This window comes from Mesorhizobium sp. M0772 (assembly GCF_040320135.1).
Taxonomy (GTDB): domain Bacteria; phylum Pseudomonadota; class Alphaproteobacteria; order Rhizobiales; family Rhizobiaceae; genus Mesorhizobium.
The window spans coordinates 1-57671 of the sequence record NZ_JAMYPB010000031.1 but is presented as its reverse complement, the minus strand read 5'-3'; the positions used below and the strand labels follow the sequence as shown (position 1 = coordinate 57671).

Sequence of the window (57671 nt, the reverse complement as noted above, 5' to 3'; positions counted from 1 at the left end):
GCTATGGCGAGGAAAAGCCGGTAGCGCCGAACGATACGCCGAAGAACAAGGCGCTGAACCGGCGGATCGAGTTCTCCGCCACGCCGCTCTCCAACTGAGCCGGTCCTTAACTGAGAAGGCCCGTCAACCGAAAAGGAATCCGGTGCGTTTGGACATGATTGCAAGTTGCGGCAACTTCATGCGCGGCATCGGCCTCGCCGTGCTGGCGCTTGCGTTGACCATGACCATTACCATGACCGCGGCCAGTGCCGAACGCCGCATCGCCCTGGTGCTCGGCAATTCCCATTACCGGAACGCTCCGGTGCTGCCCAATCCGGTGAACGATGCGCAGGCAATGTCCGATCGCCTGAAGGGGCTGGGCTTCGAAATCGTCTCCGGCCTCGATCTCACCAAGGCGCAGACGCAGGAAAAGATCGCGCAATTCGCGCGGCAGGTGCGTGGCGCCGATATCGCGCTGTTCTTCTATGCCGGTCATGGCCTGCAGGTCTCGGGCAGGAATTACCTGCTGCCTGTCGATGCGGCGCTGGAGGACGAGACCTCGCTCGACTTCGAAGCCGTGCAGGTGGACTTCATCCTGCGGCAGATGTCGCGCGAGACCAGCATCAGGCTGGTGTTCCTCGACGCCTGCCGCGACAACCCGCTCGCCGATGTGCTTGCCAAGGAGACTGGCGGCGACAGCACGGCAAGCAGCGGCCTTGCCGAAATACCGATCGAGAATGGCGGCGCCGGCACGCTGGTCGCCTTCGCTGCCAGTCCCAACCAGCTCGCCTATGACGGACCGGGCGAGCACTCGCCATTTTCGGCGGCGCTGCTTGCCCATATCGGCGAGGTCAACGTCTCGATCACCGAAGCGATGAACCGGGTTACGTCGGATGTGTTCAAGGCCACAGCCGGACGCCAGCGGCCCTGGATCAACGTTTCGCTGACCACCGATGTCGTGCTTCACAAGGTCGATCTCAAGGCGCCGCTGATCGTCGGCGATTCCGGCCCGGCTGCGCCCGAAGGCGATACGCAGGCGCGCACCGGCGCGGCCGCCAATCCGCCGGGTACGGACGCCGGCGAGCAGGCGCTGGAACAGCTGCGTGAGGAAATTCCGAAGCTGGGCTCGGACGCGCCAATCCTTTTCGATGTTCCGGTCAATTTCGGCGACCCGGCGATCGACGGCAAGAGCATCGCCCAACTCATCCAGGGCAAGCCGCACTTCAGTCCGGTCGAGGGCCTGGAAAAGTCCGTCTGGGACAACCAGTGCAGCAACTGTCATCAATGGACCGAGGAGCGGCTGTGCGACCAGGCCAAGACCTACGTCACCAATGATGCCTCGGTGTTGCGCCTGCAACACCCGCTGGGCACGCGCTTCAAGGTGGCACTCGGCAAATGGGCGCAAAACGGCTGCAAATGAGACCGCCAACAATGGGTTGGATCAGATTTCAATGAAATCTCATCACGATCCAGAGCAATCAGGCTCGGCGCAGCGCCTCGGTTTCGGCCAGATGGATGCCCATCTCGACAAAGGCGGTGAGCACGGAGAAACGGTCCGCCACCGCAACCCGCGCCAGTCCGGCCAGTATGCCGGCATTGACGGCATGCGCAGCCGGCAGCGGCCGCAGCCTCGACCCGTTGGTCTGCGGCGTCAGGCCATTGATGTGCCGTTGCGCCGCTAGCGCGATCCAGCCGGCAGGCGTCTGCTGCTGCGTCATCGCCGCCCCGGCGACAGCCTCCCGGCGGCTTGCATTGTTGGGTTCGCCGACCCAGTCCTGGATCAGTGCCAGCGTTTCGAGGTCCTGCTCTTCGAGCAGTTCGGTCAGATGCCCCAGGCACTCATGGCCCCACCAGATTGCGGCCCGGTCAGGCAGGAGATAGGCGCAAAAGGTAATCGCTTCCTCGGGGATGCGCCCGGCCAACAGCCGCCGGCAGAACTCGAGCGAGGGTTGGTCGGTCGGAACAGCCGTCATGTCCCGGGCGACAGCCGTGTTCGCGGCGAAGAGATCGCGTGCGGTCTGGAATCGAAGCCCGTTGACCATCGCTGCTGTTATCCTCCCCCAGCCCTCACTCAACCCGCCTGCGAGGCGCGGGTCAAGTCTGTCGACCACCACATGTCCATGACGTTGTTCACGGACAAACGCCTCACGGTTTGGTATATTCCACAGCCGACCGTGATCTCGACAGATCATTGTCGAACAGGAAGAGTTGGCCCGGATCCATGGATCGGGCCTGAGTGAAAATCGGATGCTCGAAACGGGAGTAACCGTTATGCAGCGGCACATTTCAGTCTTGGCATTGGCGACCGTGCTTTTCTCGACGCACGTCTATGCCGACCCACTTCAGAAATCGGAAGACATTGTAAAGTTCTTTGCCGGCGCTATCGATCACGGCGCGGCACGCGGGATTTGTGTCGGCACCGAGGACGAGTGCAAGAGCAAGACCAGCCAGAAAGAAAAGCCTCCGGAGAAGACCGGCCTCGATATGCTGATCAATTTCAGCCTGGATTCGTCCGAGCTCGACGCCAAGGCGCGCAGCGAACTCGACGAATTCGCCAAGGCGCTGAAGGACGATCGGCTGAGCAAGCTGTCCTTCGTCGTCGAAGGCTATACCGACGCATCCGGCTCGGCGACCTACAATGAAGGCCTGTCGCAGCGCAGGGCGCAATCGGTCACCGCCTTCCTCGAATCCAACGGCATCGAATCCACCCGCATCAAGGCGGTCGGTCTCGGCGAGGCCAATCCACGCAATCCCGATCCCTACGATCCCGTCAACCGGCGGGTCGAGATGCGGATCAAGGCGCAGTAGCTTCGCCGGCTGCGTCTTCCGGCCGTCGTCAAACACAACGCCGCGCGTCCAACGGACACGCGGCGCTTTTATTGTTTGACATGATCGATCAGTTCTTGAGCACGCCGCCGACCGCTACGCCGGTGCCGAAGATCAGCGCCTTGGTCAGGAAATCATTGTTGTCCCGCGGCGGCGGTTCATCCTCGCGCACGACCTCGCGGTTGCGCCTTTTCTGCACGAACTGCTGTTGCCGGCGCGGCTTCTGGGCGTACTGCTTCTTGCGTGGCTTTTCCGCCACCGGCTTCAGCGTGCGGGCCTTCTGCACCACCTGTTTCTTCTGCTTGTCCACTCCGGCCTGGTCGGCCTCGTGCCTGGCACGAACGGCCTCCATCATCGGGTCCGTCTGGATAACCAGGAACGCCAGTTGCTCGCGCGTCAGGAAGGTGGTCGGAGGCAGCCCGTTCCCCTCTTGCCAGTCGCCGATCGCTTGCCGGGTCTTGGCGCCAATATTGCCGTCAACGCGGCCAAGCTCGTTGCCCAGCGCCTCGACGCGCAATTGCAGGTCGATGCGGCCCTGGCGATCGAGACCGATCGCGTTCTCCGTCGCCTCGGTGCCCAGCACCTTCTTCATGTCGTCCGAAATGCCTACCGAGGTGCGCACGGCAGAACCCGAGTTCGCTTCTTCGGCAGCAAGCGCGGCGACGTCCCGTTCCTGGGCTTTCGGATCGTTCAGCGCATCGATGTTGAGCCGCGCCACCGTGGCGAAGCGGCCATTCGGGAACTGTTCGAGATAGGCTTCGTAGAATGGCGCGGTGTTGCGCTTCGAGGCCTCGTCCCAAAGCCGCTGCTCGACTTCCCACGAAGGCGGTTCGCTGGTGACGAGAGCAGGGGCGGGCGCTGCCGCGGCGTTCGCGTCATCGGCGGCCGGTCTTACCATCGGCGCGGCTTGGGCGGCCGGTTTGCCAAGGAAAACCTCGCGGCCCAGCGATGCGTTGTGCCATGGCCGCTGGCGGCCTTGCGTGGTCTCGGCCACTTCGCCGCGCACCCGCGTCAGCGCGCTCTGGATCTCGACGCCGGGTTCGGTCAGGTGCCTGGCGAGCGCGGTCGAGTAGGGGCTGTCGACGCCGTTGCCGTCAAAGGCGATGGCGCCCGGGTCGGTGGCATAGGCAATCAGGATGCCGCCGGTGCCGACGCCCTCTGATTTAGGGTCGATCGGCGCCAGGCCGGTGCCCAGCGCGGTGGAGCGGGTCTTCGGCATCGCGGCCGCCAGTGTGCGTGCCAGCGGATTGTCGCGGCAGGCATCGAGGATGATGACGCCGACCGCCGGGTCGGGTGGCAATGCGGCCATGAAGTCGTCGATCTGGACGGTGCGGGTCTTGAGATAGGCAGGTGACGTCAGTTCGGCGTCGACCGGGATCAAAAAGTTCTTGCCGTCGACCTGCATGCCGTGGCCGGCATAGAAAATGACGGCGAGGTCGGCATCGTAGGACTGCTCGGTGAATTTGCTGATCAGGCTGTGCATGCCGGCATTGTCCTGGTCGACGCCCTCGATCACCTCGAAGCCGGCATTGCGCAGCGTCGATGCGATGAGATGCGCGTCATTGGCCGGATTGGGCAATTCGACGGCATGGACGTATTTGCTGTTGCCGATGACCAGCGCGACGCGTTTGACGCCACCGGCATCCGGCGCCGCCGCCTGGACGGTGCCAAGCGCGGTCAGCATTAACAGAAAAAATCCGCTCAAAAGGACGGCAAACGCTTTCATGGGATCGGCCCTCCGCCCCAATGGGGCGCGTTTATTGATGGCTGCGCATGCTAAATTTCACCAGCGACTGTATCGCTTCTGCCAAAATGGCTGTTGGGCGTATGTGATCCCAGCCACAGTTTTGGTTCACAAGGACCCAAAAACCTTCCCAAATATCCGCAAACATACCATTCGCCGGCCTCAGAACCAATCGGCTTGGCGAAAGCCGGGGCGAACTGCCAGCTCTAGCTCGGCTCAAGAGTATTTTGGATCGAGCCGACCAGTGCCGTTATCGCCTGCTTGTATTTTTCGAACTCCGGCGATGTCTGGCGGACTTCCGTCATCGTCTGCTGGCCCGCATCGGTGGTGGCGGGCGTCGGCAATTTGCGGCCCATCTTCCGTTCCGCCCAGTCGACGACGTAGCTGGCGGTCTTGCCGGCAAGAAACGGGTTGGCCTGGATAACGGACGAGCCGAGCACGGCGCTCAACTGCGCCGATCCCGGCGACGCCAGCACCTGATGGGCGCCTTCCATACCGAGGAAATGGCAGAGATAGAGCCGGCCGGCGGTGATCTGGTGGCCACGCGCCTTGAGATAGGCTTCGCCCTCGCGCGCCAGATTGCGCACCATCTCACGCGAGATGGTGGCGTCGTAGCGCAAAGCGAGCAGGTCTGCGGTCGACAGCGAGCGCGCCAGTTCGGGACGATAGGTGTTCATCATCCGGATCCAGGTCTTGGATATGAACTGGCCGGCGCCTGTCGCCGAAGACAGCGGGTTCTTGGCCCGCGCGCTACCGCCCGATTCGACGTGGACGATACGGTCGGTCAGCGTTTCGACGGCGGGATCGCTGGAAGTGACGGCGATTGCAGCGGTCACTGTTCCGAGCGGATCGATCGCCTGACCGCTCTGATAGAGTTCGAAATGCAAATGTGGCCCGGTCGACAGGCCGGTGGTGCCGATATAGCCGATAATGTCGCCGGCCTTCACCTTGGTGCCGACACCGCTGGCAATGGCGAATTTCGACATATGCGCGTAGCGCGTCTCGCGGCCGCCGCCATGGGCGATCTTGACCACATTGCCGTAGCCGCCGCCGTCGCCCTGGAAGATGATCTCGCCGTCGAAGGCTGCTGCGATCGGGGTCCCCACGGGTGCTGCCCAGTCGACGCCCTTGTGGATGCGAACAACGCCCAGGATCGGATGCTTGCGCGGCCCGAAGGTCGACGTCATGACACCGTTGACCGGCGTCACCATGCCGTTGGCCACCGTCAGCGAGCGCACCTGGTCATCGCCCGAGACGCAGGAAAACTGGCCGTCGCCCTGCTGGAAAACGAAACAATCCAAGCTCTTTTGCGTGCCTTGTATACCGACATAGAGCACCCGTCCGTCCGTCTCGTTCTTGCCGCGCGGCGTCTGCGAATAGATCAGCACAAGGCGCTGGTCCTCGCTGGCGAAAGCATCCAGATCCTGTCCGCGCGACAGATACATAATGGCTTCGCCGATGATGCCGCTCGGCACATTGTTGCGGGCCGCCGTCGAATAGATCGCGTCGAGCAGGCGGTATTGCCGTTTCTGCGTGCCTTCGGTCTCGGCGCCCGAATAATTGAACAGGTCCTCGCGCACCCACGGGTCGACGCCCGACACGAAGGCACCGGCCGCGTTGCGTGTCAGCGTGCCGACAAAGACGTTCCTGGCGTAGATCGAGACCTGCATCAGCGACATCGTCGTGGTCTCGCGCGTCGGCCTAAAGCCGCGCATCGCCACGACATAACCAGGCTGCAGGCCGTTCTTGTCGAACAGCGCCTTCAGCGCCTCGCCGGCAAGCTTTGCGTCGTCGGCGGAAAAATGCGCATCGAGCGCCACGCTGTCCAGGCTGCGGTCATTGAGGATTTTCACGAAAATGTCCTGGGTCGCCTCGAAGCGCTGGTATTCCGAGCTGACGTTGGCAACGCTGGTGTTGTTTTCGACCGCTGTCTTCTGAAAGGCGGGGAGTGCTGCTTCGCCCTCATCGATGGTCTCGCCCCAGCCGGCCTCGGGGTCATCGGCCGCCGTCGATGCACCCGGAGCGACCTGCGGGTCAGGAGCTGGGCCGGAGGCCGCCGGAGCCCCGTCCGCGCCGGGCGATGGCTTCAGATCGTTCTGCAGGTCATTCTGCGGATCGCCGGTTTCGGCGGGTGGCGCGACCGCGGTCTTCCGCTGCGCCTGGAAGAAGGCGAAATCCTCCTGCGTCGAGGGGATCGTCGTCATGAATTTTTCGCTGGCGCTCAGCATCACGTCGGAGAGAACCATGATCTGAGGGGAGATGCCGGCCTGGTCGAGCTCCGTCGGGCGCGGCATCCCGCGGCTCTTGGCGGCGCCCGCCCCCGGCGCCAGTGTGATCCACATCGGGTCGCCGGCAAGGTCGATGATGGCCGGCACGTAGACCGATGCGTCGGCCGGCACGTCGTCCGAGCCTTCGACGGCGTGCAGTTCCTCGTCTTCGTCGCCGAACGACCAGTAGTCGGCGGTAAGATAAAAGCCGGTGGCAATCGCGGCGAGGACGATTGTCGCCAGGCCAGCCGCCAGCCCGATCCAGATCCTGCGCCTGCGCAGCGCGGCGCGCGCCTGCTTCTTTGCCTTGAAGCTGGTGTCGATGCTGTGCGTCACGGTGCGCTTCCGGTCAGGAAGAAGGTCCAGCGCACCTGTTCCTGCGTGTCGACTTCGAGAAACTTCGCCGCGATATGGCCGCGCTGCCAGCATTCATCGATGCCGCGGATCGAGAACCGCCGCCGCTCGATGCACATGTCGGTGGAGCCTGCCAGGATGGCGTGGCCGAAGACATCCGTCGCGTAGATGTAGATGTAGCGGTTGGTCAGCTCCTCGCGAATGACGTTGACGCATTGATTGGCGCCGATGGTCCACCAGCCATCGGTCTGGTCGGCATCGTCGACCTTCTGACCGACGGCAAGATTGACGACGTCGAGCGTCCGGTTGCAGACGGTGAATTCGGCGCGCGCCTGCCCGGTGGAAAGAAGCGCCAGCAATAGCGTCGCGACCGCGCTCGCGGAGAGCTTCACCCGCACGTTCCGGGCAAGCAGGACGGGATCACGGCGACGGCGTTGCATCGGCGTCGGTGCTACCCGCCGAGGCGGAAATATTTGGCGGTCGCCGAAAATGCCGAACTCCTGGCGCCGATCTCGTCGAGTATCCTGGGCAACAGCACCGAGGCCGGCGTCGGCGTTGTGAAGTCCGCCGCCTTTATGTCCTGCGGCCCGGTGATCACCATGATGATCTGCGGCAACGCCTTGCCTGCCGCCTTGTCGGCGGCGCCGAGCCCGATCGGGATCGAGAAGGTCGCCTTGTCGGCTTGTACGACAACATGATCGTCGAGGTTGAAGGCGATGCCCCTGTGGTCGATCAGGAACACGCTCGACACCAGCCCGCCATGCGTCACCAGCGTGCCGTCGATCGGCGAGCCGTCCGGCACCGATGTCTGGTCGAGGACAAGCTGCGGCCTGTCGGCCGTGCTCGCGCCCATGAAACGCAGGAAGCCGGTGATCCCGCATTGCGGGGGCTGGATAAGGCGGACGCTGATATCCGGCTCGACATGGAACTTCGCCTGGAATTCCCCAAGCAACTGTTCGAAGGGTGGCACCGACGTGCCGAAGCCCTCGATCGCGACACCCTTGTCGGCGGCCGACGTCACCGTCGCAAAAAAACAATCACCACCATTGAAGGCGCGTACCCAGGTGACCCGCTCGGCGGCCGCATCGGCCGGTGGCGGCACCTCCGGCTTGGGCACGTTCATGGCAATGTCGGGCTCTGCGGACTTGTCGGCCTGCTCACCGCTGGCGATATCGGGCTGGCTCGGCTTAGGCTCCGCGGTCGGTTCAGGCGCCCGCGCCTTGGGCTCGGGCGCTTGAGCGGTGGGTTCCGGCGTCGGTGCTGTGGGTTTGGGGGCCTCGGCCGTCGGTTCAGGTGTTTGCGTGGCTGGCGCTGTCGCCTTGGGCTCTACCGGCGGACTGACAAGCTCGGGGTTCTTCGCGGCATCGGGCTTCGACGGGCCGGATGGCGGTTGCAGCGCAACGGTCTTGTCGATTGGTTCGGCCGGCTGCGGGGCCGTAGCGCTCGACGCGACTGGCGGCGTCGGCTGCGGCTCGACCGGCGCTTTGGCCTGATCTTCAGCCGCAGTCTCCGCTGGTTGCGGCTTTGGCACCGTCTTCTCGACCGGCGGAGTGGCCGGAGCGGGCTTGTCAGCGACGATCGGCTTTGTCAGTTCGGGTTGGAGCGGCTTGCCGGTGTCGGTGAGGCGAGGCCGGTCTCCGAATCCCACGATACCCGATGCATAGAGCCCTCCAAGCGATACCATGACCACCGCCGCCAGCACCGCGATCGTCAGATTTCTGCCTGTAGTAGCACGCTTCGGCGGTGTGCTTGCTCGCTTGGGAGTTTCAGCAGCCGATTTCGGCTGCGACAGGTGCGCCGGGCGCACGTGCGGCACGAAAGACGGCTCCGCCGTGCCGCTTGGCGGGGCCGAACCGAAGCCTTGGGCCGGCGAGTCCCCGATCTTCGAGACAGGCCCTGCGGTCTGCCCGGTTCGCGGCAGACCGGGCCGGGGCGCGAGCGATGCCGGCGGCAAGGTCGCGTCGCTGTCGTCGCGCGTCAACCGGGCGATTTCGGCCATGCTGGCCGGTCGATCATCCGGGTCAGGCTGCAGCATCGCTTCGACGATGTCCCTGAAATCGGCATCGATGCCGGAGAGATCAGGGACGGTCCGCCGTTTTTCGACGATCTCGTATTGCGAGCCGCCCATATCGATCGGCTTGCCGCGCAGCGCCGCCGCCAGCACCAGCCCCAGGCTGTAGATGTCGGACTGTTCGCTGACCTCGCCGCCATAGAGCCCGAGCTGCTCGGGGGAGACGTAATTGTATTTTCCGGCAAACTTGCCGCCGATCAGCGTCTCGCCACCGACCGCGGCCGATCGCGCAATGCCGAAATCGATGATCTTTGCCCGCTCGACCCGGCCGCCCGGCAGGATGATGTTGTCGGGCGACAGATCGCGGTGGATGGCGCCGGCCTGGTGCACGGCGCTCAGGCCCGAGGCCAGCCGGTGGCACAGTTTGCGCACATCCGGAGTCGCCATCGCCCCGCCGCGCATGACGTCGTACAGCGACTGGCCGTCGACGAATTCCATCGCCAGATAGGGCCGCCCGATGCCGGGATCTATGGTGAAGACGTGGTAGCGCACGACCGCGTCATGCGACAGATGGTTGAGGATCGAGGCTTCCTTGCGAAACAGCGACAGGATCGTCTGATCGCGGGCGAATTCCGGCAGCACGATCTTGATCGCGACATGATCGCCGGTCTGGATGTTGTGGCCGCGATAGACTTCGCCCATGCCGCCCGACGCGATGCGTTCGTCGAGCTCGTAGATGCCGCTGAGCTGCGTGCCGACGCTGGTATCCGCCATGTTGGGCAATAGCCGGGTCTTGTCGTCGGAGCTCATCGGTCGCGGCCTTCTGCTCGGGACAGGCCATTGCCTTTGTCTCTGATCTTGACCAGAACGATGGTGACGTTGTCCGTGCCGCCGCGCTCAAGCACCATGGAAAGTAGCTTTTCGCAGGCAGCCTGCGGCGCTGCCGAGAGCACTGCAGCCGCAATCTCCGCGTCACTGACATGCGCCGTCAGCCCGTCCGTGCTGAGGATGAAGATGTCGCCGGCAAGGGTCTCTCCCTGCTGGAAGTCGATGGCGATTTCGTCGTTGACGCCGATGGCGCGGGTGATGACGTTGCGGCGCGGCCAGTTCTCCGCTTCGGCTGCGCTGATCGCGCCGCTGTCGAGCAGTTCCTGCACCTCGGTGTGGTCGCGCGAAATCTGCGAGATCGCGGCGTTGCGCACGAGATAGACGCGGCTGTCGCCCGACCACAGGCAGGCGAACCTGCCGTCCATGGCCAGCAGTGCGGCAACGGTGGAGCCGATGGTCACGCCGCGTGAGCGCGAAATCCGGCGAATCTCGGCATGCGCCCGGTTCAGCCGATCCTCAAAGCGGGCGCGCAGATCCGGCGCCGAACTGGCGATGCCGATCGTCGCCAGATGCTCGACAATGCTTGCCGAAGCGACTTCTCCGGCCTCGTGCCCGCCCATGCCGTCGGCCACCACCCAGAGGCCGATCTGCGGCTCGACCAGAAAGCTGTCCTCATTGTGGTCGCGCACGCAGCCCTTGTGGCTCACGCCGTAGCTCTCAAAGGCGGCATCGTTCACTTGCCTACGCTCCGCAACGCCTTGGCTGACGTGCCTGGCCAGTCTGCCACAGCCCCATTCATTAGAGTATCGAAATCTAAGCCGCTGATGACGGACGGTGTGGTGCCGCCGCTGTCTCTGCGTCCTGCAATCTTTGGTCCTGCCATGCAATTCCCCATCAGAAAGCCTTCGGACAGCTGAACGCGGAGAGCGCCGGCAGCGTGAACGGATTACCGTCCTCCCCGGTCTTGATCGTGTAGGCGACATCGCGCCCGCCGATGAGGAAATGCGCTTCGAGACTGTCGCCATTGGCGGTGACCTGCCCCTTGTCCAGCAATCGTTTCAACGCCCAGGGACCGTCGAACTTGATTGCGGACTCGCGGCCGGGCAGCTCCGGCGTCAGGCTGAGACTGGCCGAACCGGTCTTGCCCGGCCACGGAATCAGGCCCGGCGTGTTGCCGGCTTGGGTGGCCTGCAGCACCTGGCCGTCGATATTGAGCAGCGCCATGTCGGCATCGCCATGCAGCGACAGCGGCGTGAAGGTGATGTTGATCGACGGCACCGGCCCGCCGAGCGGAAAGAAAGCCGCGCGGATTTGTGCCGCGAGCTGAAAGTTCTTCAGCGTCGATTTCGCCAGATTGCGGCCGAACCTGGTGTCCTGTTTCCAGTCCCAGTCCTGGCCGCTCATGTCGACCAGCGACGCCAGGTTCTGCGCGAAAAACCGGTCGAGAACCCCGCCCGGAGAAAACAATCTGGCAAAATCCGCCATGGCGACATCGTCGGTGCCGGCGGGGGCGAATGGAAAGCGCCCGGCAATCACCTCTTCGCACGGACGGCCGACGGTCTCCTCCAGCATCTCGTTGAGACGCGTGGTCGATGTTTCGGCGACGGTGCCCTCGAAATCGTCCGCCGCCGCGCTCACCATCCTGGCCAGCGCCTTCGGCAGCCGCGAAGCATTGGCGCGCAACGTCGAGATCTGCAGCTGCAGATTGGCGTTGGCCTGGTCCGTCTGGGCGGGGACATCGGCGGCCAGCCGCACGCTCTGATAGATTTCGCGGAAATTCTGGGTGAGGGCGTCGAGCGGCCGCTGCTCCGGCGCCCCGGCCACCAAAGCCTGGAAAGATCGGAACTGGGCTTCGATGTTGGCGCCGGGATCCTGGTTCTGGGTGCTGACAAAGGCGGTCCCGGCCCTGCTCTGCGATTTGCGCGCCGCAATCTCGATGCCGATGCGGGCGAGGCCCTTGGCGCGCGCGGCGATTTCCTGGTCGCTGTCTTGAGACGGCGCAGCCGGATTGCGCTCTTGCGTCAAAGCTGTTTCGCGCGCGATCGCCTCGAACAGCTGCATCAGCGGCGAACTCGGTGATCCCGCTGCGGACAGCGCCAGATATTGCGGTTTGTCGGCGGTCACTGCCTTGAACTTCAACCTGTCGAGCACCTCGTTCCACGCCGCCGCAAAACTCTTGCCATAGCGGTCGAGAAGTTCCGGGCCGAGCTTGAGCAATTCCTGGTCGAAGCCGCCTTGCTCGCCGCTCGAGCCGATCACCCATTGATCGTCGACCAGCGCCTGCGCGCTCCTGGCAAGTTGCGCCAGATAGAAGTCGAAGCCGGCATGGGTGTAGAGACCGGGGACGCGAAGGCCGGCGAGATCGTTTCCGTCATTGCGCTCGAACAGCATCGGCGCTTCCGGGCCGGCTTGCGAGGCCACCGAAAAATCGTCCAGCGCCGCCGCATAGGTGGCCGACTGGATGAGAGCGGTGGCGCGATCGGCAAGGCTCATGCGGCCGAGCGAGCGCTGGGCGGATTCGACCAGCGTGCGGTTGAGTTCGAACGAGGGATCCTGGTCGTTGTCGAGCGCCAGCATGGCGCGCAAATGCTTCTCCAATTGCGCCCGGCCGTCGCGATTGTGGGCGCCGGGATAGCGGTTCTGTTCCCAGTCCCGTTTCAGCCAGGTGACGACCAGCTCGTCATCCACTTTCGGCGCCTTGCCGCCCAGCATCAGGTAAATCTTCAGCGGCTCGTACAGCGCCATCGGATCGGCCATCCTGGCCTCGATCGTGCGTTCGAGCTGGAACAGCAGGCGCGAGCGGAACATGCGCTCCAGCCCTTGCCGGTAGGCAGTCTCGGAAGCCGAAAGGATACGCTCACGCTGGCTGAGGCCGAACGTCGCCGTGGCCGGCGTCGGCTGATCCTTGGTGTCATAGCCGGCTGGTAGGCCGCGCAGCGCATCTAGCGCGCCGATGACGGTTTCGAGGTCGGCATCCGACACCGTCGTCCTGGCCAGCAGCGGCGCGGCTGTCGCGCGGTATTGGCCTGCCGCCTGGCCGGTCGCGGCGACCAGCGATTTGTTGGTCGTAAAGCTCAGGCCGAGAACGCCAAGCGCGGCGATCGCTATGGCCGCGATCGCTGTCAGGCCAGCGTAGCGGGCGATCGCAACGCGCCTGTCGGCCGCCCTGTCATAGGACACCCAGCCGGACTCGGCGAAAATGACGCGGCTCAACAGATCGTGCAGGAAGAAGCTTTTGCCGGTGCCGGAAAGATGCGCCTGGGCATTCCTGCCGAAACTGCGGCCTATGCTGCCCAGCAACTGGTCGATCGGCGTGCCTTCCTGCGTGCCGGAAGAAAAATACAGGCCGCGCAGGGGGGCGTTCAGCTGCTTGCGCGTCGGCTCGAAAACGCCCTCGAGGAAATTCACGATCCGGCCTTTCAGCGCACCGATCTGCGCGGCGAAGCCGAAAATGGCGATGCGCGCGACCGGATCGGTCTCCGCCTGCAGCCGCTCGCTCATCTCTTCGGTCAGGCGCTTCACCAGCGCGTCGAATTCGGCTGGCGCTTCTGCGACCATGTTCAGGCCGCGCTCGGCGGTCTGGAAGGTCGCGCCCCACACCTTGCGCCGGCGTGCTTCGTCGAAACCGCCGAAATATTCCATGAATCCGGAGACCAGGTCGGCCTTGGTGAACAGCACGTAGACGGGAAAGCGGACCTTCAGGACCTCGTGGATTTCCTGCAGGCGGCTGCGGATCTCGGCGAGACGGGCCGCCTGCTCTCCGTCCGCCATCAGATCGGCAAGGCTGATCGCCAGGATGACGCCATTGATCGGCTGACGCGTCCGGTGCCGCTTGAGCAGCGACAGGAACGCCAGCCAGCTTTTGCTGTCGGTCCGTGCATGGGAATCCTGCGTCGTGTAGCGCCCGGCCGTGTCGATCAGCACCGCCTCGTCGGTGAACCACCAGTCGCAATTGCGCGTGCCGCCGACACCCGCCACCGGCTGCGCCTGGCCCGACCCGGCAAGCGGAAAGTTCAGGCCGGAATTGACCAGCGCGGTGGTCTTGCCGGCGCCCGGCGGGCCGATGACGATGTACCAGGGCACGTCGTAGAGGAAGTTGCGCTTGCCGCTCGATTGCCTGAGCGTCGCGACCGCCTCGTTCATGCGAGCTTCCAGCACCTTTGCATCGCTGCCGTCATCCTCGGCGCTGGCCATGGCGGCCTCCAGCGCCTTCTGCGCCTTGCGCCTGCGCCAGAACCGGATTGCATAAATGACCACCACTGTTCCGACGACGGCGCCGATGATCGCTGCCCGCAGCCAGATGGGATCCAACGGCCGGGCGCCGGCAAAGCGGATCAACGGGCCGGCGTACCAGACCGCGGCGGCAAAGCCGGCGAGCGCGAGCGCGCTGAAGATGCGCAGCAGCCAGCCGGTCACAGCGTCTCCTCCCGCGGGATCATTACATCGACACGGCGGTTCTTGGCGCGGCCCTCCGGCGTTGCATTGTCGGCGATGGGCTCGTCCTCGCCTTTGCCCTCGACCTTTGTCCGCGACGGATCGCTGAAATGCGCTGCGATCATCTTTTCCACCGACTGGGCACGGGCGACGGAGAGGTCGAAATTCGATTTGAAGGCGCTGGTCTTCTTCGGTTTGACGTTGTCGGTGTGGCCGACGATCCGGATCGGCCCGCGCTCCGCATCGAGAGCCGCCGCGATGCTGGTGGCCACCGGCTCGAACTCCGGCTTGACCTCGGCTCGTCCCGACTGGAACAGCAGGGCGTTGCTGATTTCCACGATGATGAAATCACCCTTGGTGCCGACGCTGACGCCGCCGGCTTCGATCTCCTTGGCCAAGGCAGTGCGGATGCGATCGACCTGCCCAATCGTCGTTGGCGCTGCGACGACCTTCACCTCCTCGGTCAACGGGACGAAGCCGGTGCGCTCGATGGTGACCGGCGTCGCCGGATTGAGCGCCAGCAACTCGCCGGCAACAGCCTCGCCACCATTGGTGATGAGCACGCGCAGCGTGAAAAAGGCTGCGGTCAAGCCCGCCGCGGTTGCAGCGGCTATGACCCAGAGCGGAACCCGCCTGGAGCCTTGCGCTGATGTGACCGACAAGCCTTGCCAGCGCGGCGAGATGCCGTCGTCACCGGGGACGCGGAAATAGGCTGATGTCTCGTAGACGTCGCGGCGGACCCGTTCGAGGCTCTCGCGCGGCTGGCCGCGATACTGGCCTTCGAAGCCAAGCGACAGGCAGACATGCATCAGCTCGATGAGATTGCGATGAGGTTCCGGCGTCGCCAGCACCGTGTTCAGCGCCTGGAAAAAACCGGCGCCGGTGGGTTTGACCTGGAAGAAGCGCTGCAGCATGGCGTGCTGCGCCCACGCATCCCGGCTGGAACCGGGCAGATTGGCGACGATATCGTCGGCGGTTTCGCAAAGCACATAGCTGGCGATGCGCGCATCCTCTTCCGAGGTATCGGTCCTGGCGATCTTGCGGTCGAAATCCTCGATCAGGCCGGCGACATGCTGCGCCAGCGGCTCGGCCGGTCTTTCGACAGCCATCAGCCGCAGATGCCCAAGCAGTATCAGCAAGGGCGCCGCGGCAGCGACGATCGGGTTGGCCGCGCCATAATCGACGGCATCGCTGGCGCCGAGCAGCGCATCCCATGGCGTTTTCCCCGCCGTCCCGGCTGAGCCGTGAACGGGCGGATCGGCCGGCGCGTTGGCGAAGGGCGTTCCCTGATAGATCACCGTCCCCGTGACGTCGGACGGCGGCTGGCGGCCGGCGTTGGGATCGAAAACCGTGGGTTCCGGGACGCTGGCAGGGGCGATCACCGTACTGCCGGGGGCCGGCGCATCGCGGGCGAGAACCGTCTTTTGCTTGCGGCCGGGATTGGGGCGGCTGGGGCGGATGACGGTTTTGCCGGTCGGATCGAAAGGATCATCCTTCGAGCTCATCGCCGATCCCTGCCTCTACGCCCGCGCGCCGCGACGCACAGCGCCATGTCCGCGCAAACGCGGACCGCAGGACGCTATCTCGCCGTGACATGACATGTGCCGCAGACCCCCGAGGTCGACCAACCGTACCCGCGTGCTCAATCGTCGTATGTGATCGTAGTCTCAGAAGGTTGCGATGGAAACCCGGCGCAATTTTGGTGGCCGGCCCGTGCTCGGGTCGCCTTCACGGTGTCTTCAGCGGTGCGCGGGCTTAGCCCTTGCCGGTCTTCTGTTTGGCGGCCTTGGCATAGGCTTCACTGAAATAGGTGAGGAATATGTCCAGCATGCCGTTCTCGTGCGCTTCCTCCTTGGCCCGCCAGGTCGCGACCAGCGCGTCCCAGGCGCGCGTTTTCTTCGAGGCAAAGGAGGATGGCGGCAGTTTTTTCGCAATCGCCTCGGGCGACAGATCGTCAAGCAACCGCGACAGCGCTGCCTGCATGGCGGCGAAGGTGGCGAATTCATGTGTTTTGAGGTCGTGGAAAGCGTCTTCGATGCTGTGCCTGGCATCGAGATAGCCGGCCCTGCGCCGCGCGAACATGATGTCGAGGATTTCGTCTGTCCCGGGCACGAACTTTAGCGGATTGTTGTCGGCGGAATTGATCATGGTCCGGTCGCTGGTCTTGGCCAGGACTTTTGCAGCGGCGCGCGCCTTCAACAGCAACACCAGCTCGTCGACGACGATGCGCAGCACCGCGCCGATCTCGCCGGCTACCTCCTGCGGTTGGCGCAGCAAAAGCACCTCTGGCGGAATGCCGGCGCCGGCGGCAATCGCGCGCAGGATCTCGTCGGCTTGCTGCGGCCGGCTGGAGACCGAAGCGGGTGGCGCGGTCGGTGACCGTGGCGATGCGACATGGTCTGGAAAGGATCCGGCACCAGGCATCTGCCGTTGCGTCGAACCATGGCCACCGAAGGCTGGGTTCCCGTCATCGATCGACACCGAGACGATATAGCGGCCGATCCGGAGCCGGTCACCTTGCGCCAACCGATGCGGGCCGGTCAGGCGCTGGCTCGACCCGTTGACGAATGTGCCGTTGCGCGAGACGTCGTGGAGAAAAAAGGCGCCGCCTTCGTAGCGGATTTCGCAATGTCGGCCGGAGATGAACTTGTCAGGATCGGGCAAGGTCCAGGCGCAGTTCTCCCGCCCGATCTCGAAGCCGCGGTCGCGCGATGCGTAGCCGGGCGGCAGCCCGGCAGGCAGGACATCGACATTGCTGATCTGCAGACTGATGAACATGCGCTATGGACCGTCGACCGCTGCCGTTTCCATTGATCCGATGTGCCACAGTCTAGCAGCTTGCGGGCACAGCGGGAGAGCGGCGTTTCACACTGGCGAAAGCGGCGCAAACAGCAACGGCCTGCCGCTTGTCCTCTTTGGTCTGCCATAGAACATGTGGTAGGCTCAACATGGCTTGGGTGGCAAGTTGCGAAATATCCCTGAACGTGAGGTCGTTAACACAAGAAGGGCTTCGAACCTGCCACACTAGCGCTCAGGAGGGGCACGACCCATGCCGAGTGAACAACGCGCCGCGCTTGTGCAGACGCCGGTCGGCGCCGAGCTGTTGACCTTTACGCATCTCGTCGGCCGCGACGAGATCAGCCGCTGCCTTGCCTACACCGTTGGATTTGTTTCGACCAATGCCGATATCGACCCGCTGAAGATGCTGGGCGGCGCCGTTTCGATCGAAGGCGAGGCCGACCCCAAGCGCTGGTTCAGCGGCCTCATCGCCGAGTTTCGCCTTACCCGCATCGAAGATCGGCTGGCTCACTACGAGGCGGTCGTCAGGCCGTGGCTGTGGTTCCTCGGCAATACCACCGACTGCCGCATTTTCCAGGACAAGACTGCCGTCGAGATCGTGGAGGAGATCTTCTCCAAATATGGCGGCATCGCCAAGTTCGAGAAGCGCTTGCAAGGCTCCTATCCGCCGCGCGAATATTGCGTGCAGTACGACGAGAGCGACCTCGATTTCGTGCAGCGGCTGCTCGAGCATGAAGGCATAATGTACTTCTTCGAGCATGCCGAGGGTGAGCACACACTGATCCTGGCCGACGCCATGAGCAAGCTCAAGCCGGCGCCGGGCTATGAGACCGTGCTCTATCAGTTCGAAGGACAGGGCTCGCGCCGCGACGTCGAATACATCACCGAGTGGATTCCAGGCAGCGCGGTGCGCCCCGGCGCCTATGCCCACACCGATTATGACTTCGAAAAACCCGCCGCCGATTTGATGGCGAAGTCGGCACAGCCCTTCGGCCACAAGCAGGCTGCCGGCGAGAACTATCGCCACCCCGGCGCGCATCTGGAAGTCGGCCGCGGCGACAGCCTGGCGGCGATCAGGCGCGAAGAAATCCAGGCGCCGCATATGCGCATTGCCGCCGTCGGCACCGTGCGCGGCCTGTTCTCCGGCTGCACCTTCAAGCTCGACGGCTTTCCGCGCAAAGACCAGAACAAGGAGTATCTGGTGATCAGCGCCGAGTACCGGCTGTTCGATCCGGGCTATCGCGCCGGCGTCGACACCGATGGCGAGAATTTCAAGGTGGTGCTCGGTGTGGCGCCGACCTCAGTTGCTTATCGGCCGCCGCGCATCACGCCAAGGCCGATCATGCGCGGGCCGCAGACGGCGACCGTGGTCGGTCCGTCCGGCGAGGAGATCTTCACCGACAAATATGCCAGGGTGAAGGTGCAGTTCCACTGGGACCGCCTCGGCAAGAAGGACCAGAAGAGCTCCTGCTTCGTGCGGGTGTCGCAGACCTGGGCCGGCAGCGGCTGGGGCTTCATCCAGATCCCGCGCATCGGCCAGGAAGTCATCGTCGATTTCATCGAAGGCAATCCGGACCTGCCGATCATCACCGGCCGGGTCTACAACGCCTCGCAGATGCCGCCCTACGGACTGCCTGGCAACGCCACGCAGTCCGGCTGGAAGTCCAACTCGTCGAAGGGCGGTGGCGGCTACAACGAACTGATGTTCGAGGACAAGGCCGGCTCGGAGCTGGTCAACTTCCAGGCGCAGAAGGACCACCACCTTCTGATCAAGAATGATCGCCAGAAGCTGGTCCAGCACGACCAGTCCGACCGCATCGACCACGACGCCAAGCACTCCGTCGGCCACAACCTCGACGAGGACGTCGGCAACAACAAGACGGTCAAGGTCGGTGTCGACCAGACCACCAATATCGGGTCGAACGACACCGAGACGGTGGGCAAGAACCGCTCACTGACGGTGGGGGTCGATGAGACGATCAACATCGGCTCGAACTCGACCGAGACGGTCGGCGCCAACCACACCCAGACCGTCGCGATTGTGCAGACGGTGACCGTTGGCGCAGCACGCGTCGATAGCGTTGGTGCATCCGAGACCCGGACCGTGGGCGGTCCGCAGGCGAACACGATCGGTGCGACGCGGTCGGTCACTGTGGGCGCGGCGCAGAGCCACGATATCGGCGCGGCTGATAGCTGGAACATCGCGGCGGCGCAAAGCGTCAATGTTGGCGCCGATCAGAGTTTCACCATCGGCGGGGCACAGTCGTCGCAGATCGGCAAGGGCAGGTCGGCAAAAATCGCTGCGGACGACGCAACCGATGTCGGCGGCGGGCACGCGCTCAAGGTCGGCAAAGGCAGCGGAATCCAGATAGCCGAAGACAGTGTGATCAAGGTCGGCAAGAATCTGATGATCGAGGCGGCCGACTCGATCACGCTCAAATGCGGTTCGGCCTCGATCACGATGAAAAAGGATGGCACCATTGTCGCTGATGGGAAGGATATTACCCTCAAGGGCAGCGGCAAGATCACCGTCAAGGCCGACGGCGAGGTGATCGTCAAGGGCAGCACGATCAACAACAATTGAGGGCATCATCATGGAAGTGCTGGAGCGTATCGACGGCGTCGTGATCGGCCTGCTGATCGGCTTCCAAGGCGGGGCGCCGCTGGTTGTCTTCGTCGGCAATCCGCGCGAGACCGCGATAGCGGCGCGCAGCCTGACGGAGCTGGACGTTTCGGCCGTCGGATCCGAACTGGCTTTGCTCTTCGAGGGCGGCGACCCGGCGCGGCCGCTGGTGGTCGGGCGCATCGTCGATCCTGCGCCCCGCGGCAGGAGCCTCGAAGTCGTCCGCGACGGCGAACGTGTCGTCATCAACGGCGATGAGCGCATTGAACTGCGCTGCGGCCTGGCATCGATCATTCTGGAGAAGAATGGACGCGTGACCATTCGTGGCACCCAGTTGACCAGCCAGGCCAGTGGCACCAACCGCATCCGCGGCGGGGCCGTGCATCTTAACTGAGGCATTGCCGATGCACAGCATCGCGACCATTGCGGCGATCGTGGACCAACACGCCGAGGACGCGGCGTTCCTGTGGCTTCGACGTCGTCTGGAGATCGACGGTCCAATCCTCGACGAGACCGATATCGGCCGCATCGACCAGCGTCTCGAAGCCAATCTCGAAGGGCTCATGGCAGCCGGCAAGGCCGGTTGGGAAGCTGCTCAAGCGCGCTTCGCCGACTACGCCGAACCGGGCGAGATTTTCGTGCTTGGCACTCTGGCAATGCGTTGGAGCGATGCCAAATTGGTGACCTCTGCAATCGACGCGGGCGCAAGCCTAGGTGACGCCGGCATATCGAGCCTGTCTGCCGCGATCGCGCGCACGCCGGGCGAAAACCTGCGCCCGTTCGTGGCGCAGTGGCTGGACACGCGCGACGCGCGGCTGCGCTGTCTTGGGCTATCTGCGCTCTGGCATCATCGCGTCGATCCGGGACAGCGCCTGCATGATCTGGCCAGCCATTCCAATGCGAACGTGCGTTGGCGCGCCGTCCGGCTCGCCGGCGTGCTCAGGCGGCGCGACCTGCTTCCGGAAGTCCTGGCTGGGCTTGACGGCGAGACAACGAAAGAACGTCTTGCGGCCGCCTTCGCTGCTTGCCTGCTTGGCGAGGCTCGGTCCGCGCACTCGGTGATCGACAAGATCGTGCTGACGGAGACGGACCATGCGCAGGCGGCGATCGAGTTGCGCCTGCTGACGACCCCGCCGAAGGCCGGCAAGGCCTGGCTGCAATCACGTCTCGGACAGCCTGTCTTGCGCATCGCGGCCACGGCATCGATCGGGCTGCTCGGCGACCAAGCGGTGGTGCCGTGGCTGATCGAGAAGATGCGCGAGCCGGAACTGGCATCCGCAGCGGGTGCAGCACTTCGCGATCTGTTCGAGGTGGACTTCGGCGACACCGACCTTTTCGTTGCCGATCCAGCTGTTCTTGGCGAGGGCTTTGCCCAACTCGACGACAGCTCGCTGCCGGCCGCCGATCGCGTCGAAGCATGGTGGGACGAAGGGCGCGGCGGGCGCAACCATCGTCTGTTCCGTTCGATGCGCAGGCTCAGGGTGGATGCGTTGCGCGCGGCGATCGCCACGCCCGAGGCGCCGCTGGCAGACTGGCGCAGGACACGCAAGTTCCCGGCGTGGATGTGATCGCTTTCGCCGAGGGAAGGCTTGTCCCTCCGTTCAGCGTTGGCGGAGGTCGGTAAGCGCGATCGCCGACCGGTTGCCACCCTCGGATGCAAGCTCGCAGGCTGCGACGCGGCCCGGCGCGTAACCGCTTATAAAACTGTCGGCCGCCAGCATCAGAACAAGTGCCGCACTAGCGGCTCCAATGTCGCCGACCGTCATCGCAGGGTAGGCTGTCGGGAATATCTCGCGGTGCGTGCGGTAGAAGCGCGAGCGACCGACCAGTTGTTCGAGCCCGCTGTACCGTTCCCCGTTTCCATTGCTGACAAGGAACTCGATATCGGGTTCCTTGGGTCCGGACCCGTTGAAGGCAGCAAGCAGCGAAGCCACCATCGCACGGCCTTGACTCTGGCGTTCGGAAAGAACGCTGTCGATCTCTTGAGCCAGGCCCGCCCCGCAAATCATTGCAGCCGGCCCGCTCCCCGGCGCTCGCGTCAGGCGCACGAAGACAGCGCCCTCGCCAGGGACTGCCCCTTGAGCATTGTTTTCGGATTTCAGACGATTGGCTCGCATCAAGCGCGCAATGTCGGTCCCGTTGACGAGGCTGTCCACACCACCCAGCAGCACCTGCGCGACGGTCCCGGATTCTAGCATGTCGCCGGCATAGTCGAGCAGTCCGGCGCTGGCTGCGGCACCGCCGTCAAATACGCGCGAGCCGGCATTGAAGCGCAGGCCGCATCGCTCGAAAATGGCATTCAAAAGGCGCCCCCGCTCGACCTCTTCATACGCCGGATGGTCGCGGAAACTCTCCGGCAGCGCGAGCAGAACAGCGGTCTGGTCCGGCGTTGCCTTGTTGTCGAGCATCGCCTCCTTGAGAGCGCGGGCGCCCATGCTGGCGAGCCATACCCCGTCATTGCGTCGCAGGCCCGCCTTGGCTGGAATGCGTGCCACGATCTGTGTGGTGGGAAACGGCTCTGAAAGAGGCACCTCCTGAAATGCTGACAGGTTGGCGCGAATGGCTGAGATGGTCTGGCGCGCGTTCAATCCAGCAGGCGTGACGGCGCCACCAACCGAGATGTAGAGCGGCCGCTTCACGGCTGCCACGCCGAGCGATCGCGCAGGGCCCCGTCGCCGCCGAGAAGATTGAGATAGAGTTTTCGCTTGCGGCGCGCATTGATCCAAACAGGAGAAATGTGGCCGAAGGCGATTTCCCGCAGCGCCGGCACGTTGCGCCGGATTACCACTGCCAAACGAGCCTTAAGGGTCACGCGCTTCAAGTCAGGCTCGATGAGCACGGTGTCAGGCTTGAACGCGTTTTCTTCTACACGATCGTCATAAATGAGCCGAAGCGGGGCCGTGATGCGCGGCAGGCGGAAATCCCATCTGCCCGAAGCCGTCATGCCGATCACCGTGATATCCTCGCCGTTGCCGATGCCGGCCATCTGCTGATCGGCTGGGGCGCACATATAATGCCGCGTGTCGAAGTCTTTGGGAGCGAGCGGCCATTGGGATTCGAGCCAAGCCTTGTCGTAGGTTCCGGCGAAAGCCAGGCGCGGTTGCCAGCCCCGGCCAATCGTCCCGAATCCCGCCGGCCTCAGGGATTCCCCAGGTCGGGCTTGCGCTTCGCCCGGATACATGACGTTGGGCGCCTCGGTTCTGACCGCAGGATCTGCAGACCGGGCGTTATGGTACCCCACGCCGACTGGGTTGCGCTGGTCCGTGCGCAAGTCTTCCAAAGTGCCGCCATAGGTGCGTTCATAGACGATCGGCATGGTCCGGAAAGGCGCCGGTGCGCTGTAGCCGCCGGAGTCGTAGATCCGGTCCCCGACGACCTGCAATACCTTGCGGATCGAGTTACCGACACGCAGGCCAACCTGCATCTCGCGTACCGGCCTTCCATCCGGCGCGTGCGCGACGCCATTCACGATCACCTCGGCGCCAGGCTTGACGGGCGCGATGTCCGCTTCGTAGCGGGTCGATGAAAGGGCCGGATCGCCAAAAGGCTCATCGCCAAAGATCACCGGCACCTGTTCGGCCGCTGGCTGGAATTCCTTTCCTTCATCCGTCGCCGTGAAACTTGCCGATAGCATGACAATCAGAGTTTCTTGGCCGTCAGCATTCAATTGGACGTGCGTCGCGGCGGCGAAGGGTGTCCTGTTTTCCAGCCAGACATCGAAGGCCATCGTTCAGCACCACCGGCCGTTTTCATCAAGCCCGATCGGCCAATAGGGCATGGCCGTCAGCAGTTCTACATATTCCTTGTTGCCTTCATCGACGACCCATTGCAGCAGGAACACCTCAGGCGCGAGGCGGTCGGCCGCGGGCAGCGTTTCCCCCACCGCAACGCATCGCAGCCAGTATTCCCGCACGAGCCACACCACCGCCGGATGATTCGCCGGGCCGGCCGCTGCATCATCCAGCTGGGCCGTGATCGCTTGATTGACGGTCAGGCCGCCATCGACCAGTTCGTCGAGGCCAGCTTCCCAGATCTCGGAAGCCACCTCGAACGTCTCCTGCAAGTCAGCGAGGTAGGCCTTGAACAGGGACCTATAGGCAGCAGAGGCCTCGCGGCGCGAAAGGCGGATTCCATGATCGGGACCGACAACGTCCTGGGGTGCGTTGAGAAGCCGGTTCAGGCCGAGTTCGACACTATGATCAATCCGCATTGCCATCTTCTTCTAGCCTCAGCACATTTCGAGAGATGGATCCTCGCCGATCGGGACATAGACGAAGTACTTGAAGTACTTGAATAGTTCCGTGTCGTATTCGGACATCATTTCGACCAGCAGCAGATTGGGCGGCACGGGACCGCTGGCGTCCGCTTCGTCGCCATCCTCACCCCAGTTCGATTCATCGTCCTCGTCGTCATCATCGGTCTGTCGGGCGTACCGTTCAAGGTTCAGGCCGTGAACCTTGAAGTAGTGCTTGCGGTAGATCGCCAGAATCCGTGGATGGGCCACCAGCCCGGCGGGCCAATGCAGATTGGCTATGTTCTCACCGGAGGCGTTCAGGCGCTGCTGCAGTGCGCCCCACCATTCCTCGATCGCCGGCATGACGGCGTGGAGCTCTGCGGTCCACGCATCGATTATCGCCGTATAGTCAGCGTCGAGATCGGCAAAACCCGTTGCACTCATCGCCTAGATCCCCCGAGCGTTCATGAACTTCCTAATCGCCTTGTTGTCCACCTTCGACTGCCGGCCCGGCTGGCTGTTGCTGTGGCTGGAGCAATGCGGCCTGACGTAAAGCGCTTTCATCGCATCCTTGAAGCCTTGTGGGACGATCTCTATATTGCATCCACCCGCGTACCACGCTGCCTTCTGCGTCGGCTGGTGATCGGCGATCAGCGGGGCTTCCTTCCCCGAAATTTGCCGGTTGACCTTGGCCTCCAGTCGCTTGATCGCGGTCTTGTTCTTGCCGGTCGTGCGTTTCTTCAACCTGTCAAGGTTACGTTTGCATTCCCAGCATGGCCGGTTCTGAACCTTGGCTTTCTGCGGGCCTGTTGGCTGGGTGTAATGATCGTCGTAGCAATAATCGGTCGTGCATTTCTTCTTCTCTTTCACCAGAAGAGCATTGCGGAAGTTGACCAAGGCGGCGGTATCGATGGTGTTCGGGAGTGGACTTGCCGTGTTCTGCTCCATGGTGTCGCCATGGCGGCAGACACCCTTACCCTCCACCTTGACGACGAACGACCAGAGCTTGAACACTCCCTTGCCCTTGATCTTGTGCGTTATGACCCCCGCGCCGAGGCCTTGGGTGGCCGGCTCGTTGCCGGTGCTGGTCGCAACCTCCGACGAGCTTTCGAGCGCGGTCGGATTGCCTTCGATCTTGACGCTCTTACTGCCTTTGGTGAGATCGCTGGAAGACAGCATGTTGACGTATGGAACCGGAACCGGGCCTGCCGGCGGGGAAGGCGGGCTCAAGCACACATCTCCCGGCGCCACGCCCTTGCCGCCGCTTCCTTTGTGGAAGAAGCCCATGCCTTCAGCAAAGACTGTGCTGCCCATCAGAGCTATTCCGTCTCAGGGCGCGGGGCGCGCATTTTCGGCAGGGCGTTGGCCGCCAGGTCGTGAATATCCGAGAACGCGAACTCATGCACCGACCAGTCGTCGAGCCAGAAGCCAATCCGGTTCGGATCGCCATGGCTGTTGCTGGGCGCGGCAAGGTTGGCCAAGCCTTCGGCTATCCAGGACTGCGTCCTCTGCAATTCGACCGCTTCATCAACGATTGACGCAACGCCGTCGAACCATGCATCGTCAGGTGCCGGTGTAGCCCCAATCCCGATGATCGCGAACGGATAGCGGCGTCCCACGCGGTCCTCGCTCATGCGCCATGCGCCGGCACAGGGCCGGTCGCCGAAAATGCCGCTCTTGACGATGAAGCGCCAAACACGCGAATCCAATTCCCCCTCGTCTGGCCTCTCGCGCAACTCCATCGACATCCAGCGGTCCCAGCGGTCGATGAAGGTCCGCGGCAGGTTTACGGCAACGAAATCTCCGGTCGCCGGAATCTTGCCGAAGAAGCCGATGTTCAGATCTGCGGCGGACATGAGAATTTCTTGAACATCTGGAGGTTGTAGGGGTTCTCGACACTCGCCGCCTTGAGCTTGAAGTCGGCGTACATGCCTTTCGTCCCCAGCCGCAGGCTGTAGACATCGGACAGCGAGGTGCCGGTAAAGCGGCCGCCGCGCAGCATCCTCAGCCACGCCCAGCTGCCGGTCTCGTTGAGCATGATCTCGGGCGAGCCGTCGATCGGCTGGAAAGCGAGCGAGATGACGCCGGTGCCGTCCTTGCCGGGCCAGGTCATCGGCTGCGGCCGCGTTGCGTTGTTGAAGTAGACCAGGGTCTGGCCGTCGAGATTGAGGGTGACGCGGGTGACGTTGGGCGACAGGTCCGTCGGCTCAAGCGTGAACGCCATCACTGGACCTTGACCACCCGGGAAGAGATCGTCGCGGATGCGCCGCGCCTGCTCGAAGGCGGCAAGTGCGGACGGGTCGAGGCCGAAATCGGCACGCCATTTCCACGGCTGCGCCGAGGTGTCGACATAGCCGATCAGATGGTCGTTGATGAAGCCGTCGATCATCCCTGCCGGTCCGAACAGGCGGGCGAAGTCGCGCACGTTGACGTCGACGGCACTGTCGGGGCTGAACGGATAGCGGTCGTTGAGCGCGGCCTGGCAGAAGGGCAGGATGTCGGCGCGCCAGATGGCGTTGAGCTCGGAGGCCACGGCCTTCTGCGTCAACCCGCTGGTGTCGCCGGCAATGCCGCTCAGCCAGGTGTTGACCGGGTCGGGCAGGATTTGCGCCTGGCGGGCGACGGCGCCGGTCAGTTCGGCAAGCCCGCCCTGTTTCTTGATCGCGTCCTGCGGGTCGGGATTGGCGGTCACCGTCTGCAGCACGTTGGACAGCGCCGTCAGCGCGACGACCGCGGCATCGAGCGCCGGCGGCTGGCCGTCGACCTCGGCAATCGTGCTCTTGAGCGGCTTGAAGTGTTCGGCCACCAACGTGCCGGTCAGGTCGACTTCGCTGGCCGATCCTGCGCGCGGCAACAGCTTGGCGCCGGTCTTGACGATCTTGCCCAGTTTGCCGAGCTTGCCCAGCAGTTTCGACCCGCCCTTGGCCGCCGCCTTGTCGTCACCGGCCGGCGCCTCGTCCGAGCGGGTGAGGTCGACCTCCTGGACCACCGCCGTCAACAGCCGCTTGAGCGCGGAATCGGCGCTGGAAAGGTCCTTCAGATTCTCGCTGGCAATGTTGAGGTCGCTGAGCGGCGCCAGCCGCATGTCGCGCAAAAAACTGTCCCACTGCGCGATGTAATCGTCATAGTAGAGCTTCAGGATATCTTCCGATAGCGCCGACACCGACGTCTCGGAATTTTCCGAGCAGCCGCCGGCAAACACGGCGCGGTCGAGTGCCGCCTGGGCGGCGACATCCTCGACCCGGTCGAGGATCGCATCGTGGAAGCCGTCATAGGTGAAGGCGCCTGATATGCCGACGCGCAGCGTCTTGTCGGAGCGTCGCGAAAACACCTTGGCGCCGTTCGGCCCGGCGAAATTGGCGGGGATCCATTCCTTCAATCCGGCCACCGCCGGATCGGCCAGCAATTGCTTGTAGGCCCGCGCCGGCAGCGAGATCGTGCAGACCGTTTTCAGCGCTTCGGCGACCAGCGCCTGGTCGGGCGCGATGTAGCTGTCGTCGACCGCCATGCGGCGGATCGCTGCCAGCTGGTGTTCTTCCGCATCGGCTGTCGGGAAGGGCGCGGCCGGCGCGAATTCGGGCAGGTCGTTCACCCACCAATTCTCGACGAAGTCGGAGTCCATCTGAGACAGACCGGTCATCATGCGGTAGGTCTTGAGCGCCCCCAGCATGAAGTCCGGATCGCGGATCTGCCGCCACATGGTCGCTTCGAGCAACGCCACCATCCGCGGCTCCAGCACGTTGCGCAGAGCGTGGTCATAGGTGTCGGTCTGCGCCCGCATCATCTCGGCCGAAGCCGATGGTCCGAGCAGGTCCTGTGCCTTGTTCGGAGGCGCAGTCCTGGCATTGGCGACTTCGTCCATGGCGGTCAGGGCAACGTCCATAGCCGGCTGCAGCACCGAGGCGGGCGTCGCGGCGGTCGACGTCAGCGGCGCCTGCAGTGCTTCGAACTGGCCGGCTTGCGCGGCGATGGCGTTGCGGTTGTCGTAGTAGGACCAGGTGAACAGGCCGCCGGCGAGTATGGCCGCAGCCGCGCAGGCAGCGGCGGCACCGCGCCAGATCCAGCTGCGGCGGCGCTGCGCCAGCGGATCGAAGGTGCCGAGCCCGGCCTCCTTGAAGATCACCTCGGTCAAAAGGTTTTTGAGGAAGAAGCTGCGCTTCTCGAAGCGCTGCGCCGGCATCGTGCGTCGTGCCGGCAGCCCGAAGGAGGAGGCCAGCGCTGCGGTCAGCCGATCGATCGGCGCGCCTTCCTGGGTGGCCGAGGTCAGATAGAGGCCGCGCAGCCAGGCTGCCTCCTCGTAGCGGCTCTCGCCGAACATCGCCTCGACCAGCACCTGGATCGGCTCGGACAGGCTTTGCAGCTGTGCGGGAAAGCGGAAGATCTCGGCCCGTTCGGCCAGCTTGTCCTCATCCTCCAGCCGTGGCACCAGCCGCTTTTCCAGCTCCCTCGACAGCGTCGTGACTTCACCCGCGATCGCCTTGGCATCGACGCGCGCGTCGAGCGGGAAGGTCGTCCCCCATACCTGTTCGCGCGCCGCCGTCGACAGGCCGCCGAAGAAAGCCTCGAAGCCTCTGATCAGATCGGCCTTGGTCAGCATGAGATAGACCGGCAAGCGGATTTCCAGCCGCTCTTCGAGCTCGGCCAAGCGCCTGCGGATCTTGCGGCCATGCGCCTTGACGGCTTCGTCGCCCTCGGACAGCGCGTCGATCCCAAGCGCAACGATGACGCCGTTGAGCGCACGACGGCCACGATGCTTCTTCAACAGATCGAGGAAGCCCAGCCATTCCACGGCGTCGACATCGGGCTGGCTTTCCTGCTGGACATAGCGGCCAGCGGTGTCGATCATCACTGCGTTTTCGGAGAAGAACCAGTCGCAGTTACGGGTACCGCCGATGCCCTGCAGATCGTCGGTCAGGTCGATGGGAAAGTTGAGGCCGGATTGGCGCAAGGCCGTCGTCTTGCCGGTCGCCGGCGGGCCGACGATCACATACCACGGCATCTCGCGCAGGAACTTGCGGCCGCCGAGCTTGCGGCGCTTCAACTCGACCATGACGTCCTGGAACTTGGCGCCGACCGCGGCGACGTTTTCCTCGCCCGGGCTGAGCCGCTTTTCCTCGACCGGGGCGGAAATCTCGGCGACGAACATGCGGTTGGCGCGGATCGCGCGGCGCTGCGCGACGATCAGCCAGATCAGCCAGAAGATCACCAGAAGAGCGATGATGACGATGCGCACCGTCTCCGACGCCATCGGCACATAGTCGCCGACCCGTACGATCGGGCCGAATACCCAGATGATCAGCGACAGCAGCGCCAGGCCGATGAGCGTCCACAGGAAACGCGAAGTCAGGACCGCCCAGAGGAAGCGCAGGATGAACATGTCACAGCCTCTTTTCGACCAGCACTTCGACGCGGCGGTTCAAGGCCCGGCCTTCGCGTGTGCCGTCGTCGGCCACCGGATCGGTGGCGGCCCGGCCTTCGGAGCGCACGCGCTCCTTCGGCACGCCGTTCTGAATCAGGATATCGGCAATTTCCGCGGCGCGGGCTTCCGACAGCCGCTGGTTGGTGGACAGTGGGTTGGTCTTTTGCAAGGGAACGCCGTCGGTGTGGCCGACCACGGTGATATCGCCGATCAGCTCCTGGTTCTCGAGGATCACCTTGGCGACCGAGGCGATGAGCGGATCGAAGCCGTCTGTCAGCTGCGCGCGCGACGACTGGAAGAGTTCGGGATTGGAGGCCTGGATGACCAGCCGCGCCAGCGACACGCTCTCCGTGCCGCTCAGCGCTCTCTTGAGCTCGTCGGGTGCTGCCGCCTGGAATTCCGGCAGCAGCGCGAAATCCACCGCCACCGGCGGCGGCGCGTCGACCTTCGGCGAAGCGCGGGTGACATCCGTACGCGTCGGCGGCGGCAAGGCGCGAACCAGCGCCGAAAGCTCGACCGCCTGGCTGCTCAGGCTCATCGACAGGCCGATATGGATGGCGGTGGCGATCACCGCCGCCGCCGCAACCATCACCCAGATCGGCACGATGAAGCGCTGCGGTTCGTCGGAGGCGATCACGCCCTTCCAGTTGGGCGACAGCGGTGCGCCTTCGGCGTCGCTGTCGCGCAGGAAACGCGCTGCAGCCACCCGCACCGCATTGAGCGAACGGTCGCCGGAGCGGCCCGGCACGCGATATTTGCCGCGGAAGCCGAGCGCCATGCAATGATATTGCAACTCCAGCATTTCGCGGTCGCGATTGGGATGGCGTTCAAGCTCTTCGAGCCGGGCGAAGAACTGCGCGCCGGCATCGACGTCGCCGCGCAGCATCACCACCAGCGGCTGGCGTGGCCATGCGCTGGCTCCGCCCCACGGCGTATTCAGCGCCAGATCATCGAGCAACGCAGCCACCAGCCATGCCGCCTGGTCGGCGCGCTCGAGCGAGGAGCCCTGCGCCATGGTGGTGTCGCGGCAGCGCACAAGTTCGTCGAGCAGCCTGGTGCGCAGGGCTTCCGGGTTCTCCGGCGGCTGCGCGTTTTCCAGTTCGGGTGCAAATTCCAGCAGCGGCGAGAACGCGTTGACGAGCACGTTCGGATGCGCGCGCGCGGAGCGTTTCGCGGTCACCCCTGACGCCGGCAGCGGCATGGCGCGCGGCGTTGGCGCTCCGCTCAGCCGAATGCGCGTCCGCTCCCGATCCTCGGACAGTCCGAATGGATCGTCCCTGCTCATCATCTCACCTGTTGACCGAGTAGCAGTCGACCTGCGGTTCGCTGGGCAGCACGCCCGAAACGCCGATCACGAAACCGGGCGCTTCGAGCAGCGAGGCCCAGTGCTCGCTTTTCTGGTCGAGTTCGAGGCACAGCCGGTCGCCGTCATAGGGAATTTCGCGCGGTTGCGAATGCAGGGGCTTCAGCGGAATGCCGGGCAGGCGTGATTTCCACAGCCCTTCGAATTCGCTGGCCGAGCCGACGGTCGCCTGGTTGACGAAAATCTTGCGCAAGGCATCCTCCGACAGTTCGGAGCCGATCCGCACCACGATGCGGCTCGCCACCAGAAGTTTCGGGTTGTCGATGCGGATCTTCCACACATTGGTGGCATGGCGCATGACCGGCAGGGCGCGCGATTTCGGCTCGATGTAGCGCAGGCTGAGGATCAGCGAACGCAGCGCATCGGCCAGCGCCGAATAGGCGGGTCCGGGCGCCATGTGGTCGTAGACAGGCAGTTCGCCGAGCCGCCTTGCGCTCGAGCCATAGGTCGCCATCGAGCCGGCTAAGCCAGCCAGCTCCATATAGACCTCGGCTGGATGGAAGACATCCTGCGCCAGCATGTGCGCCAGCCGCGGCCGCGCGGCGTTGACCAAATTGAGGATCAGAAGATCCTCGACGCTGCGCCCGGGGCCGCCCAGCACCATCTTGCCATGCGCCTCGGCGATCTGGTCGAGGCCGGTGACCACTTCCTGCAGCAGCCGGCTGTACCAGGACGCCGCGCCGATGACCAAGGTCGGCGGCAGGAAGGTGTCGTCCAGGGCCACGCCGCCATCGGCGCGCACGCCCTTGAGTTCGGCCACCGGCAGCGCGGTGTAGCCGCCGACGGCCGTGCCCGGCGCCAGCAACAGCGCCTGCGGCCGTGCGATCTCGATTTCCTCAGGATCGGAGCCGCCATGCACGGCGTCGCGCACCGACACGATCCGGCCGCGATAGCGCGCGCCGGACGGCTCGGCGTGAGCGGGGTCGAAGCCGACGCCGCCTGGCGGTTCGAGCGGCAGCGCTATCAGCACCGGTCCAGCGCCCATCTCCGGCGTCACCGCCAGCGGCCGCGGCGCATCCATCGTCTCGGGGATGGCGAATGGCGTCCCGTCTGGAAAGATGCCGCGTGCCGAGAGCACCGAGATCTGGCCGGCATCGAGCTGTGCCTGATCGAGCGTCAGCGTTCGAAAGCCGAACGTATGCAGATGCCCGGCCTGCAAGGCGCCGCGCACCGTCGCTTCGAAGAAGCGGTCCTGTTGCTGGAAATGCTGGGTGCGGAGGAACAGTCCCTCCGACCACAGCACCCTGTTTGCATCGCTCATGCCGGCACTCTCTGCTTCCTGCTCATCATGTTGCGCGGCTTGCGGACTTTTGCCGCCAATGCATGTCGCTCAAAAGTGGTCACGGTTTTGAGAGAACGACATGCATAAAAATAAAGATCTAAAGCGCGTCGCCTGAATCCGTTCAAACGCGACGCGCTTTAGGCGGAAATCCCGCCGCTGCCGAGCTTCACATTGACCGTGAACTTCGATCCCGGCGAAACCGATTTGGTCGTGCGCCAGTTGCGTCCGCCGGGTTCCCTGATCAGCGCGACGAAGCCGAGTGCTGCCACTTCCGGTTCGACCGTGATGGTCTTCGATGCGCTCTTGCCGGGTCCGACGGAAACCGTGTCGGAGCCGATGAGATCGCCGCCAAGTGCCGCGCCGGCACCGCCCTGCAGGGCGAAATAATCGGCCGAATTGAAGGCGCCGGTGCTTTTCAGCCGCAAGATCATCACCGTCACCGGCCTGTCGCCGCCGCCCGGTCCCGGGTTCATGCCGGCGCCGCCGGCAAGATTCACTGTGATGACGGATGGTTTGGGCGGGCCGCTCTGGCAAGCCGTCAGCAGTCCCGTCGCCCCGATGGCAAGGATAAATTCGCGTCTGTCGATCATGTCTCAGTCCTCCTCATATGCATCACGAAAATCAGCGCCGATCTCGCCCAGAAAGCGCGTCTCGGCGCTGTGAGCGATTTCACGGTGGCGTTTCTGGTACAATTCCCAGAGCTTGGCGCCGCGCCCGCCGGTCAGCAGATTGCCGATCGCCGAGCTCGACTTCAGTTCCTGCTCGATCGCCGCCGGATCGAAGCGGTCGATCATGCGCTTGAGCGCGCCTTGCACGCCGCGCCAGGCACGAACGTGGTGCTGAGCCAGATCGCGCACCGCGTCCTTGATCGCCGCTTCGGCGCCGAGGAAACCGGGGCTGCGCTCGGCCAGCATGGTCACCAGAGCATCGTCGACCGAAGGCAGGAATTTGAGTGGGTTGACTTCGGATGCGCCAACCACCGTTTGAGCGACGCGAGCGTTGCCCTTCTCTTCGGCGCGCTTGCGCAAAAGCTGCATCAGCCCTTCCATCATCAGCCGGTACTCGCGGCCGAATTTTTCCATGTCGGCCACCGGATCGCCGCCGGGAAAATCGGACTCGTCCATGCCCATGCCGCGCAGGAAAGCGGCGCGCAATTCCGCGTCCGCCTGTCCGGTCGACGGTCGCGCAGCAGCTTGCCGGACAGGAGCACGTGGTGGCGGTGGAGGCGGGGTTGGCGGTGGCCGCTGTGGCGATGCCTCGGCCGCGCGGACCGGCAGATCCCAGGGCGCCGGGGCAGGCGAGGGCGCATCCACTGCGCCGCCATCCGTCGCGCCTGCGTCGAGACTGGTGGACTCGGCCGGGCCAAAACCAAACCCGTCATCGTAGGCCGGCGGCTGCTCGGAACTGGATCTGCTCGGCTCTCTCGACAGCGGTGCGGAATCGAGGCCGAAGGGATCGTCGAACAGCGGCTTGCCAACACCCTTGTCGGGGGCGGTCTCGGCCACCGGCGTTGCCACAGGGTCGAGGCTGAACGGATCGTCGAACGCCTGCGAGCTGCGTTCATCGGACCGCGCACGCGCGAATGCGCCGGGCACCGGCTTTTCGAATGGATCGGGCAGGTTGGCAGGGCGTGGCCGTCCCGGCTCTTCTTCCGTGGTGGACGAAAAGAAATCGTCGCCGCCGAGGCTGACCGGCGCCCGCGACGCCGCCGGCTTACTGGCAGGCGCTGAAGGCCTGGAGGCCGGCGCCTCGGTCTTCGCCGTCTGCAAATCGACCCACACCACATAGTCGCCCAGTCGCAGTCGCATGCCGCTTTGCAGGCGCGCGGTATTTCCCGCGCCGAGCGGGCTGGCGGCATCGTCGATGAACAACCCACTGCTGGAGGTATCGGTGACGAAATAGCCGCCCTGCTTGCTGGTGATCTTGCAGTGGGCGCGCGAGACGAACATGTCGGGATCGTTGATCTGCCAGTCGGCGTCGGCGCTGCGGCCGATTACCAGCTCGCCCTCGTCCAGCCGCGCCTGCCGCGTGACTTGCGCGCGTGGTCCCTGTTCGAGAGTCAGAAGCAGGCTCATGCCGCCACCTCTTCCCGCCAGCCGACGATGGTCCGCAACCGCATGTCGTCGGCGTCCCCCTTTTCGACCGGTCGCGCCAGCCAGGTGGTGCGGGCAAGCTGGACGGTGCCGAGCTTCGCCGGCGGCACTGCCTTTGCCGCAAGCACGATCCTGAGATCGACATCGATGGTCTCGCCGATCAGGTCGCGCACCGCCTGCTTCAACAGCTTCAGCCGCTCACCGCCCGGCAGGAAGGCCTTGTAATCGATATAGCTGAGCGCGCCGATGCGCAGCTCGATGCGGCTCTGCCGGCTGAAGCTGCGCGGGCCGATGGTGGCGCTGCGGCCGAGCGTGGCATAGCTGCCGGCAAGCCGCGTCTGCAGCGCCTTGGGGATGGTCATCCAGGCCGCGACGAACTCCTTCAGCACCACCGGCACTTTGAAGGCTTCGGCCAGGAACAGCGTCAGTCGCTCGGGACCGTCGACCTGGCTGGCGAGCGAGGCGGCCTGGCGAAGTTTTACTGTATCGAGTTCGGCATCCTGCGTGCCCGGCAGCCCGATGCCGGCCATCGCTTCCAGCATGGAACGGACGCGGCCGCCGACACCGCGTTCGACCTGCACGGCCGGATGCGCATCCGCCCAGGCGCGATAATAAAGCGCGATCATCCGGTGCTGCAGGATGTTGACGAAATCGACGAAGGTCGTGTCGCTCGTTTGCCGCGCCTCGGCGCCTGCATACCAGCGCTGCGAAAGCCGATCGAGCACCCAGCGCGTCAGATGCAGCGGCATCGGCCCTTCAGGCCCGAGCAGGCCGAGATTGTTGACCGTCACCCGCGCCGGCGACTTGTCGGTCGGCTCGCGGAAATCCACCACGTCCTGCACTGCGAAGGACAGCCGCACATTCTGGCCGAGCCTTGCCGGCTCGCGGTCCGGCCGGCCGGAATGGCCGAACAGGCCGCCTTGCCGTTCGAGCCGGCGCAGCAGTTCGAAAAAGTCGAAACTCTCGGACAGGGTTGCGGCTCGCTCTAGATCAGGTAGCGATTGCCGGGCGTCATCGGCCATGGCACATCCTCCTGTTTCTGGAGCAACCGCGTGCGCGTGCGCACGAACCCGTTAATGCCGGCATGGCGGGCAAACAGCCGCGACAGCAGGCCCGACAGCAGCAGAGTGCTCTGTCCCGCCAGCACCGACTGGTCGACATGCAGCGTCACTTCCGTGCCGCGGCCGAAGCACATCGGCCCTTCGATCGCCAGCCTTTCGATCACCGCGCGCGAGTCGATGCGCACGATCGAGCGCACATTGCGGGCGAGCCCGGGGTCGCCGCGCTCGGCATAGAGATCGAGCAGCGCGTGCAGCGGATCGACGCCGCGGCCTTCCTTGGCCAGGCTGAGGAAGTTGAGCGCCAGCTGTGACACCAGCCGCCAGGCCAGGTCGTCGGCGCGCGACTCGCCGTCGGCGCCGGTCGGCAGCGCTGCCGGGATCGCCGGCTGCGGCGAACGCAATGCGCCGAGCAGCCGGACCGTCTCCACAGGGTCGCCGGCTTCCAGCGTCAGGGTCGGCGTGTCGTCGAGGATGGCCAGGTCGCGATTGGTGCAAAGCGCCATGATATCGACGCGCTTGAGCGGCCGGTTGGCCTGACTGTTGACTGGGCGCGACACCGCCAGGAAGACGTCGTCGCCGGCATAGGAGGTCCGCGTCACGCCCTGGCGCCGCTCGTCCTCGGTCGGCCGGCGCGGCCGCCGCTCCGTCGAATAGACCCAGCCGCTGCCGCGATTTTGCCCAAGGCTGAAGAGTTCCGGTATCTCCGCGTCGGGTCCCTCGGCATCGGCGTCTTCGACGCGGATGACGCGGTAGATTTCAAAGTCGCGCGCCCGCGTGCGGTCGGCATGCAGCACCTGGCGTGTCTTGCGCTGGTCGAGCTCGACGATGTTGCACTCGCGCTCGAAGAGATTGATGATCGGGGTGGCGAAGAGATCGAAATCCGCCGGCGTCAGATCGGCGAGTTCGGGCACCGGACGCCGGAACAGGAAGATGATTTCGAGCCCGGCCTGGCATTTACGCACGACCGGCTGCAAGCCGGTGACGCGCGCATAATGGAAGCGCTCGGGCATCATGAAATATTCGCGCAGCAGGCGGTAGCCTTCGAAGGTCGGCCGCGTGCGCGGCATCAGCGCCTCGGCATCGGCAATCCCGACCATCTCCGGCGGCGGTAGCGGCGACAATGGATTGGTCTTGCCTTCCGGTCGAGTGCCGACACCAGAGCAGACTCCGAAGATGGCGTCGAAGATCAGCGGCGCCTTGGTGCGGTTGGCGAAATAGAAGTCGAGCCGGTCGAGCGCCAGTTCGTCGAGCTTGCCTTTGCCGGTCCGCGCCAGCGTGATGCGAAGTGCCGCTTCGCCGGCCTTGCCGGCGATCGGGCCGATACCGGCGGCGGCAAGCGCGCTGCGATCCTGGAAATAGCCGACCGAACTGATCGCGATCGGAAACAGCGTCATGTCCTGCGCGGTGGTGAAGGTGCAGCGTGTCGACAGGCCTGCCTGCAGGCTGGAGACCAGCCGGGTGCCGCGCTTGACGACGTGGCCGGCAAGCATCGTCTGCACCTGCTGGCCGGGCTTCAGCACCACCATGGCGGTTGCCGGCGCCGGCGTGACCAGATCGGGGTAAAGCACGTCGAGGATGCTGCGCGAAAACCGCGAGCGCTCGGCATCCACCTTCAGGCGCGTGCGCGCGGCGAGGAAGGCGACGCCGTCGAGCAGCCGCTCGACATAGGGGTCGGGACACGGCACCGTATCCAGCGACAAATTGCGGGCAACCGCCGGATGCATGTCGGCGAACTCCGCCGCCAGCCCGCGTATGTGGGACAGTTCCTCCTCGTAATATTCTACGAAGACCCGGTCCATCTCTCAGGCTTCCCTGAACTCGGTGCGCGCCAGTCCGTTGTCGAGATTGATCGTCGTGCGCAGGCGCATGCGCTCGGGCGTCGGCGTCATGATCAGCACGGCGTCGATCTCGATCTTCAGGCCGGTCTTGTCGCCGAGGTTGACCGTGACTTTCGTCGCGCTCTCCTTCAGCCGCGGCTCGAATGCGGCGAGCACGGCGCGGATCTCGCGAGCCAGAACATCGCGATCGAAGTCGCGCGACGACCGGCCGGAGAAGGACGGCACGCCATAATTGACAACGCTGCGGCGCACCTCCGGAAAGTCGGCCAGCGATGTCGGACTGTCGGTCATCTGCTCGGCCTCGAGATCGGATAGCAGCGGCGCGGATTCGAAACGCTCGGTGTTGAACAGCGCCTCGATGTCGCGCCGCACGGCCTCGCGCAGCACATCGGGCGACACCACGATGCCTCGGCTTTCAAGCTCGCCACGGTGCCGGTTCTGAAACGCCAGCCGGTGCAGCCGGCGCTTCTGATCGGGGTTCAATGCGTCATCGGCGTCGATGCGCCTCGGTCCGTCTGCCAGCAGCTCGTCCAGGCGCTCTGCGCCAAGCTCCTCCTGCAGAGCCTGCCTGAGCCCGTCTATCTCCGAGCTCACGCCCGGCAGATCGTTGACGAGGCGGTCCCACAGCGAAGGCTGTACCGCCTCGCGCTTGGCCCGTGAACCGCCCGCCTGTACCTTGTCGGCGGCAGGGCGCTTTGCTCGCCCCTCACTTGCCGACATAGACATCCATTTCGGCTTCGTCATTGTCGTCATAGACGAACTTGATCTTCTTGTAGGCGAAGGAGACTTCCTCCTGGATCAGGTCGGCTTCATCATCGGCCTGCGACATGTCGTATTCCATGATCGAGGCGTCGGTCAGGGTAACGACCAGATAGTCCTTGCTCTCGCCGTCGATGGTCCGCCGAGCGGAGAATTTGACCTCGTCCAGCGCCTTGTTTTCGAACAGGGCCTTGGCCAGATAGGGTGAGGCCTTGTCGTAGTGCTTGGTGAACTTGATCATGCCCATCGACACGCGGCCTCGGCGCGAGAGGGAATTGGGGTCGTAGGGCGCGACCATCTTGTAATCGACGCCATGGATTTCGATCTCGTCGTCATGGCCGTCGCGCGTGCTGGGCCCCTTGATATCCGGAACTTTCAGAAAACCGTCGATCTTCATTGTGGGCATTTTCGTTCTCCACGCTTTCAAACAAAGGTTTGGTTGCTGCAATCAGGTCTTCACGGACGGCAATTCCGACACCAGCCTGAGCGAGGCATTGATGCCCTCCAGCTGGTAGTGCGGGCGCAGATAGAAGCGGGCGTTGTAGTAGCCCGGCCGGCCCTCCACGCTGTCGACCTGCACCTCGGCGGCGGCAAGCGGACGCTTGGCGCGCGCCTTGTCGTCGGCGAAGGCCGGGTTGGCCAGCACGTACCGGTTGATCCATTCGGTCAACCAGATCTGCATGTCGGTGCGTTCCTTGAACGAGCCGACCTTGTCGCGCGCAATCGCCTTGAGGTAGTGGGCGAAGCGCGAGACCGGGAACAGATAGGGCAGGTTGGCGGAGAGCCGCTCGTTGGACTGGGCGTCGGGGTCGACCAGGCGGCCGGCCCGCGTCTCGTCATCCTGCAGCGAATGGGCGCCGATAAAGGCCGCGAGATCGGTGTTCTTGCGGTGCAGGATCGGCATCAGCCCGAGCTTGGCCAGTTCCGCCTCGCGCCGGTCGTCGATGGCGACTTCCGTCGGGCATTTCATCGCGATCGAGCCGTCATCGGTCGGGAAGGAGTGCACCGGCAGGTTAAGCACAGTGCCGCCATTTTCGACGCCGCGGATCTGGGTGCCCCAGCCATAGAGCTTGTGGCTGCGGTTGATGTTGACGCCCATCGGGAAGGCAGCGTTCATCCAGACATATTTGTTGTGATCGCCCTGCACTTCCTCCTCGAAGGAGAAGCCCTTGACCGGGACTGTCTCCGAGCCGTAGGGCAGCCGCGCCAGCACGCGCGGCATGGTCAGCCCGATATAGCGCGCATCCTCGCTCTCGCGCAGCGATTGCCACGAGGCGTAGGCCGGGTTGGAGACGATCTGCTGCAGGTCCTGCGGGTTGGGCAGTTCCTGCCAGCTGTCCATGCGGAACAGCCGTGGCGAGGCGGCGGCGATGAACGGCGTGTGCGCCGAGGCGCAGATGCCGGAGATGTTGCGCAACAGGCCGACGTCGCGCGGGTGGTTGGAGAACTCGTAGGCGCCGATCACGCAGCCGATCGGTTCGCCGCCGAGCATCGAATACTCGTCGGTGTAGACTTTCTTGAAGATCGGGCTCTGGTCCCACATCTGGCCTTCATAGTCTTCGAGCGTATCGGCCAGCTGCTCCTTGGAAATGTTCATCACCCGGATCTTCAGCTTCTGATCCGTCTCGGTGTTGTTGATGAGGTACCAGAGGCCGCGCCAGGTGCCTTCCATCTGCCGCACTTCCGGCGCGTGCAGGATTTCGTTGACCTGGGTCGTCAGCATCTTGTCGATGCCGGCGATCAACGACTTGATCGACTTGATCGAGTTGGACGAGATCGTCGTCGTCTCGGAGCGCGACTGCGCCGCCAGCGCCAGGTTGCGCACCAGCTGCTGCAGCTTCTCGCTGTCGTCCTTCTTGACCTTGAAGTCCTTCTCCAAGAGCTGGCTGAATTCACCGAGATCGACGGCCTCGGCCTCGGCGACGGATGCTGCGGTCTTTTGCTGTTCGGCCATGATCTATTCCTCACCCTTGTCGTCGGACAGCGCCTGGGCGGCGATCTGGCCAAGCAGCGGCTGGTTGTTCAGCAATTGGGCGATGCGCTTTTCGGCATCGACGCGGCCGTCCATGAAGCCGAGCAGCTCCTCGAGCTGGCGCCGCATCTTGAGGATTTCGGCCAGTTGCGGGACCTGTTCGGCGATCTTGTCGGGGGCGAAATCGCCCATCTTGGTGAAGGTCAGGTCGAGCGCCAGTTCTTCGTCGCGCTCCTGTCCCTCGGCCTGCGGCAGCGTGTTCTTCACCCGCGCCTTGACCCTGGGCCCCAGCGCTTCCATGAATTTGGGGAAGCGGTTGGCATCGGTCTCGACAAAGGAACGGTCGAGCACCGTCTTGGACGCTTCCCTGGTCTGCGATGCGCCCGACAGGTCGGCCATCACGCCCATGACGAACGGCAGTTCGATCGTCGTCGGGCTGCCGTAGGTTTCGACATCGTAGGCGATCTGCACGCGCGGGGCGCGATTTCGCTCGATGACCTTCGCTTTGCTTTCGGCTGGCATGTGTTGCTACCTTTCATCCTTCTGGGCAGTCTTCTTGGCGTCGGGAACGCCGGCGAGCAGCCGGAATTCCTTGAGCCCCGACGGGGCGAGGTCTTCCATCAGTTCAACGAAATCCATGTGCACCATCCTGCGCACCCGGCGGGCGAGATGCGGGATCGGGCTCGACGGCTCGGTGCGGTCGTAGAACGCGACCACAAGGTCTAGGCACTTCACCACATCGTCGCGCGAGGAAATCCTGTCCGGGAGTCCCGCACCGGTCTCAGCGTAGCTTGCCATCGTCTCGGCTCCATGACCGTTTCTGACCGGCGCGGCCGGGCTTGCCGCGGCAGCAGCCGGGCTGGCGGCTCCCTTCGTCGCTGCCTCTTCCGTGGTCTCGACCGCCGTATTGCGTTCCAGCGTCGTCAGCACGCGCTGCAAAAATCGTTTCAGGTCCGGGACGGCAGCCCCGTTGCTGTCAAGACGGGCATTCAGGGCCGTATCGACCGCGTCGAGCGCCTCGATCGCTGCGTGCGCCCCGGCGATGAGCGCTGTCATCTGTTCACCGGCCTGGTCCTGATGGGCGGCACAACCGCTGCCCACCCGGTTCAGGAGCTGTCCGTGCGCGCTGACCAGCGCTGCCTTCTCCGTGGCATTCAATCCCGACGCCGCTTCCTGAAGCATGACGCGATCGTCGAGCGCACCCTGTTCGAGATCGCGTCCGCTGATCGGCCCGATGGGACGCGGCGCGAAGAAGACCATCTGCCTGAGGTTCGCCATTAGGCCTTCCTGGCCGTTCTGCAGGTCGGCCAGCGCGTTGAGGCGGCGCAAGGCGGCGTCGCGCGGCTGGCCGCCGGGACGCAGCGCCGGGTGCATCGTCTCCCAATGCGTCTCGAAGGTCCTTGCAATCAGGGTCAGGCCCTGGGCCAGTCCGGCCAATCCCTCTTCATTGGCCAACGCCCGGGCGACAATGACAAGCAAGCGCAGGTCGCGGCCATGCGAACGCAACTCCTCGGCCTTGCCGAGCACGGCAGGCCAGTCGACCGGAATGGTCGATTGCGCGGCTGGCTTGTTGCGCCCGTCATGGACGACCTTGACCTGCGGCTCCGTGAGCCGCTCCAGCTCATGAAAAGCCGGATCGTTGCGCAAGTCTTCGCCTGACGGATTTTCACCGTCCAGCGGAGCAAGCCAGAGTGCGAGATCGATCACAGATACCCCCGGCGACCGGCTCTAAAACCGTACGTGACCCAACGTTAGCACACGGTTGCATATTCCCACAATTCGCCATCCGCTCAAAAGTTAACGAGCGCTAATGAATGTCGGTGCAACTGCGTCTCGGATGGCGCAATTCATGGCGTGCCTGGCCAACCTCGTATGTGAAGCGCATCGCATAGGATTAGAAAAAATCGTGGTTGTCTGCATTTGGCGGCGCGGGACTCTCCACAAAGAGAAAGGCCGGCTGCATCAAGCGCTTTGTCAAGCGGCTGCTTATGTGGCAGGCTGTCGACGGGCAGATTGCAGGAGCACGTTCGATGGAACAGCGCCGGTCGTCGCAGGGGTTCAAACGCAAGGAACTGGTTGGCAAGCTCAATCCGGTCTGCCTGCGCGCCTTCAAGGCCGCCGCCGACAGCGCCAAGCTGCGCGGCAATCCTTACGTCGAACTCGTCCATTTCATAGAACAACTGGTGCTGTCCGAGCGTTCGGATGTGCAGATGATCATTGCCGACGCCGGCGTCGATGCCAGCCGGCTTACCAGCGACATGACCCGCGCCGTCGACAAGCTGCCCTACGGCGCCACCTCGATCGAGGAATTTTCCGACCACATCTTCCACGCCATCCAGGAGGCCTGGAACCTGGCGACGCTGGAATTCGGCATGGAGGAGGTCCGCAGCGCCCATATCGTGCTCGCCTGCCTGAAGACGCCGGTGCTGGGAGGCCTGGTGGCGAAGATCAGCGGCGAATTCGACAAGATCGACGCCGACGGGGTCATCGCCCGCTTTGCCGAGGTGGTGGACGGTTCGCTCGAAGCCGGCGCCACGGCAGCACTGGCTCCCACCGCGGAGGCGCCGCGGCGAGCTCCGGGCGGGGACTCCGCGCTGGCCAAATACGCCACCGACCTCACCCAGCGCGCCCATGACGGCAAGATCGACCCGGTCGTCGGCCGCGACCCGGAGATCCGGCAGATCATCGATATCCTGATGCGCCGCCGGCAGAACAACCCGATCCTGACCGGCGAGGCCGGTGTCGGCAAGACCGCGGTGGTCGAGGGGTTTGCCCTGCGCATCGCCCAGGGCGACGTGCCGCCGCCCCTGCAGGGCATCAGCGTGCGCATGCTCGACGTCGGCCTGATGCAGGCCGGCGCCAGCGTCAAGGGCGAGTTCGAGAAGCGCCTGAAGGCGGTGATCGACGAGGTGCAATCCTCCGAAACGCCGGTCATCCTATTCATCGACGAGGCGCACACGCTGATCGGCGCCGGCGGTGCGGCGGGAACCGGCGATGCCGCCAATCTCTTGAAGCCGGCGCTGGCGCGTGGCGAACTGCGCACCATCGCGGCAACGACCTGGGCCGAGTACAAGCAGCACATCGAAAAGGACCCGGCGCTGACCCGCCGTTTCCAGGTGGTCAAGATCGACGAGCCGTCGGAAGCGGTCGCCGTGCTCATGCTGCGGGGTGTCGCCCACGTGCTCGAACAGCATCACGAGGTGCAGATCCTGGACGAGGCGATCGAGGCGGCGGTCGGCCTGTCGCATCGCTACATCCCGGCGCGGCAATTGCCCGACAAGGCGGTCAGCCTGCTCGACACCGCTTGCGCCAGGGTGGCGATCTCGCAGCATGCGACGCCGGCCGAGGTCGAGGACATTTTGCGGCGCCGCCAGGCGCTGGAAGTCGAAAGCGGCATCATCGGCCGCGAGGCCGCGATCGGCATCGAAGTAACTGACCGGCAGGCGCGGGTCGAGGCCGGGCTCACTGAGGCCGGGACCATGCTCGCCGCCGCCGAGGAGCGCTGGGAGCGCGAAAAGGCGCTGGTTGCCGAGATCCTCGAACTGCGCGCGCGGCTGCGCGGCGACGGCGTCCCGCTCGATGCGGTGGCGACAACCGAGGCCGATGCCGAACCAGCAGCGCCGGACGAAGAAAAGACCAAGGTACCGAAGGCCGAGACGCCCAAGGCTGAACCGCCCAAGGCCGAAACGTCCAAGCTTGAAAAGCGGAAGGCCAAAGCGTCCGAGACCGAAGCGCCGGCTGCCGAAGCTGCGCCGTCAGATCCTGCCGCCGATCTGGCGCGGCTGCGTGAACTCATGGCCGAGCTTGCCACCGCGCAAGGCGAGACGCCGCTGATCCTGCCGTCGGTCGACCGCAATGCGGTCGCTGCCGTGGTCCAGGACTGGACCGGCATCCCGACGGGACGGATGCTGTCCAGCCAGACCGAAAAGGCGCTCAAGCTCGCCGGCACTTTGTCCGAACGAGTCGTCGGCCAGGATCACGCCATGGAGATGATCGCCAAGCGCGTGCAGACCAGCCGCGCCGGGCTCGGAGCGCCGGAAAAGCCCGTCGGCGTGTTCCTGCTCTGCGGCCCCTCCGGCGTCGGCAAGACCGAGACGGCCCTGGCCTTGGCCGAGACGCTCTATGGCGGCGAACAGAACCTGATCTCGATCAACATGTCCGAGTTCCAGGAAGCCCACACCGTCTCGACGCTCAAGGGCGCGCCTCCCGGCTATGTCGGCTACGGCAAAGGCGGCATTCTCACCGAGGCCGTGCGCAGAAAACCCTATTCGGTGATCCTGCTCGACGAGGTCGAGAAGGCGCATCCCGACGTCCACGAAATCTTTTTCCAGGTCTTCGACAAGGGCATGATGGATGACAGCGAGGGAAGACGCATCGACTTCAAGAACACGCTGATCCTGCTGACATCGAATGTCGGCTCCGAAGTCATCCTGGAGCGGACGCAAAACGGCACGGTGAGGGCGGGGCTCGACGGCCTTGATGCAGCCTTGCGCGCTCCACTGCTGAAAGTCTTTCCGGCAGCGTTCCTCGGCCGCGTCGTGACCATCCCTTACTATCCGCTCTCGGATTCGATGATCGAGGCCATCACGCGCCATCAGTTCGGCAAGATCGCGCGGCGGCTGCGCGCCAGCCACGACGCCGAACTGGTGATCGGCGACGGCGTCATGGCGCTGGTCAAGGCGCGCTGCACCGAAATCGAGTCCGGTGGCCGCATGATCGACGCCATCCTCACCAACACGCTGTTGCCGGAACTCAGCCGCGGCGTGCTGAACCGGTCGCTCGACGGCGAGAAGATGACCAAGGTGACCGTCAGCGCTTCCACTGACGGGTTTGACTATTCGTTCGAATAGTCAGGCCTGACTGCTCGGCTCCGTCTCGGCGCGGATCAGCTTGATGTCGGCGCCGGCTGCCCAGGCGCCGATATCCTCGCGCCGCAACGCCGCCGCCATCATGTCGGGAAACAGGTCCGGCGTGCAGGCGAAGACCGGTATGCCAAGTGCCGCGACCGAAGCCGACATCGCCGGATCATAGCCCGGCCGGCCCTGATCGGTCAGCGCCAGCAGCACGACGACATTGACGCCGGACCGGACCAGCGCCGCAAGCCGCCGCAGCAAGTCCTGGCCGTTGCCGCCCTCATAGAGGTCGGTGATCAGCACGAAGTGGGATTTGGTCGGCCGCTCGATGCGGTCGGCGCAATAGGCGACCGCCTGGTTGATGTCGGTGCCGCCGCCGAGCTGCACGCCAAACAGCACCTCGACCGGGTCGCTGAGCTCTTCGGTCAGGTCGACGATGGCCGTGTCGAAACAGACCAGCTTGGTGCGCACGACCGGCAGCGACGCCATCACCGCGGCGAAAATCGAGGCGTAGATCACCGAGCTCGCCATCGAGCCGGACTGGTCGACGCACAGCACCACTTCGTCGAGATCGACCAGCCGGCGTTGCTTGCGCATGAAGCCGACCAGTTTTTCCGGCACGACGGTTTTGTGCCCAGGCTGGTAGTGGCGAAGATTGGCCGAGATGGTGCGCGGCCAGTCGATGTCGCGTTGGCGCGGCCGGTTGGTGCGTCGCGACTTGTCGAGCGCGCCACGGATCGCCTCGGCGGTCTTCTGCTCCAGCCGCTGCATCAGCTTGGCAACGATGTCGGCGATGATGGTGCGGGCGATGTCCTTGGTCTTGGCCGGCATCACCGAACGCAGCGAGATCAGGTCGGCAACGAGGTTGACGTCGGCCTCGATCGCCTTGAGGAATTCCGGCTCCATCAGCATCTGCTTCAGGTTCAGCCGCTCAAAGGCATCCTTCTGGACGATCTGGACCACCTGGGCGGGAAAGAAGGAGCGGATATCGCCCATCCATTGCGCCACGCGTGGCGCCGAGCGGCCGAGCCCGCCGCGCCGCTTGCGCGGGTCGGCATCGGCATTGGCGCCGTCGCCGTAAAGCGCATCGAGGGCCGAAGACAGTTTTTTGTCATCACTGGAAAGGGCGGAGGAAGCCTCGTCATCGGCGCCGATCGCCAGCCGCCAGCGGCGCTCGCGCCCGCTATCGGAGGATGCTGGGCCGGGTTCGGGCACGTCGGCTTCGTCATCCATTGTCACACTCCGCCCGCCAGCAATGGCCCAAGCCGCTCCAGGTGACGGCGCCAGCCCTCGCCGCCATCCCGCGCCGGCGTCAGGCCGGCCGGCAACCTTGCGGTGCGGCCGAGCACGGCCTCGATCAACCGCCGCCGCTCCATCGAGTCCAGATTGGAGAAGACGCGGCGCAGCAATGGCAGATGCGCGATGAAAGCGTCCTCGTCGAGCGATTTAAGCCACCCATCGACGGCGCCGCGCAGGCCCTCGTCGTAGATCAGCCGCTGGCCGGCAGTGCTGAAGAAACCTTCGAAGAACCCCGCTGCCTGGGCGACCGGCGTCCCCGGCGACAGCCTGCGTCCGAGCAGCCCGGCGGCGTCCTCTGCCGACAGTTGGCCGGCTTCATAGAGCAGATGCGCGGCGCAGCCGGCGAGCAGCGCCGTCGAGCGCGGACCTTCCAGCACGCCGGTCAGGCCGTTGCGCCATGCATCGAGCACGTCTTCGCCGGGCTCGACCAGCCGGATCGCCGCGTCGGCCTTGCGCACAGCACCGACCAGCGTCGTGGCGGCCTGCTCGTCCAGGTCGCGCACCGCATAGGGCAGCGCGATCGCGCCTTCGACGATCAGCCGTTCCAACAAACCGGACAGCCGGTTGGTTTCGGTCTTGCGCGCCTCGCCGTAACGTATGATGTCGGCAAGCGGCGTCACCGAGGCCAGCATCTCCAGGCATTCGCTGCTGTGCGCTGCGCGCGCCTCCAACGCTACAAGGCCGGCGCTCGCGGCCTCCGACAGATCCGCCGTAATGGCGCTCTGGACAAGGGCGGCAAGCGTGTCGAGGCTCGCGGCCGCACCGAGCATCTGGATCAGGCGGCCATTGGCGGCCTTTTCGATAGTCGGGCCGTAGATCAGGTTCTCGACCAGGCGCACGGCATATTCCGGCTCCCAGGCCAGCGTCCATTTTTCGCGAAAGGTGCCGCGGCTGCGGCCGGCGTCGGCCAGCCTGCCCCATTGCACGCCAAGCACGTTCAGCCGGTGCAGCAATGTCGAACGAAACAGTCCGCTTTCGCTGCGCAGATCGACCGACAGCTCGCGTTCCAGCGCCTCCGGCTTCAGCCGCGTCGCCTTCTGGTTGCGCTGCAGGTCCTCGATCAGCGGCGCCAGCGGCGTGTCGGGCGGAATCTCGCCGACATCCGCGCCCAAAAGCAGCTCGGCCTCGACCAGCGCCCACAGCACCGCTTCGCCGTTGAACAGCGCCGCGATCGCGGCATCGCGCAATTCCTCGAAGCCGGGCTTCGGCCGCTCGCGAATGGCAGCCAGTGTGCGCGCAAGCCGCTCGGCCTCGATCAGCGACGCGGTCGACACCAGATGGCCCTTCGCCCGCAGCACCGCCGCGATCGTCGCCAGCCACAGCGTCGCGGCGTCGCGCCGCCCTCGTGTGCGCCACAGATGCTTGCACCAGCCGGGCGCGACGACGCCAGCGCCATAACCATAGCCCAGCGCAAGACGCGGCCCGGTCCATGGCGCCCATGTCATGATGCTTTTGCGCCGGGCAATTCCCTTGATCAGCGCCTGGTCGTTCTTCTGCGTGTGCGCGGCCTGCAGGGCCGGCACATGCCATGCGCCGCAGACGACGGCGATCGGTCCGGCGAATTCCTTGCGCGCGGCAGCGATTTCCAATCGCATATGCGCTTCACGCTTGGCCTCGAACGGCGCGATCGCACCTTCGCCGTCGCGCAGCGTCGTCATCGCATCGGTGATGGCAGCGAAGATTGGACCCGGCTGCGGATTCTGCTCGATAATGTCGGCCCACCAGCTTTCGCCATCTTCATAGCCGGCGGCCGCAGCCAGCGTGCCGATCGGGTCGCGATGCGATGCGGGCTCGCCATCCTCACCGGTTTCGTCCTTGGGTTCGGGCTTGTCGGCGTCAGCCGTTTTGTCGGTGTCGTCGGTTGCCGGTGCCGCGAACCGTGCCGATGACGGCAGGTCAATGAACCGCAATGCCGCCTTGTTCTCCACCGCCCACACCGCCGCCTGGTATTCCGGCGAGAACTCGGCGAACGGCCAGAAACTTGTCGCGGCCGGATCGTCCTCGGGGTAGCAGAGCAGCGCCACCGGCGGCTGCATCTGCGGGCGCGCCAGCAATGGCAGCAGGGCGGACGCGTCGCTCGGCCCTTCGATCAGCACCGCGACCGGCTGCAAGTCCCGCAGCGCCTGCACCAGGCTGTCGGCGGAGCCCGGCCCGTGATGGCGGATGCCGAAATAGGCGACGTCGCTCATGACCTCAGATCGCTGCGTTCAGCGCCGCGTAATAGCCGGCATAGTCCGGCCGCTTCTTGAGCACCGTTTCGAGATATTCCTCCAGCACCACCTTGTCCTGCATCGGGTCCTTGACGATGGCGCCGACAAGGCTGGCGGCGAGGCCTTCGGCGCCGAGCTTGCCGCTGTCGAACCACGCCGCCTGGCTGAGGCCGCCGACCATGGTGGCGATCGCCTCGGCGGTCGAGAGCGAACCCGAAGGCGTCTTCAGCGTCACCTTGCCGTCGGCGGTTGCGCCCGAGCGCAGCTCGCGGAAAATGGTCAACACGCGAGCGATCTCCTCGCCGACATTTTTCGGCACCGGCAGGTCGAGCTCGCCGGCCATCTCGTCGACCCGCTTGGAGACGATCGCCACCTCTTCCGCCATGTCCTCGGGCAGCGGCAGCACCACCACATTGAAGCGGCGTTTCAGCGCCGAGGACAGCTCGTTGACGCCCTTGTCGCGGTTGTTTGCGGTGGCGATGATGTTGAAGCCGCGCTGGGCATAGAGCGAGGTGTTGAGCTCCGGGATCGGCATCATCTTTTCCGACAGCACGGTGATCAGCGTGTCCTGCACGTCCGAGCCCATGCGCGTCAGTTCCTCTAGCCGGCATAGCTTGCCGCTCTCCATGGCGCGGTAGAGCGGCGTCGGCACCAGCGCCTCCTGGCTCGGCCCTTTGGCCAAAAGCTGCGCATAGTTCCAGCCGTAGCGGATCTGGTTCTCGTCGGTGCCGGCCGTGCACTGCACGATCAGCGTCGAGTTGCCCATGATGGCGGCGGCGAGATGTTCCGACACCCAGGACTTGGCGGTGCCGGGAACGCCGAGCAACAGCAGCGCGCGGTCGGTAGCGAGTGTCGCCACCGCGGTTTCCATCAGCCGGCGGCGACCAACATATTTCGGCGATATCACGGTGCCGTCGCTTGCCTTGCCGCCGAGCAGATAGGTCAGCACGGCCTTCGGCGACAAGCTCCATCCGGCCGGCTTCTGGCGTTCGTCATTGCGCGCCAGCGCCTGCAGTTCAGCGGCATAGGCCTGCTCGACAGGGAGGCGGATGGCTGCGTTCATGGTGCTGTTCTCCGGATTGTCATGTTTTGGTTCCCGTCATTGCCGCGTTGAGGCGCAGGAAAACGAGCGAGGCTGCCGCCGGCAGCATGCCGGCCGCAACAATGTCGCCGATCAACCGTTCAGCGGTCTCCGCTGTGGCAAGAAAGCCTATCGTTTCCAGGGCGTGGTCCGCGCTTCGCTTCGCGGGCTCGTCGTTTCCCGCAACCATGGTGCGCAGTGCCGACAGCGCCTTGCCATTTGTCAAATCGTCCCATTCAAGCCAACTCGCTTCGGCGCCTTCGACCAGGTTGAGCGCTTCAAGATTTTGAGCGTCCTTCAGGATCCGCCTGATCAGGTTCCGCTTCCTGCCGCTGTCCAAACGCAACATGAGGTGGAAGACAAACAATGCCGACTTGCCACCTTCGGCGACAAGCGTATCCGCCAACAGCGCCACCGTGGCATCGCTGCCGGACACGGCGACCATCCGAACGAGAGACAGATCCGCTCTGTCATCGGCACCGAATTGCCATGCCCCGATGAAATCGGACTCTGTTTTGCCGAAATGCGCCGCAAGATCGACCAGGTAACAGCTTGCGAACAGGTCGACGCGACGACTTTCTTGCGCAGCCGATTTGAGTTTTGCCGGCGTGTATGTGGTGCGGCGGCGGATGAAGCCGGATTTGCCTTCTGTGATGAAGGCGGCGAGTTCGGCAACGGGGTCGTCGGCTCCGTCGTTGCCCGGCCGGCCATGCTCGCCCAACCTTGCCAGCAGCCGGCCCGCCAGCTCCTGCACCTTGCCGGAGCGGTCGGTGGCCAGGCTTTTCAGGAATGGCGCGTCCGTGGGCGTCAGGTTGAAATGCATGAGTTCGATGAGCGCCAGCCGGACTTCAGCCGGCTCGCCCGTCGCCTTGGCTTCCATCAGGCTGCGGGCCGTGGCCGGATCGCGACGGCGCATCTCGGCCAACGCGATACGGCGCGCGGCGGGGTAAAAGTCATCCCAGTTCTGCGCCGTCAGCTGCTCCTGCGGGGCAATCTTCAGCCCCTCGACGCTGGCCTGCCAGTCGATCCACGGCGCATAGATGTCAGGGCTGTTCTGGTCTGATGCCGACGGCATCCAGTCCATCGGATGCAGCACGTAGCCGCGGCTGGCGACGAGCGTCGCGCCGCTCGACTTGCGCCGCGCATCGGCGGCGTTCTTCAGGGCCGCCCGCAACAGCGGCCGCAACCGCTCCGGCAGCAGCGGCAGGCCAAGCCTCGGCAGCGGCGGGCGCCGCTTCAGCGTCTTCGGCGCCGACGGCCGCAGGCCGACATCGAGCGCCTGCGCCGCGATCGCCAGCAGACGTCGCTCCCGTTCCTCTGGGCTTGCGCCACCCGCGATCTCCTTCCATGCGGTTGGCGCCAGATCGAACGCGGTTCCGCCGGTGATCCAGCAGTCGCGCATCGTCGCCAGGCCGGTTAGTTCGAGCTCGTTCATGACAGATCGAGCCTCCCGAAGCCGCTTTGCGCGGCCAGCAGATCGAGCCGCGCGCCGTTCCAGAGTGCCGCCGTGGCCCCGAGGTCGAGGCCAAGCACGGTCTGATCGACGGTCCCGCTAACAGGCAGGGCGATCCCTTGCGGGTCGTGCGCCGCTTGCCACCAGGCGGTGCCGCGCTCATCGAGCAGGATCGCGCCGGCAGGCAGCATCAGCGGGCTATCGGTCGACCAGGGCGCTGCGTCCTGGTGCGCCGCATGCGCCGCGAGCGGGTCCTTGACAGCGTCGAGGCCGAAATCCGGCCAGGCGCCCGACACGACGTCGCCCTTGCGCTCCGCCACCAAGGCCCGCAGTGGCTGGCGCGACGGGTAGAATACCAGGCGGGCGTGGAACCGGTCACCGGGCGTGAACGCCGCCGAGCGGCGGCCGGCCGAAGCCGGAAAGAAATCGAGCAGCAGCCCAAACTGCGGCGTCGGGCTTTTCAGATCGAGCAGCCAGGTCGAATGGCTGACGAGACCGTCGCGGCGGGTCTCGATCTTCTCGCCGACGACCTCCCAATGGCTGTCGACCTGCTTCGCGTCGGGACTGGACAGAACCTGGTCGCGGGTTTCGGACGCCGACACCAGTCGCTTCAGCTCGGGATCGTCGGGCGCCGAGCGCCAGGCTTTGGCCAGCAGCACCAGCTTGCCGAGTTCGCGGATCGCCGCGTCCGGCCGTTCCTCGCTGCGCAGCGCCATTAGCCGGGCCGGGATTTCGTCGATGCGTCCGGCAAGCGCCGTCGCCTTCATGTCGACAAGCCGCGCGGCAATGCGGCGGCAGCGCTCGCTGCTGGCATCGGCAAAGGCGGAAAGGCCGAGCCGCAGCTGGTCGGCAATCCACTGGTCGAGTTCGTCCAGCGCGCCTGCCACCGCGGTGCGCGTATCTTCCGCCCGCTTGCGCTGCGCCGTCTCGCGGCGCTCCGTCGCGGCGGCGTCATCGACGGTGCTTTCCTCCGCCTGCGAGGCCTCGCCAATGCTCTTGCCAGACGCGCCCCTGCCAGACTTTGCGTCGACCGGCGGGGGCGCACTCTTCCTGCGCCGGCCAAGCCAGTCATTGACCCATTCCGGCGTTGTTTCGGCTGATGTGAAGCTGGCCGGCGCCGTGGCGGCGATCCACATCAGCGCCAGCGTGTGCTTGCAGGGAAATTTTCGCGACGGGCAGGTGCATTTGTAGCCGTGGTCGCCGGTGTCGACGACGGTGCGATAGGGGTTGGATCCCGAGCCCTGGCATTCGCCCCAGATCAGCGCCTGCTGCTCGTTCTTCTCCAGCCGCGGCCAGTTCGAGCGCTTGGTGAGCTTCGAGGCGGCGCTTAGCGACGCCTGATCGGGGGCCAGCGCCTCGATGGTTTTCAGTTCGAATTCCAAGCCGCGCCTCTCGTCACCCCAAATCAATGCCTGGCATCAATATAGGGTGCCGTTTGTGAAGGATTGTTGTGGCCCCGGCAAGACGAAGATAGCGCAGATCAGTACAACGGCGTGGCCATATGCCGGGGCGTCGGCCATTGCGCCGTGATCTCGGGCTGCACCGGGCGCTCGAGATAGGTCGACAGCACGACATAGCTTCGCGTCGAGGTGACGCCGGGCGTTTCGTAGAGACGCGCCAGCAGGCCTTCGAGCGCCCTGGTGTCCTCGGTGCGGACCTTGAGAAGCATGCAGGTGTCGCCGGCCACCGAATGGATTTCCTCGACCTCAGGATATTGGGAGACGGCCATCAGCTCCGGTGTCTTGCCCCATCCCTTGGTATCGATATGCACGAAGGTGAGCAGCGGCTTTTTCACCGCCTTCGGGTCGATGATCACAGCCGTGCCGCGGATGGCGCCGCTGCGCCGCAGGCGCTTGACCCGCTCATGCGCCGCCGGCGGCGACAGGCAGACGCGTTCGCCAAGTTCGGCGTAGCTGATCGTCGCATCCTCGACCAGCACGCCTAATATTTTTCGGTCGATTGTGTCGAGCTCTCGGGGAGCTACCTTGTTCTGCAGAACCCCATCTGTTTCTTCATCCATATCGAAATTCCTTGTTGTCGCGGAATTCAGTTCGGCCATTATGACCCGATGACGAACGCGCATCAAGCTGCAACGCTCCATCAGCCGATCCCGGCGCTGGCCTATCTCCTGACCGGCTGCATCGCCGTCATCGGCTCGAACTCGCTGGTCCTGGGTCCAATTGCTCCGGCAGTCGCCGCATCCTTCGGCACCAGCGTGCCGGCGGTGATGGCCGCGTCGGCTGCCTTCGGTCTCGGCACTTCCGCTAGCGCTTTGTTCCTCGCCCGCTATATCGACGGCGTCGGCGCCCGCCGCATGCTGCAGGGCGCTCTGCTGATGCTGGCGGTCGGGCTTCTCGCCCGGGCGCGGGCGCCGACGGTGATCATGCTGGTGGCGGCCCAGGCCGTCGCCGGCATCGCCGCCGGCGTCGCCATGCCGGCCATCTATGCCAGTGCAGCGGCAATTGCGCCGCCCGGCCGCGAAAGCGGCACGATCGGCGTCGTGCTGACCGGCTGGACGGTCTCCATGGTGGCCGGCGTGTCGCTGTCGGCCGTGCTTGCCGATCTCGTGCACTGGCGCGCCGTCTTCGCCGCCGTCGCGGTGCTTTCCGCCATTGCGCTTGCTGCCTTGTCGATGACCTCGCTCAGCGACGTCAGGAAGGGCGGCCCGGCGCCGTCGCCGTTCGTTGCGCTGGCCATTCCGGGGATCGTGCCGCTGCTCATCGCCTGCACCGCCTTCATGACCGCTTTTTACGGCGTCTACGGCTATCTCGGCGATCATCTGCACCAGGATCTGGGCGAGCCCGTCAGCGCCAATGCGCTGGCCGCGCTCGCCTATGGCGCCGGCTTCGGCGCCGCGGCCTTCCTCGACGGCGTCATCGACCGCATCGGCGCGCGGCGCGTCATGCCTTTCGCCTATCTGCTGGTCGCCGTCGTCTATGTCGCCATCGCGCTCGCAAGCAGCAATTTCGTGCTGATCCTGGCTATGATCGCCATATGGGGCCTTGCCAATCATTTCGGCCTGAACGTGCTGGTGATGCGCCTTACCGCGCTCGATCCGTCGCGCCGTGGCACCATCATGGGCCTGAACAGCTCGGTCACCTACCTCGCCGTCTTCATCGGCACCACCAGCTTCGGGCCGCTTTATTCATCGTTCGGCTTTGCCATCTGCGCGATCGTCGCCGCCGTGCTGATGCTGGTTGCGGCAGCAGCGGGGTCATGGCGGTCGCCTCCGCCCATCAAGCCGTAAAGGTTGCTTCCTCATCCCGTCCTTCGCTAGAGCTTGGCTTGCCATGCGAGCCCCGCCCGGATGAAGACGACGCTTGAAACCACTGCCGACCCCTCGTCAGACGACCTCGCCTTCCTGGCCGAGCGGCTGACGGCGTTCAATGACGGCGATGTCGGCCCCTCCGGCCGCAAGCCGATCGCGGTCTTCGTTCGTGACGAGCACGGCGCTGTCGTCGCCGGCATTTCGGGATACACCGCCTGGGGCTGGCTCTATGTGCAATGGCTGTGGGTCGACGAACGCCTGCGCGGCCAGCATATGGCCGGCGACATGCTGGACGCTGCCGAGCGCGAAGCAGTCGCCCGGGGCTGCCAGAACGCCTGGATCGACACGTTCAATCCGACAGCGGCCAAAGTCTATGAGCGGCAAGGCTACCGGCGTTTCGGCGAGCTGCCTGACTTTCCCATCGGCCGCAGCCGCATCTTCCTGCAGAAGAAGCTCTAACCTGCCAGCCGCCCGCCTTGCATCGGCCGCGGCACGCCGGTGGTGCTGGGAAAGCTGATCGGCAGGCCGCGCAGCACGCGCACGGCAAGGAAGGCAAAGCATTCGGCCTCCACCGCATCGCCTTTCCAGCCCAGTGTCTCGGCCTGCACCACCTCGACGCCGGCACGGCTTGCCAGCATCGCCATCATCGTCGGGTTGCGGCGGCCACCGCCGCTGACCGCCAGCCGCTTCGGCCGGCGCGGCAACAAATCGAGCGCCTTGCCGACGGCCGAAACGGTGAAAGCCGTCAGCGTCGCCGCCCCATCCTCTGCGCTGAGGCCGTCGGCCATGGCGGCGCCGAAGTCGAAACGGTCGAGCGATTTCGGATAGGGCTTGGTCAGATACGGATGCTGCAGCAATTTGGCCAGCCGCACTTCATCGACGGTGCCGGCCGCGCCCAGTGCGCCGTCGCGGTCCATCTCGCCGAGGCCGTTTGCCTTGATGAAATCGTTGAGCGGCGCGTTGGCCGGGCCAGTGTCGAAGGCGACGATGTTGTCCTTGCCGTCCCACCAAGTGACGTTGCCGACACCGCCGAGATTGAGCACAGCGGTGTCTCCGCTGGCGTCGGCTTCCCTCAAAAGCGCCGCGTGGTAGGCAGCCGCCAGTGGTGCGCCCTGGCCGCCAGCGCGCACATCGTCCGAGCGGAAATCATAGGCGACCTTGGCGCCCAAAATGGAATGCATCAGCGCGCCATCGCCCAACTGGCGCGTATCGCCGCGCCGCCCGGGTTGCGGGGCACGATGCAGCACGGTTTGGCCGTGAAAACCGACCACGCCGATATCGCCCATGGTTAGGCCGTAGCTTTCGACAAGGTCCTTCACCGCCGCCGACTGCGCCCGCGTCAGCGCCTCCTCGGCTTCGGCAAAGATCGCCGGCTCCGGCCCGTCGAAATTCCACACCCGGGCCTGACGCAGCGTCTCCTCCAGCAAGGCACGGATCGCTGCGGGGTAGGGGGCCAGCGTATAGGTGCCGAAATCGGCGATCCGCTCGCCATCGGTCTTGATCAGCGCCACGTCGATATTGCCGTCAAGCACGGTGCCGGTCATCAGGCCGACGGCCCAGATTGGTTCCACGGTCGACTCCCTTGCGACACCGTTTGCGATTCCAACGCAATCACCTGTCGGACGGATTGTCTCGCCAGGCAAGACCCTGGCCGCGGTCGATTGCTCCGAACCTGCCGGCAGAGTTTTTCACCGAACAGCGAAAATCGAGCAACGCCGTTCTTGCGTCTCGCCGCTCAAGACGCCAGCTATGAGACGAACACGTCATCGCCAAGGAGAAACGACATGGCATCCGAAGTCGCAGTGATCGCCGGCGCGGGCGCAGGCCTGAGCGGCTCGCTGGCCCGTCTTCTCACCAAGGAAGGCTTCCGCGTGGTGCTGGCCGCCCGCAACACGGCCAAACTCGCGGCGCTGGTCGGGGAAACCGGCGCGCTGGCCGTCGAAACCGACGTCGCCGATCCAGCCTCCGTCGCCGGCCTGTTTGACGCCGCCGACAAGCAAGGCCCGCTGGCCCTTGCGGTCTTCAATGCCAGCGGCCGCACGCGCGGCCCGATCGCCGAGGTCGATCCCGATGCGGTCAAACAAGCCTTGCTTGTCGGCGCCTATGGCGGCTTCCTGGTCGGCCAGCAGGCGGCGCGGCGGCTGCTTGCGCGCGGCTCCGGTTCGATTCTTTTCACCGGCGCCTCCGCCAGCATCAAGGGCTTTCCCAACTCCGCCGGCTTTGCCATGCCGAAATTCGGCCTGCGCGGTCTGGCTCAGTCGATGGCGCGCGAACTCTTCCCGAAGAACATCCATGTCGCCCATTTCATTATCGACGGCCAGATCGAGCCGGTCGGGACGAAGCCCGAGCGACCGGACAGCCAGCTGTCGCCCGATGCGATCGCGCAGACCTATCTCGCGACCCATCGCCAGCATCGCAGCGCCTGGAGCTTCGAGGTCGAGCTGCGGCCCTTTGTCGAGACATTCTGACCGGTCCGGCGTGACCGTTCTCGCAATTGCGAAATCTTTGAGAGAATATTCCCGGCTTCGTGTTTGAGAAGAAATGCGGTTCTTTGATCCGGCAAGCAGCATTGCCGATGATGTCGTCAAGGCTTGGTATTCCACCTCGCCGCAATGACTTCAGGATTACGAGGGATCGACAATGTCCGAACGCGGAAACGCTTCCAGCTCTCTTCTTTTTTCAGCCATCAGCCGGCGAGCTGCCCTTGCGGCACTTTTTGCCTCGGCCGTCACGCTTGCCGGTCTGGCTCAGCCGACGCCGTCCTTCGCCGAGGACAAGAAGTCTATCAAGGTCGGCATCATCAGCGGCGAGGATGAGGATGTCTGGCGCGTCGTCGTCGCCCAGGCCGCCGAAAAAGGCCTGACCGTCGAGACCGTGGTGTTCAACGACTACACCCAGCCCAACGAGGCGCTCGAGCGCGGCGAGATCGACGCCAACGCCTTCCAGCACCAGCCCTATCTCGATAACCAGATCAAGACTCAAGGGTACCACATCGTGCGCGTCGGCTACACCGGCGTCTGGCCGATCGGCCTCTACTCCAAGAAATACACCAAGGTCGCCGCTCTGCCCGAAGGCGCCGTCATCGGCCTGCCCAACGACCCCTCCAATGAGGGCCGCGCGCTGCGCGTTCTGCAGAACGAAGGCGTGATCAAGCTGAAGGACGGCACCGGCATCCTGGCGACTACCGCCGACATTGCCGAGAACCCGAAGAAGGTCGTCATCAAGGAACTCGATGCCGGCATTGTCGGGCGCTCGGTCGAGGATCTCGATGCGGCCGTCGTCAACACCGACTGGGCGCTGAAGAGCGGCCTCGGCCCGGATAACCGCATCGCCCAGGAGCCGGTGGCTGACAACCCCTACCGCAACTTCATCGCCGTGAAATCCGGCAACGAGAACGAGGGCTGGGTAAAGACGCTGGTCGCGTCCTACCAGAACGAGAAGGTCAAGGCCGAGTTCGACAAGGTCTACAAGGGCACCGGGATCAGCGCCTATTGATCGGCGCCTGGTTGTCAGGAGCAGGGGGGGGGCGGGGGGGCCCGGCGCCCGGCGGGGGGTGGGGGCGGGCGGACGCGCCGGCGGGGGCGCCCCCCGCGCCCCGCGCCCCCCCCGCCGGGCGGGCCG

The 57671-nt window shown here is 64.9% G+C and carries 45 protein-coding genes (1 of these 45 running past the window's edge); 11 read left to right on the top strand and 34 right to left on the bottom strand.

Annotated features, from left to right (window positions below; genetic code table 11):
* On the top strand, nucleotides 1-98 hold the 3' portion of the coding sequence (locus NKI06_RS19995) for an OmpA family protein (RefSeq protein WP_352811922.1). 988 nt of this gene lie to the left of the window's left edge; the window shows 98 of its 1086 coding nt (coding positions 989-1086); its start codon lies off the left edge, out of view; its stop codon occupies nucleotides 96-98.
* Nucleotides 99-154: 56 nt separating this feature from the next.
* Nucleotides 155-1399, top strand: a complete 1245-nt coding sequence (locus NKI06_RS19990; RefSeq protein WP_023695269.1) for a caspase family protein — start codon at nucleotides 155-157, stop codon at nucleotides 1397-1399.
* A gap of 58 nt (nucleotides 1400-1457) precedes the next feature.
* Here NKI06_RS19990 and NKI06_RS19985 read toward each other — a convergent pair whose 3' ends face one another.
* Nucleotides 1458-2021, bottom strand: coding sequence for a DUF6931 family protein (locus tag NKI06_RS19985; protein WP_023714866.1), 564 nt, complete (start codon nucleotides 2019-2021; stop codon nucleotides 1458-1460).
* A 229-nt stretch (nucleotides 2022-2250) separates the two neighbouring features.
* Here NKI06_RS19985 and NKI06_RS19980 point away from each other — a divergent pair, with 229 nt between their 5' ends.
* Entirely contained in the window at nucleotides 2251-2787 is a 537-nt protein-coding gene (locus NKI06_RS19980; RefSeq protein ID WP_023714865.1) for an OmpA family protein, read from the top strand.
* A gap of 88 nt (nucleotides 2788-2875) precedes the next feature.
* Here the strand turns inward: NKI06_RS19980 and NKI06_RS19975 are convergent, their stop codons facing one another.
* From NKI06_RS19975 to tagH (NKI06_RS19940), 8 genes are all read right to left on the bottom strand, one after another.
* Nucleotides 2876-4489 carry a caspase family protein gene (locus tag NKI06_RS19975; RefSeq protein ID WP_245275325.1) on the bottom strand — a complete coding sequence of 538 codons (1614 nt, stop codon included), beginning with the start codon at nucleotides 4487-4489 and terminating at the stop codon, nucleotides 2876-2878.
* 266 nt (nucleotides 4490-4755) lie between these two features.
* Nucleotides 4756-7152, bottom strand: coding sequence for a M23 family metallopeptidase (locus NKI06_RS19970; RefSeq protein WP_352986825.1), 2397 nt, complete (start codon nucleotides 7150-7152; stop codon nucleotides 4756-4758).
* Entirely contained in the window at nucleotides 7149-7562 is a 414-nt protein-coding gene (locus tag NKI06_RS19965; RefSeq protein ID WP_023754015.1) for a DUF1036 domain-containing protein, read from the bottom strand. The genes NKI06_RS19970 and NKI06_RS19965 overlap by 4 nt, the downstream gene beginning before the upstream one ends.
* A gap of 59 nt (nucleotides 7563-7621) precedes the next feature.
* The gene (locus NKI06_RS19960) at nucleotides 7622-9991 is read right to left on the bottom strand and encodes a serine/threonine-protein kinase (RefSeq protein ID WP_352986823.1); all 2370 of its coding nucleotides are present in this window, start codon (nucleotides 9989-9991) and stop codon (nucleotides 7622-7624) included.
* Complete coding sequence (locus tag NKI06_RS19955; RefSeq protein WP_023714861.1) at nucleotides 9988-10746, bottom strand: PP2C family protein-serine/threonine phosphatase; 759 nt, start codon at nucleotides 10744-10746, stop codon at nucleotides 9988-9990. Before NKI06_RS19955 ends, NKI06_RS19960 begins: the two co-directional genes overlap by 4 nt.
* A gap of 157 nt (nucleotides 10747-10903) precedes the next feature.
* Complete coding sequence (gene tssM, locus NKI06_RS19950; RefSeq protein ID WP_352986822.1) at nucleotides 10904-14425, bottom strand: type VI secretion system membrane subunit TssM; 3522 nt, start codon at nucleotides 14423-14425, stop codon at nucleotides 10904-10906.
* Nucleotides 14422-15948, bottom strand: a complete 1527-nt coding sequence (gene tssL / locus NKI06_RS19945; RefSeq protein WP_352986820.1) for a type VI secretion system protein TssL, long form — start codon at nucleotides 15946-15948, stop codon at nucleotides 14422-14424. The genes tssM (NKI06_RS19950) and tssL overlap by 4 nt, the downstream gene beginning before the upstream one ends.
* Before the next feature lie 250 nt (nucleotides 15949-16198).
* The gene (tagH, locus tag NKI06_RS19940) at nucleotides 16199-17221 is read right to left on the bottom strand and encodes a type VI secretion system-associated FHA domain protein TagH (protein ID WP_352986819.1); all 1023 of its coding nucleotides are present in this window, start codon (nucleotides 17219-17221) and stop codon (nucleotides 16199-16201) included.
* 271 nt (nucleotides 17222-17492) lie between these two features.
* On the opposite strand from tagH (NKI06_RS19940), the gene NKI06_RS19935 reads away from it, so the two are divergent.
* From NKI06_RS19935 to NKI06_RS19925, 3 genes are read left to right on the top strand one after another with little or no spacing between them, the layout of a single operon-like run.
* Nucleotides 17493-19826 (top strand): type VI secretion system Vgr family protein, encoded by a 2334-nt coding sequence (locus NKI06_RS19935; RefSeq protein ID WP_352986818.1) that lies wholly within the window; start codon nucleotides 17493-17495, stop codon nucleotides 19824-19826.
* Between the two features lie 7 nt (nucleotides 19827-19833).
* Entirely contained in the window at nucleotides 19834-20259 is a 426-nt protein-coding gene (locus tag NKI06_RS19930) for a DUF6484 domain-containing protein (protein ID WP_023682625.1), read from the top strand.
* Between the two features lie 10 nt (nucleotides 20260-20269).
* On the top strand, nucleotides 20270-21433 hold the full coding sequence (locus NKI06_RS19925; protein ID WP_023704807.1) for a hypothetical protein: 1164 nt from the start codon (nucleotides 20270-20272) through the stop codon (nucleotides 21431-21433).
* Between the two features lie 33 nt (nucleotides 21434-21466).
* Here NKI06_RS19925 and NKI06_RS19920 read toward each other — a convergent pair whose 3' ends face one another.
* The 18 genes from NKI06_RS19920 to tssA all read right to left on the bottom strand — a co-directional run bounded on the left by NKI06_RS19920 (nucleotide 21467) and on the right by tssA (nucleotide 41593).
* The gene (locus NKI06_RS19920) at nucleotides 21467-22513 is read right to left on the bottom strand and encodes a hypothetical protein (protein WP_023732196.1); all 1047 of its coding nucleotides are present in this window, start codon (nucleotides 22511-22513) and stop codon (nucleotides 21467-21469) included.
* On the bottom strand, nucleotides 22501-23592 hold the full coding sequence (locus NKI06_RS19915; RefSeq protein ID WP_023682622.1) for a DUF2169 family type VI secretion system accessory protein: 1092 nt from the start codon (nucleotides 23590-23592) through the stop codon (nucleotides 22501-22503). Before NKI06_RS19915 ends, NKI06_RS19920 begins: the two co-directional genes overlap by 13 nt.
* Nucleotides 23593-23595: 3 nt before the next feature.
* On the bottom strand, nucleotides 23596-24075 hold the full coding sequence (locus tag NKI06_RS19910) for a hypothetical protein (protein WP_023682621.1): 480 nt from the start codon (nucleotides 24073-24075) through the stop codon (nucleotides 23596-23598).
* 18 nt (nucleotides 24076-24093) lie between these two features.
* Nucleotides 24094-24543: a hypothetical protein gene (locus NKI06_RS19905; protein WP_023682620.1), complete on the bottom strand. Its 450-nt coding sequence runs from the start codon at nucleotides 24541-24543 to the stop codon at nucleotides 24094-24096.
* A 3-nt stretch (nucleotides 24544-24546) separates the two neighbouring features.
* Nucleotides 24547-25413, bottom strand: coding sequence for a DUF4150 domain-containing protein (locus NKI06_RS19900; protein ID WP_023682619.1), 867 nt, complete (start codon nucleotides 25411-25413; stop codon nucleotides 24547-24549).
* A gap of 5 nt (nucleotides 25414-25418) precedes the next feature.
* Nucleotides 25419-25955, bottom strand: a complete 537-nt coding sequence (tagF, locus tag NKI06_RS19895; protein ID WP_023682618.1) for a type VI secretion system-associated protein TagF — start codon at nucleotides 25953-25955, stop codon at nucleotides 25419-25421.
* Nucleotides 25937-29476 (bottom strand): type VI secretion system membrane subunit TssM, encoded by a 3540-nt coding sequence (gene tssM, locus NKI06_RS19890; RefSeq protein WP_352986815.1) that lies wholly within the window; start codon nucleotides 29474-29476, stop codon nucleotides 25937-25939. The genes tagF and tssM (NKI06_RS19890) overlap by 19 nt, the downstream gene beginning before the upstream one ends.
* Before the next feature lies 1 nt (nucleotide 29477).
* The gene (icmH, locus tag NKI06_RS19885; protein ID WP_023815185.1) at nucleotides 29478-30803 is read right to left on the bottom strand and encodes a type IVB secretion system protein IcmH/DotU; all 1326 of its coding nucleotides are present in this window, start codon (nucleotides 30801-30803) and stop codon (nucleotides 29478-29480) included.
* 4 nt (nucleotides 30804-30807) lie between these two features.
* Nucleotides 30808-32142: a type VI secretion system baseplate subunit TssK gene (tssK, locus tag NKI06_RS19880; RefSeq protein WP_023709959.1), complete on the bottom strand. Its 1335-nt coding sequence runs from the start codon at nucleotides 32140-32142 to the stop codon at nucleotides 30808-30810.
* A 158-nt stretch (nucleotides 32143-32300) separates the two neighbouring features.
* Nucleotides 32301-32753 (bottom strand): type VI secretion system lipoprotein TssJ, encoded by a 453-nt coding sequence (gene tssJ / locus NKI06_RS19875; protein ID WP_352986813.1) that lies wholly within the window; start codon nucleotides 32751-32753, stop codon nucleotides 32301-32303.
* A gap of 3 nt (nucleotides 32754-32756) precedes the next feature.
* Nucleotides 32757-34238: a type VI secretion system-associated FHA domain protein TagH gene (tagH, locus tag NKI06_RS19870; RefSeq protein ID WP_352986811.1), complete on the bottom strand. Its 1482-nt coding sequence runs from the start codon at nucleotides 34236-34238 to the stop codon at nucleotides 32757-32759.
* Complete coding sequence (tssG, locus tag NKI06_RS19865; RefSeq protein WP_352747143.1) at nucleotides 34235-35278, bottom strand: type VI secretion system baseplate subunit TssG; 1044 nt, start codon at nucleotides 35276-35278, stop codon at nucleotides 34235-34237. The genes tagH (NKI06_RS19870) and tssG overlap by 4 nt, the downstream gene beginning before the upstream one ends.
* Nucleotides 35242-37116, bottom strand: a complete 1875-nt coding sequence (tssF, locus tag NKI06_RS19860) for a type VI secretion system baseplate subunit TssF (RefSeq protein ID WP_352986810.1) — start codon at nucleotides 37114-37116, stop codon at nucleotides 35242-35244. The genes tssG and tssF overlap by 37 nt, the downstream gene beginning before the upstream one ends.
* A gap of 3 nt (nucleotides 37117-37119) precedes the next feature.
* The gene (gene tssE / locus NKI06_RS19855; protein WP_023704816.1) at nucleotides 37120-37875 is read right to left on the bottom strand and encodes a type VI secretion system baseplate subunit TssE; all 756 of its coding nucleotides are present in this window, start codon (nucleotides 37873-37875) and stop codon (nucleotides 37120-37122) included.
* The gene (locus tag NKI06_RS19850) at nucleotides 37862-38311 is read right to left on the bottom strand and encodes an Hcp family type VI secretion system effector (RefSeq protein WP_023673716.1); all 450 of its coding nucleotides are present in this window, start codon (nucleotides 38309-38311) and stop codon (nucleotides 37862-37864) included. Before NKI06_RS19850 ends, tssE begins: the two co-directional genes overlap by 14 nt.
* A 51-nt stretch (nucleotides 38312-38362) precedes the next feature.
* Nucleotides 38363-39868 carry a type VI secretion system contractile sheath large subunit gene (gene tssC, locus NKI06_RS19845; RefSeq protein WP_023682611.1) on the bottom strand — a complete coding sequence of 502 codons (1506 nt, stop codon included), beginning with the start codon at nucleotides 39866-39868 and terminating at the stop codon, nucleotides 38363-38365.
* Between the two features lie 3 nt (nucleotides 39869-39871).
* Nucleotides 39872-40408, bottom strand: a complete 537-nt coding sequence (gene tssB, locus NKI06_RS19840) for a type VI secretion system contractile sheath small subunit (protein ID WP_023673718.1) — start codon at nucleotides 40406-40408, stop codon at nucleotides 39872-39874.
* 6 nt (nucleotides 40409-40414) lie between these two features.
* A complete protein-coding gene (gene tssA, locus NKI06_RS19835; protein ID WP_352986808.1) occupies nucleotides 40415-41593 on the bottom strand; it encodes a type VI secretion system protein TssA in 1179 nt (392 codons plus the stop codon).
* Nucleotides 41594-41916: 323 nt separating this feature from the next.
* Between tssA and tssH the strand changes: the two genes are divergently transcribed.
* On the top strand, nucleotides 41917-44736 hold the full coding sequence (tssH, locus tag NKI06_RS19830) for a type VI secretion system ATPase TssH (protein WP_352986806.1): 2820 nt from the start codon (nucleotides 41917-41919) through the stop codon (nucleotides 44734-44736).
* Here tssH and NKI06_RS19825 read toward each other — a convergent pair whose 3' ends face one another.
* The 6 genes from NKI06_RS19825 to NKI06_RS19800 all read right to left on the bottom strand — a co-directional run bounded on the left by NKI06_RS19825 (nucleotide 44737) and on the right by NKI06_RS19800 (nucleotide 52802).
* Complete coding sequence (locus tag NKI06_RS19825) at nucleotides 44737-45972, bottom strand: VWA domain-containing protein (RefSeq protein WP_352986804.1); 1236 nt, start codon at nucleotides 45970-45972, stop codon at nucleotides 44737-44739. It lies immediately after the preceding gene.
* A gap of 2 nt (nucleotides 45973-45974) precedes the next feature.
* Nucleotides 45975-48227, bottom strand: coding sequence for a DUF5682 family protein (locus NKI06_RS19820; protein ID WP_352986802.1), 2253 nt, complete (start codon nucleotides 48225-48227; stop codon nucleotides 45975-45977).
* 4 nt (nucleotides 48228-48231) lie between these two features.
* Nucleotides 48232-49311: an ATP-binding protein gene (locus NKI06_RS19815; RefSeq protein ID WP_352986801.1), complete on the bottom strand. Its 1080-nt coding sequence runs from the start codon at nucleotides 49309-49311 to the stop codon at nucleotides 48232-48234.
* Nucleotides 49312-49330: 19 nt separating this feature from the next.
* A complete protein-coding gene (locus NKI06_RS19810) occupies nucleotides 49331-50764 on the bottom strand; it encodes a DUF5691 domain-containing protein (protein ID WP_352986799.1) in 1434 nt (477 codons plus the stop codon).
* Complete coding sequence (locus NKI06_RS19805) at nucleotides 50761-52164, bottom strand: SWIM zinc finger family protein (RefSeq protein WP_352986797.1); 1404 nt, start codon at nucleotides 52162-52164, stop codon at nucleotides 50761-50763. The genes NKI06_RS19810 and NKI06_RS19805 overlap by 4 nt, the downstream gene beginning before the upstream one ends.
* Before the next feature lie 98 nt (nucleotides 52165-52262).
* Entirely contained in the window at nucleotides 52263-52802 is a 540-nt protein-coding gene (locus tag NKI06_RS19800) for an Lrp/AsnC family transcriptional regulator (protein WP_352986796.1), read from the bottom strand.
* A gap of 48 nt (nucleotides 52803-52850) precedes the next feature.
* Here NKI06_RS19800 and NKI06_RS19795 point away from each other — a divergent pair, with 48 nt between their 5' ends.
* Nucleotides 52851-54029, top strand: coding sequence for an MFS transporter (locus tag NKI06_RS19795; RefSeq protein WP_352986794.1), 1179 nt, complete (start codon nucleotides 52851-52853; stop codon nucleotides 54027-54029).
* Nucleotides 54030-54089: 60 nt separating this feature from the next.
* Nucleotides 54090-54509 (top strand): GNAT family N-acetyltransferase, encoded by a 420-nt coding sequence (locus tag NKI06_RS19790; RefSeq protein WP_023668583.1) that lies wholly within the window; start codon nucleotides 54090-54092, stop codon nucleotides 54507-54509.
* Here the strand turns inward: NKI06_RS19790 and NKI06_RS19785 are convergent.
* Nucleotides 54506-55621 (bottom strand): anhydro-N-acetylmuramic acid kinase, encoded by a 1116-nt coding sequence (locus tag NKI06_RS19785; protein WP_352986791.1) that lies wholly within the window; start codon nucleotides 55619-55621, stop codon nucleotides 54506-54508. The genes NKI06_RS19790 and NKI06_RS19785 overlap by 4 nt on opposite strands.
* 213 nt (nucleotides 55622-55834) lie before the next feature.
* Between NKI06_RS19785 and NKI06_RS19780 the strand changes: the two genes are divergently transcribed.
* Nucleotides 55835-56518 (top strand): SDR family NAD(P)-dependent oxidoreductase, encoded by a 684-nt coding sequence (locus NKI06_RS19780; protein ID WP_352652753.1) that lies wholly within the window; start codon nucleotides 55835-55837, stop codon nucleotides 56516-56518.
* A 172-nt stretch (nucleotides 56519-56690) separates the two neighbouring features.
* A complete protein-coding gene (locus NKI06_RS19775; protein ID WP_352986789.1) occupies nucleotides 56691-57545 on the top strand; it encodes a MetQ/NlpA family lipoprotein in 855 nt (284 codons plus the stop codon).
* Nucleotides 57546-57671 lie beyond the last annotated feature (126 nt).

Excerpts from the sequence above, each read along its gene's own strand:
- NKI06_RS19990 (WP_023695269.1), top strand. The coding sequence starts at position 155 with ATGATTGCAAGTTGCGGCAACTTCATGCGCGGCATCGGCCTCGCCGTG.
- NKI06_RS19985 (WP_023714866.1), bottom strand. The coding sequence starts at position 2,021 with ATGGTCAACGGGCTTCGATTCCAGACCGCACGCGATCTCTTCGCCGCG.
- NKI06_RS19980 (WP_023714865.1), top strand. The coding sequence starts at position 2,251 with ATGCAGCGGCACATTTCAGTCTTGGCATTGGCGACCGTGCTTTTCTCG.
- NKI06_RS19975 (WP_245275325.1), bottom strand. The coding sequence starts at position 4,489 with ATGCTGACCGCGCTTGGCACCGTCCAGGCGGCGGCGCCGGATGCCGGT.
- NKI06_RS19960 (WP_352986823.1), bottom strand. The coding sequence starts at position 9,991 with ATGAGCTCCGACGACAAGACCCGGCTATTGCCCAACATGGCGGATACC.
- tssL (WP_352986820.1), bottom strand. The coding sequence starts at position 15,948 with ATGAGCTCGAAGGATGATCCTTTCGATCCGACCGGCAAAACCGTCATC.
- tagH (WP_352986819.1), bottom strand. The coding sequence starts at position 17,221 with ATGTTCATCAGTCTGCAGATCAGCAATGTCGATGTCCTGCCTGCCGGG.
- NKI06_RS19935 (WP_352986818.1), top strand. The coding sequence starts at position 17,493 with ATGCCGAGTGAACAACGCGCCGCGCTTGTGCAGACGCCGGTCGGCGCC.
- NKI06_RS19925 (WP_023704807.1), top strand. The coding sequence starts at position 20,270 with ATGCACAGCATCGCGACCATTGCGGCGATCGTGGACCAACACGCCGAG.
- NKI06_RS19915 (WP_023682622.1), bottom strand. The coding sequence starts at position 23,592 with ATGGCCTTCGATGTCTGGCTGGAAAACAGGACACCCTTCGCCGCCGCG.
- NKI06_RS19910 (WP_023682621.1), bottom strand. The coding sequence starts at position 24,075 with ATGCGGATTGATCATAGTGTCGAACTCGGCCTGAACCGGCTTCTCAAC.
- NKI06_RS19905 (WP_023682620.1), bottom strand. The coding sequence starts at position 24,543 with ATGAGTGCAACGGGTTTTGCCGATCTCGACGCTGACTATACGGCGATA.
- NKI06_RS19900 (WP_023682619.1), bottom strand. The coding sequence starts at position 25,413 with ATGGGCAGCACAGTCTTTGCTGAAGGCATGGGCTTCTTCCACAAAGGA.
- tagF (WP_023682618.1), bottom strand. The coding sequence starts at position 25,955 with ATGTCCGCCGCAGATCTGAACATCGGCTTCTTCGGCAAGATTCCGGCG.
- tssM (WP_352986815.1), bottom strand. The coding sequence starts at position 29,476 with ATGTTCATCCTGCGCTTCCTCTGGGCGGTCCTGACTTCGCGTTTCCTG.
- icmH (WP_023815185.1), bottom strand. The coding sequence starts at position 30,803 with ATGAGCAGGGACGATCCATTCGGACTGTCCGAGGATCGGGAGCGGACG.
- tssK (WP_023709959.1), bottom strand. The coding sequence starts at position 32,142 with ATGAGCGATGCAAACAGGGTGCTGTGGTCGGAGGGACTGTTCCTCCGC.
- tssJ (WP_352986813.1), bottom strand. The coding sequence starts at position 32,753 with ATGATCGACAGACGCGAATTTATCCTTGCCATCGGGGCGACGGGACTG.
- tagH (WP_352986811.1), bottom strand. The coding sequence starts at position 34,238 with ATGAGCCTGCTTCTGACTCTCGAACAGGGACCACGCGCGCAAGTCACG.
- tssG (WP_352747143.1), bottom strand. The coding sequence starts at position 35,278 with ATGGCCGATGACGCCCGGCAATCGCTACCTGATCTAGAGCGAGCCGCA.
- tssF (WP_352986810.1), bottom strand. The coding sequence starts at position 37,116 with ATGGACCGGGTCTTCGTAGAATATTACGAGGAGGAACTGTCCCACATA.
- tssE (WP_023704816.1), bottom strand. The coding sequence starts at position 37,875 with ATGTCGGCAAGTGAGGGGCGAGCAAAGCGCCCTGCCGCCGACAAGGTA.
- NKI06_RS19850 (WP_023673716.1), bottom strand. The coding sequence starts at position 38,311 with ATGAAGATCGACGGTTTTCTGAAAGTTCCGGATATCAAGGGGCCCAGC.
- tssC (WP_023682611.1), bottom strand. The coding sequence starts at position 39,868 with ATGGCCGAACAGCAAAAGACCGCAGCATCCGTCGCCGAGGCCGAGGCC.
- tssB (WP_023673718.1), bottom strand. The coding sequence starts at position 40,408 with ATGCCAGCCGAAAGCAAAGCGAAGGTCATCGAGCGAAATCGCGCCCCG.
- tssH (WP_352986806.1), top strand. The coding sequence starts at position 41,917 with ATGGAACAGCGCCGGTCGTCGCAGGGGTTCAAACGCAAGGAACTGGTT.
- NKI06_RS19825 (WP_352986804.1), bottom strand. The coding sequence starts at position 45,972 with ATGGATGACGAAGCCGACGTGCCCGAACCCGGCCCAGCATCCTCCGAT.
- NKI06_RS19820 (WP_352986802.1), bottom strand. The coding sequence starts at position 48,227 with ATGAGCGACGTCGCCTATTTCGGCATCCGCCATCACGGGCCGGGCTCC.
- NKI06_RS19815 (WP_352986801.1), bottom strand. The coding sequence starts at position 49,311 with ATGAACGCAGCCATCCGCCTCCCTGTCGAGCAGGCCTATGCCGCTGAA.
- NKI06_RS19810 (WP_352986799.1), bottom strand. The coding sequence starts at position 50,764 with ATGAACGAGCTCGAACTAACCGGCCTGGCGACGATGCGCGACTGCTGG.
- NKI06_RS19800 (WP_352986796.1), bottom strand. The coding sequence starts at position 52,802 with ATGGATGAAGAAACAGATGGGGTTCTGCAGAACAAGGTAGCTCCCCGA.
- NKI06_RS19795 (WP_352986794.1), top strand. The coding sequence starts at position 52,851 with ATGACGAACGCGCATCAAGCTGCAACGCTCCATCAGCCGATCCCGGCG.
- NKI06_RS19790 (WP_023668583.1), top strand. The coding sequence starts at position 54,090 with ATGAAGACGACGCTTGAAACCACTGCCGACCCCTCGTCAGACGACCTC.
- NKI06_RS19780 (WP_352652753.1), top strand. The coding sequence starts at position 55,835 with ATGGCATCCGAAGTCGCAGTGATCGCCGGCGCGGGCGCAGGCCTGAGC.
- NKI06_RS19775 (WP_352986789.1), top strand. The coding sequence starts at position 56,691 with ATGTCCGAACGCGGAAACGCTTCCAGCTCTCTTCTTTTTTCAGCCATC.